This window comes from Pseudomonas sp. A34-9, assembly GCF_029543085.1.
Lineage (GTDB): Bacteria > Pseudomonadota > Gammaproteobacteria > Pseudomonadales > Pseudomonadaceae > Aquipseudomonas.
Window position 1 is genome coordinate 3057810 of record NZ_CP119967.1, and the last position, 55935, is coordinate 3113744.

At 57.6% G+C, this 55935-nt stretch carries 53 protein-coding genes and 5 pseudogenes (1 of these 58 cut by a window edge); 25 read left to right on the plus strand and 33 right to left on the minus strand.

All coding sequences use genetic code 11. The annotated features are described in order from the left end of the window. The 4 genes and pseudogenes from P3G59_RS13610 to P3G59_RS13625 form a co-directional block, all read left to right on the plus strand. Positions 1–2378, plus strand: the 3' portion of a protein-coding gene (locus P3G59_RS13610; RefSeq protein WP_277761959.1) for a transporter substrate-binding domain-containing protein. 1252 nt of this gene lie to the left of the window's left edge; only the last 2378 of its 3630 coding nucleotides appear in the window; the start codon falls outside the window, past its left edge; it ends in the stop codon at positions 2376–2378. A 385-nt stretch (positions 2379–2763) separates the two neighbouring features. Next, positions 2764–3171, plus strand: a complete 408-nt coding sequence (locus P3G59_RS13615) for a hypothetical protein (RefSeq protein WP_277761960.1) — start codon at positions 2764–2766, stop codon at positions 3169–3171. Positions 3172–3350: 179 nt separating this feature from the next. After that, positions 3351–3827, plus strand: a complete 477-nt coding sequence (locus tag P3G59_RS13620; protein ID WP_277761961.1) for a hypothetical protein — start codon at positions 3351–3353, stop codon at positions 3825–3827. Positions 3828–3831: 4 nt separating this feature from the next. Continuing rightward, positions 3832–4264, plus strand: a pseudogene (locus tag P3G59_RS13625) (methyl-accepting chemotaxis protein); the annotation flags it as partial. 874 nt (positions 4265–5138) lie between these two features. Here P3G59_RS13625 and P3G59_RS13630 read toward each other — a convergent pair. After that, positions 5139–5660, minus strand: a complete 522-nt coding sequence (locus tag P3G59_RS13630; RefSeq protein WP_277761962.1) for a phenolic acid decarboxylase — start codon at positions 5658–5660, stop codon at positions 5139–5141. A gap of 134 nt (positions 5661–5794) precedes the next feature. Between P3G59_RS13630 and P3G59_RS13635 the strand changes: the two genes are divergently transcribed. The 3 genes and pseudogenes from P3G59_RS13635 to P3G59_RS13645 form a co-directional block, all read left to right on the plus strand. Then, on the plus strand, positions 5795–6682 hold the full coding sequence (locus tag P3G59_RS13635) for a LysR substrate-binding domain-containing protein (protein ID WP_277761963.1): 888 nt from the start codon (positions 5795–5797) through the stop codon (positions 6680–6682). 15 nt (positions 6683–6697) lie between these two features. After that, a pseudogene (locus P3G59_RS13640) lies at positions 6698–6898 on the plus strand (hypothetical protein); the annotation flags it as partial. 67 nt (positions 6899–6965) lie between these two features. Then, positions 6966–7410 (plus strand): annotated as a pseudogene (locus tag P3G59_RS13645) (hypothetical protein); the annotation flags it as partial. A 3-nt stretch (positions 7411–7413) separates the two neighbouring features. Here P3G59_RS13645 and P3G59_RS13650 read toward each other — a convergent pair. Beyond that, positions 7414–7628 (minus strand): annotated as a pseudogene (locus P3G59_RS13650) (IS21 family transposase); the annotation flags it as partial. 427 nt (positions 7629–8055) lie between these two features. Between P3G59_RS13650 and P3G59_RS13655 the strand changes: the two are divergent. Both P3G59_RS13655 and P3G59_RS13660 read left to right on the plus strand, forming a co-directional pair. Further along, positions 8056–8460: a hypothetical protein gene (locus tag P3G59_RS13655; RefSeq protein WP_277761964.1), complete on the plus strand. Its 405-nt coding sequence runs from the start codon at positions 8056–8058 to the stop codon at positions 8458–8460. A gap of 27 nt (positions 8461–8487) precedes the next feature. After that, a complete protein-coding gene (locus P3G59_RS13660) occupies positions 8488–9012 on the plus strand; it encodes a fimbrial protein (RefSeq protein WP_277761965.1) in 525 nt (174 codons plus the stop codon). 7 nt (positions 9013–9019) lie between these two features. Here P3G59_RS13660 and P3G59_RS13665 read toward each other — a convergent pair. The 10 genes and pseudogenes from P3G59_RS13665 to P3G59_RS13710 all read right to left on the minus strand — a co-directional run. Then, a pseudogene (locus P3G59_RS13665) lies at positions 9020–9294 on the minus strand (hypothetical protein); the annotation flags it as partial. 861 nt (positions 9295–10155) lie between these two features. Continuing rightward, positions 10156–10440, minus strand: coding sequence for a hypothetical protein (locus P3G59_RS13670; RefSeq protein WP_277761966.1), 285 nt, complete (start codon positions 10438–10440; stop codon positions 10156–10158). Positions 10441–10697: 257 nt separating this feature from the next. Then, positions 10698–10928 carry a hypothetical protein gene (locus P3G59_RS13675; RefSeq protein ID WP_277761967.1) on the minus strand — a complete coding sequence of 77 codons (231 nt, stop codon included), beginning with the start codon at positions 10926–10928 and terminating at the stop codon, positions 10698–10700. Between the two features lie 118 nt (positions 10929–11046). Then, on the minus strand, positions 11047–11277 hold the full coding sequence (locus P3G59_RS13680) for a hypothetical protein (RefSeq protein WP_277761968.1): 231 nt from the start codon (positions 11275–11277) through the stop codon (positions 11047–11049). 71 nt (positions 11278–11348) lie between these two features. After that, the gene (locus tag P3G59_RS13685; RefSeq protein WP_277761969.1) at positions 11349–12986 is read right to left on the minus strand and encodes an ATP-binding cassette domain-containing protein; all 1638 of its coding nucleotides are present in this window, start codon (positions 12984–12986) and stop codon (positions 11349–11351) included. Positions 12987–13130: 144 nt separating this feature from the next. Beyond that, a complete protein-coding gene (locus P3G59_RS13690; RefSeq protein ID WP_277761970.1) occupies positions 13131–14168 on the minus strand; it encodes a DNA topoisomerase IB in 1038 nt (345 codons plus the stop codon). A 71-nt stretch (positions 14169–14239) separates the two neighbouring features. Beyond that, positions 14240–15319: a molybdenum ABC transporter ATP-binding protein gene (gene modC / locus P3G59_RS13695; protein WP_277761971.1), complete on the minus strand. Its 1080-nt coding sequence runs from the start codon at positions 15317–15319 to the stop codon at positions 14240–14242. A gap of 3 nt (positions 15320–15322) precedes the next feature. After that, on the minus strand, positions 15323–16003 hold the full coding sequence (modB, locus tag P3G59_RS13700) for a molybdate ABC transporter permease subunit (RefSeq protein WP_008082690.1): 681 nt from the start codon (positions 16001–16003) through the stop codon (positions 15323–15325). Beyond that, positions 16004–16771, minus strand: a complete 768-nt coding sequence (gene modA / locus P3G59_RS13705) for a molybdate ABC transporter substrate-binding protein (RefSeq protein ID WP_277761972.1) — start codon at positions 16769–16771, stop codon at positions 16004–16006. 169 nt (positions 16772–16940) lie between these two features. After that, positions 16941–18005, minus strand: a complete 1065-nt coding sequence (locus P3G59_RS13710; RefSeq protein ID WP_277761973.1) for a nitronate monooxygenase — start codon at positions 18003–18005, stop codon at positions 16941–16943. A gap of 439 nt (positions 18006–18444) precedes the next feature. Here P3G59_RS13710 and P3G59_RS13715 point away from each other — a divergent pair, with 439 nt between their 5' ends. Next, a complete protein-coding gene (locus P3G59_RS13715) occupies positions 18445–19428 on the plus strand; it encodes an MDR family oxidoreductase (RefSeq protein ID WP_277761974.1) in 984 nt (327 codons plus the stop codon). Positions 19429–19567: 139 nt separating this feature from the next. On the opposite strand, the gene ada is transcribed toward P3G59_RS13715, so the two are convergent. The 5 genes from ada to P3G59_RS13740 all read right to left on the minus strand — a co-directional run bounded on the left by ada (position 19568) and on the right by P3G59_RS13740 (position 22706). Beyond that, on the minus strand, positions 19568–20635 hold the full coding sequence (gene ada, locus P3G59_RS13720; protein ID WP_277761975.1) for a bifunctional DNA-binding transcriptional regulator/O6-methylguanine-DNA methyltransferase Ada: 1068 nt from the start codon (positions 20633–20635) through the stop codon (positions 19568–19570). 88 nt (positions 20636–20723) lie between these two features. Next, positions 20724–21389 (minus strand): DNA oxidative demethylase AlkB, encoded by a 666-nt coding sequence (gene alkB / locus P3G59_RS13725; RefSeq protein ID WP_277762151.1) that lies wholly within the window; start codon positions 21387–21389, stop codon positions 20724–20726. A gap of 5 nt (positions 21390–21394) precedes the next feature. Next, on the minus strand, positions 21395–22105 hold the full coding sequence (locus P3G59_RS13730; RefSeq protein ID WP_277761976.1) for a 2OG-Fe(II) oxygenase: 711 nt from the start codon (positions 22103–22105) through the stop codon (positions 21395–21397). Positions 22106–22199: 94 nt separating this feature from the next. Further along, the gene (locus P3G59_RS13735) at positions 22200–22376 is read right to left on the minus strand and encodes a hypothetical protein (protein WP_277761977.1); all 177 of its coding nucleotides are present in this window, start codon (positions 22374–22376) and stop codon (positions 22200–22202) included. Positions 22377–22403: 27 nt separating this feature from the next. Beyond that, complete coding sequence (locus P3G59_RS13740) at positions 22404–22706, minus strand: DUF1883 domain-containing protein (protein ID WP_057400164.1); 303 nt, start codon at positions 22704–22706, stop codon at positions 22404–22406. 211 nt (positions 22707–22917) lie between these two features. On the opposite strand from P3G59_RS13740, the gene P3G59_RS13745 reads away from it, so the two are divergent. Continuing rightward, positions 22918–23274, plus strand: coding sequence for a hypothetical protein (locus P3G59_RS13745; protein WP_095120936.1), 357 nt, complete (start codon positions 22918–22920; stop codon positions 23272–23274). A gap of 71 nt (positions 23275–23345) precedes the next feature. Further along, on the plus strand, positions 23346–23576 hold the full coding sequence (locus P3G59_RS13750; RefSeq protein ID WP_007912247.1) for a hypothetical protein: 231 nt from the start codon (positions 23346–23348) through the stop codon (positions 23574–23576). Positions 23577–23579: 3 nt separating this feature from the next. Here P3G59_RS13750 and P3G59_RS13755 read toward each other — a convergent pair whose 3' ends face one another. Both P3G59_RS13755 and P3G59_RS13760 read right to left on the minus strand, forming a co-directional pair. Next, positions 23580–23861, minus strand: coding sequence for a hypothetical protein (locus P3G59_RS13755; protein WP_277762152.1), 282 nt, complete (start codon positions 23859–23861; stop codon positions 23580–23582). Positions 23862–24004: 143 nt separating this feature from the next. Next, on the minus strand, positions 24005–24190 hold the full coding sequence (locus P3G59_RS13760; RefSeq protein WP_008082671.1) for a hypothetical protein: 186 nt from the start codon (positions 24188–24190) through the stop codon (positions 24005–24007). A gap of 258 nt (positions 24191–24448) precedes the next feature. On the opposite strand from P3G59_RS13760, the gene galU reads away from it, so the two are divergent. Both galU and gorA read left to right on the plus strand, forming a co-directional pair. Then, positions 24449–25288 carry a UTP--glucose-1-phosphate uridylyltransferase GalU gene (gene galU / locus P3G59_RS13765; RefSeq protein WP_007912230.1) on the plus strand — a complete coding sequence of 280 codons (840 nt, stop codon included), beginning with the start codon at positions 24449–24451 and terminating at the stop codon, positions 25286–25288. A gap of 128 nt (positions 25289–25416) precedes the next feature. Further along, positions 25417–26775 carry a glutathione-disulfide reductase gene (gene gorA, locus P3G59_RS13770; RefSeq protein ID WP_277761978.1) on the plus strand — a complete coding sequence of 453 codons (1359 nt, stop codon included), beginning with the start codon at positions 25417–25419 and terminating at the stop codon, positions 26773–26775. Here gorA and P3G59_RS13775 read toward each other — a convergent pair. Continuing rightward, positions 26772–27788: a DNA-binding protein gene (locus tag P3G59_RS13775; protein ID WP_277761979.1), complete on the minus strand. Its 1017-nt coding sequence runs from the start codon at positions 27786–27788 to the stop codon at positions 26772–26774. The genes gorA and P3G59_RS13775 overlap by 4 nt on opposite strands. A 177-nt stretch (positions 27789–27965) precedes the next feature. Here P3G59_RS13775 and P3G59_RS13780 point away from each other — a divergent pair, with 177 nt between their 5' ends. From P3G59_RS13780 to ahpF, 3 genes are all read left to right on the plus strand, one after another. After that, positions 27966–28904, plus strand: coding sequence for a site-specific integrase (locus P3G59_RS13780; RefSeq protein WP_277761980.1), 939 nt, complete (start codon positions 27966–27968; stop codon positions 28902–28904). A gap of 137 nt (positions 28905–29041) precedes the next feature. Then, positions 29042–29605: an alkyl hydroperoxide reductase subunit C gene (gene ahpC / locus P3G59_RS13785; RefSeq protein WP_277761981.1), complete on the plus strand. Its 564-nt coding sequence runs from the start codon at positions 29042–29044 to the stop codon at positions 29603–29605. Between the two features lie 124 nt (positions 29606–29729). Then, positions 29730–31292, plus strand: coding sequence for an alkyl hydroperoxide reductase subunit F (gene ahpF / locus P3G59_RS13790; protein ID WP_277761982.1), 1563 nt, complete (start codon positions 29730–29732; stop codon positions 31290–31292). A gap of 250 nt (positions 31293–31542) precedes the next feature. Here the strand turns inward: ahpF and gloA are convergent, their stop codons facing one another. After that, complete coding sequence (gene gloA, locus P3G59_RS13795) at positions 31543–32064, minus strand: lactoylglutathione lyase (RefSeq protein ID WP_003224626.1); 522 nt, start codon at positions 32062–32064, stop codon at positions 31543–31545. A 139-nt stretch (positions 32065–32203) separates the two neighbouring features. Here gloA and P3G59_RS13800 point away from each other — a divergent pair, with 139 nt between their 5' ends. Beyond that, the gene (locus P3G59_RS13800) at positions 32204–32722 is read left to right on the plus strand and encodes a DUF4946 domain-containing protein (RefSeq protein WP_277761983.1); all 519 of its coding nucleotides are present in this window, start codon (positions 32204–32206) and stop codon (positions 32720–32722) included. 219 nt (positions 32723–32941) lie between these two features. Here P3G59_RS13800 and P3G59_RS13805 read toward each other — a convergent pair whose 3' ends face one another. The 3 genes from P3G59_RS13805 to P3G59_RS13815 form a co-directional block, all read right to left on the minus strand. Continuing rightward, positions 32942–33307 carry a histone-like nucleoid-structuring protein, MvaT/MvaU family gene (locus P3G59_RS13805; protein WP_277761984.1) on the minus strand — a complete coding sequence of 122 codons (366 nt, stop codon included), beginning with the start codon at positions 33305–33307 and terminating at the stop codon, positions 32942–32944. A 235-nt stretch (positions 33308–33542) separates the two neighbouring features. After that, positions 33543–35078, minus strand: coding sequence for a cyclic diguanylate phosphodiesterase (locus P3G59_RS13810; protein ID WP_277761985.1), 1536 nt, complete (start codon positions 35076–35078; stop codon positions 33543–33545). 112 nt (positions 35079–35190) lie between these two features. Further along, on the minus strand, positions 35191–36060 hold the full coding sequence (locus P3G59_RS13815) for a LysR family transcriptional regulator (RefSeq protein WP_277761986.1): 870 nt from the start codon (positions 36058–36060) through the stop codon (positions 35191–35193). A 78-nt stretch (positions 36061–36138) separates the two neighbouring features. Here P3G59_RS13815 and P3G59_RS13820 point away from each other — a divergent pair, with 78 nt between their 5' ends. Next, positions 36139–37086 carry a DMT family transporter gene (locus P3G59_RS13820; protein ID WP_277761987.1) on the plus strand — a complete coding sequence of 316 codons (948 nt, stop codon included), beginning with the start codon at positions 36139–36141 and terminating at the stop codon, positions 37084–37086. Between the two features lie 245 nt (positions 37087–37331). Continuing rightward, a complete protein-coding gene (hppD, locus tag P3G59_RS13825) occupies positions 37332–38396 on the plus strand; it encodes a 4-hydroxyphenylpyruvate dioxygenase (RefSeq protein ID WP_277761988.1) in 1065 nt (354 codons plus the stop codon). A gap of 146 nt (positions 38397–38542) precedes the next feature. On the opposite strand, the gene rarD is transcribed toward hppD, so the two are convergent. The 4 genes from rarD to P3G59_RS13845 form a co-directional block, all read right to left on the minus strand. Further along, positions 38543–39424 (minus strand): EamA family transporter RarD, encoded by an 882-nt coding sequence (rarD, locus tag P3G59_RS13830; protein ID WP_277762153.1) that lies wholly within the window; start codon positions 39422–39424, stop codon positions 38543–38545. A gap of 154 nt (positions 39425–39578) precedes the next feature. Next, a complete protein-coding gene (locus P3G59_RS13835; RefSeq protein ID WP_277761989.1) occupies positions 39579–41684 on the minus strand; it encodes an acyltransferase family protein in 2106 nt (701 codons plus the stop codon). A 112-nt stretch (positions 41685–41796) separates the two neighbouring features. Then, positions 41797–42810, minus strand: a complete 1014-nt coding sequence (locus P3G59_RS13840; RefSeq protein ID WP_277761990.1) for an aldo/keto reductase — start codon at positions 42808–42810, stop codon at positions 41797–41799. A gap of 68 nt (positions 42811–42878) precedes the next feature. After that, complete coding sequence (locus tag P3G59_RS13845; protein WP_277761991.1) at positions 42879–43778, minus strand: LysR family transcriptional regulator; 900 nt, start codon at positions 43776–43778, stop codon at positions 42879–42881. 98 nt (positions 43779–43876) lie between these two features. Between P3G59_RS13845 and P3G59_RS13850 the strand changes: the two genes are divergently transcribed. Beyond that, the gene (locus P3G59_RS13850) at positions 43877–44284 is read left to right on the plus strand and encodes a hypothetical protein (RefSeq protein ID WP_277761992.1); all 408 of its coding nucleotides are present in this window, start codon (positions 43877–43879) and stop codon (positions 44282–44284) included. Between the two features lie 245 nt (positions 44285–44529). On the opposite strand, the gene P3G59_RS13855 is transcribed toward P3G59_RS13850, so the two are convergent. After that, positions 44530–45840 (minus strand): MFS transporter, encoded by a 1311-nt coding sequence (locus P3G59_RS13855; RefSeq protein ID WP_277761993.1) that lies wholly within the window; start codon positions 45838–45840, stop codon positions 44530–44532. A 171-nt stretch (positions 45841–46011) separates the two neighbouring features. On the opposite strand from P3G59_RS13855, the gene P3G59_RS13860 reads away from it, so the two are divergent. The 4 genes from P3G59_RS13860 (at position 46012) to P3G59_RS13875 (ending at position 51647) form a co-directional block, all read left to right on the plus strand. Beyond that, on the plus strand, positions 46012–47130 hold the full coding sequence (locus P3G59_RS13860; protein WP_277761994.1) for a sugar diacid recognition domain-containing protein: 1119 nt from the start codon (positions 46012–46014) through the stop codon (positions 47128–47130). A gap of 216 nt (positions 47131–47346) precedes the next feature. Next, positions 47347–48486: a glycerate kinase gene (locus P3G59_RS13865; protein WP_277761995.1), complete on the plus strand. Its 1140-nt coding sequence runs from the start codon at positions 47347–47349 to the stop codon at positions 48484–48486. Between the two features lie 306 nt (positions 48487–48792). Then, on the plus strand, positions 48793–50418 hold the full coding sequence (locus tag P3G59_RS13870; protein ID WP_277761996.1) for a methyl-accepting chemotaxis protein: 1626 nt from the start codon (positions 48793–48795) through the stop codon (positions 50416–50418). A 41-nt stretch (positions 50419–50459) separates the two neighbouring features. Next, positions 50460–51647, plus strand: coding sequence for an aminotransferase class I/II-fold pyridoxal phosphate-dependent enzyme (locus P3G59_RS13875; protein WP_277761997.1), 1188 nt, complete (start codon positions 50460–50462; stop codon positions 51645–51647). Between the two features lie 130 nt (positions 51648–51777). Here P3G59_RS13875 and P3G59_RS13880 read toward each other — a convergent pair whose 3' ends face one another. From P3G59_RS13880 to P3G59_RS13895, 4 genes are all read right to left on the minus strand, one after another. Next, positions 51778–52755, minus strand: coding sequence for a D-glycerate dehydrogenase (locus tag P3G59_RS13880; RefSeq protein ID WP_277761998.1), 978 nt, complete (start codon positions 52753–52755; stop codon positions 51778–51780). A gap of 12 nt (positions 52756–52767) precedes the next feature. Next, entirely contained in the window at positions 52768–54066 is a 1299-nt protein-coding gene (locus P3G59_RS13885; protein WP_277761999.1) for an MFS transporter, read from the minus strand. Positions 54067–54147: 81 nt separating this feature from the next. Next, positions 54148–55146: a sugar kinase gene (locus P3G59_RS13890; RefSeq protein WP_277762000.1), complete on the minus strand. Its 999-nt coding sequence runs from the start codon at positions 55144–55146 to the stop codon at positions 54148–54150. Then, positions 55139–55921, minus strand: coding sequence for a TIM barrel protein (locus P3G59_RS13895; protein WP_277762001.1), 783 nt, complete (start codon positions 55919–55921; stop codon positions 55139–55141). The genes P3G59_RS13890 and P3G59_RS13895 overlap by 8 nt, the downstream gene beginning before the upstream one ends. Positions 55922–55935 lie beyond the last annotated feature (14 nt).

Genomic DNA, 55935 nt, shown 5'->3' on the forward strand with positions numbered 1-55935 from the left:
ATGATTTGCTCAAGGATTTCCCTGATATCCAGATCGTTGAAAGTGCTACCGTCTTAGAGGCATTAGCTGATGTGAGTGAAGGCAGAGCTGATGCAATGATTACCACCTTGCATAGTGCGCGTTATTACATCGCACACCTCCACAGCGATACGTTACGTATCTCCAATATTGTTGGCATGAGTAGAGGCTTTTTGGCTTTTGCCGCGCGTCGCTCCGATACTGAATTGGTCAGTATCCTCAATAAAGCTCTTTTAAGCATCCCACCCGACGAGCGAGATGTGATTCTCAATCGCTGGCGGCCGATAGCTGCATTTTCTGGATTGTCTTGGCGCGATTACAAGACACTGATCTACCAAATTGGTGCGAGCGCATTTCTGATCATCCTGTGCTCACTGGCGTGGAACTATTATATTCGTCGGCAGATTCGCGAGCGCAGTCGTGCTGAGCGGTTGCTTGGCGATCAGTTGAAATTCATGGGCGCATTGATCAATGGCACACCGCACCCGATTTATGTCCGTGATCGTGAGGCGAGGTTGCTGACTTGCAACAACAATTATCTGGAAACGTTCGGGTTAACCGAGCAAGACGTAATCGGCAAAACCGTACTGGAAAGCGGGAAGCGCAATCGTCAGGAAGCGCTGCACTTCCATGATGACTACCTGCGCGTTATTGAGCAGGACGAACCTTATGAAGTGGATCGCACGTTGCATGTCGGCGATACCCGCCTCATTATTTATCACTGGATTCAACCCTTTCACGATACCGCCGGAGAGGTGCGGGGGGTTATCTGTGGTTGGATCGACATCAGTGAGCGACGGGAACTAATTGAAGAATTGCGTGCAGCCAAAGAGCTGGCTGACGAATCTAGCCGAGCAAAGACAACTTTTCTGGCGACCATGAGCCATGAGATCCGTACGCCAATGAGTGCTGTGATCGGTATGCTTGAGTTGACACTCAAGCGTGCAGAGCAGGGGCACTTTGATCGTCCTGCGATTGAGGTCGCTTACGACTCTGCCAAAGGGTTGCTGGAGCTGATCGGCGATATCCTCGACGTAGTTCGAATTGAATCCGGACATGTCAGTCTTTCGCCCAAGCGCGCCAATCTAAGAGAGTTGGTGGAGTCTGTAGCGCGAGTATTCGATGGACTCGCACGCCAAAAGAGCCTCCTGCTGAAACTCGACATCGATGCCACTGTGGGTTGCGATGTTCTGGTCGATCCAATGCGCTTTCAACAGGTGCTATCGAACCTTGTGGGCAATGCCATCAAATTCACTGACACCGGACAAGTTAGTGTCTCTATCTGCGGGCAGCGCCTTGCCGATGAACGCCTGCAGGTGGACCTCAAAGTGGAGGATACGGGTATTGGAATTTCCAGTGCCGACTTACAAACACTGTTTCAGCCTTTTTCCCAGGCTAACCATGGCCCATCCCCAAGGGGGGGGACGGGGCTTGGGCTGGCAATCTCTCGTTCCTTGTGCGAATTGATGGGCGGCCAACTCAATATTACGAGCACCTTGGGTAAAGGAACTTGCCTTGAAGTGTCGTTATTTTTCAATGTGCTTAGTCCAGTGGGTGCAAAGCCTGTTCAAGTCTTGTCCAGTCAGGACAAGCCAGCGTCAACGTTGCGTATTCTGGTGGTAGATGACCAAAGTGCTAACCGTCTGTTGCTTACGCAGCAATTGGGCTTTCTGGGTCAGTCCGTACGGGATGCCGCTGATGGTGCTGCTGCATTGGCCTTGTGGCGCACGGAACCGTTTGACATCGTGATCACCGACTGCAACATGCCGGTAATGAATGGCTACGAACTCGCCCGTTCCATTCGCAAAGACGAGCGCGAAAGTGGCGCTGCACGTTGCGTCGTGTTGGGTTTCACCGCCAACGCGCAGCCCGAGGAAAAGATCAAATGCCAAGACGCCGGGATGGATGATTGCCTATTTAAGCCGATCAGCCTCAGTACGTTGACAGCCATGTTGTCGGGCTGGGAGAAAGCCGTTCAAGAGGTTGACGTCACTGATACTACAGAGGGCGTGCATACCGAGCCTGGATCGATTCGGGACCGTTTGCAAGAACTCACAGGGGGCGATATAGACATGATGAAGGCGCTCTTGCGAGAGGCGTTATACAGTTCTGAAAAGGACTTGGAAGAGTTACGCGCGCTAAATTCCGACAGCGATCCAGGGCATCTCGCCGATTTGGCTCACAGGATTAAAGGCGCTGCGCGCATTGTTGGAGAGCAGCAGGTTATAGATGCGTGTAGTGACGTGGAGGAGGTGTGCCATGCCCCAGTCTTCAGTCTGAGCGAAATCAAACGTCATGCGTTGAAATTGGAGGTGGCTCAGGCTGAGCTGATCAAAAAAATCAAGCGCCTAGAGCTGTAGCAAGAGTTTGCTGTGCTTTGCGGATTGGAGCTCTAGGAGCAGGCACGCTGGATTGTGGCCAAGAGTAGCGGTATATGACTCCGTACTCTTGGCCAATATTATCCAGGAACAAGTGAGCGAATAACAGGATTTGTCTTGTTCGAAAGGCGTATTCAAATATCAAGCTCGTTCAAGGGTTTCCAAATAACCCTTGACCCCTTAGCCGGCAGTTCCGCTGCTGCCTTAAGTCTGCTTCAATTCGGCTGTATCACCTTGTTCTGATCCAGCAGATGCGTTTTGAGGCAATTCTTGTTTGGGACTTCACTTGAATCGGTTATTTTCTTTAAGATAAGAATAGAGAAGCCGAAGGTGATTGATGTTTTTTGAAAAGCCGAGTTGTAGATCGATGAAGATCTTGATTGCCGATAAGGACATCAAGCGCGGTGAGTCGATTGAACACCAGTTCAACAAGTTGGGTTACTTTAGCGTATTAACACTATCGAATTATCGCGATTTGAGGACGCTTACTTATTATTGCCCTCAGAGGCTGGGGATGGTAGTCGTCAGTGAGGAATTACTTGAAGAAATGGCGATCGAGCCAACCCGTTTCTTTGAAGAAAATGCCTTGATTCGACATTTGCTGGTTTTTAACCCGAAAAAAGATCACCTCTGGTCAAAAACATTCTTTAATCCTCATCCCACGCGCTGGATGCGTCTGGTTTCGAAGTTTGATTTTGAGCAGTTAACTGATTTTCTCATGTTGGTTGATCCAGTATCAGAAGAGGTCATCCAGTCGGACTCGCTTTTTAAGTAATCTATAGGCTTGGCGGCAGATGAAGGCTTCAATCGCGATATCTACTGATATTTTTAGCGTTTAGAATTCACTCGATCCTATCATCTAGTAACTCGTTGTGTTTTTCTCATAATAATAATTAAGGAAAAGTATCATGCTACTTCGGAAACTGAGTCTCGCTCCGCGATCCACCCTTTTCTTTGGTTCTTTTGTTTGATGATTATTATCATCGGCGTACTTTGCCTGCGACACAGGTTGATCTTCTTAATAAAGCCGAAACGTACGTTGAGACCAATATTGTCCCGAGTATAAAGTTGCTAGGGCTGCTGGATAGAGGGTTTGTCGAGATCAAAGGTAATAACGCCCGCCTACGAAACCCAATTGAATCAAATGATCGCAAGCCACGGGCGATGGAAGATATTCAGCGATCCCGACAGTTAGTCAACAAATATGAGCGAGCATTGAGTGATTTGATTGTGGCGGCGGATGGTCGCCAGGTATTCGAAGAATTTGCCCGGGCTCGGCGGGTTTGCGATAAAGCTCAGGATGAATATCTTGCCACTGTGAAAGAGGGACACTTGGTGCAGCGATTTCATTACAGCGTTCAGGTAACCTCCACTGAAGTCCAAGCGCTTTCGACGATGGCGACTGATATCAGTAAGGTACTGGATTCATGAGGCAGCGGATCAAACTAACTTGTTGGCTTTGGATACAGCGATTGAAGCGGCAAGAGCTGGAGAGGCGGGGAGGGGTTTTGCTGTGGTTGCAGATGAAGCAAGGGCGCTTGCTCAGCGAGCCCAGCAATCGACCAGGCGCATAGTACGCTCGATATGGTAAAAGTTGCCGGAAAAGTGTTAGTTAGCACTAACGTCTCGTTAAATCTGATTAACGAACGCAATCAGATGATGGCAGCAGCAGAGCAGCAGAGCAGGAGAGCAGCAGAGCAGCAGAGCAGCAAGCGCTAGTGGCGCGTGAAGTTGATCAAAATCTGGCGAGCATTCGTGATCTTTCGTGCGAGACAGCCGAAGGGACTATACAGACCGCCGCCGCGTCCGCGGAGCTATCTCGGCTAGCGGCGGATTTGAATGTGCTGACCAAGAAATTTGGTTTTTGAATAAGTGTACTATTTGTACTTGGTTTTTATTGGATAACTAATTCATAGTTAGTGTGCTAATTTTTTGTTCGGTCGTGTATAGGGGGTAAGGCTGTCGGGTGGGCGATTCAGGGAGGCTGATGATTTCAATGTACACCTGTTGGAAAAATGTGGAAGCTTGCGTAAGTTTTTGACTGGTGTTGATTTCTATACTAGTCACAACTCAAGCAAGCATGTGAATCTAAAGGTAGTTAATTAAAAGCATAATTTCAGCATTTGCCGTGCCGGGCACTATATCTGCTTGTGAAACTCCAGGACGTCTAACATATTTTTCAAGCATTTCGATTGAATAGCTTCGACTGCCTGGCTGAAAAGTACTTGCCGCGTAGAAGTTGCCATTTAAATCATAATTGGTTCCATATTCACCTAGTAGTTGTAGTCCGACGCCCTTGGCAGTAGAAGAAGCGTTTAAACTAATCAAGCCAGACTTTGCGTCTATTGCGGGTGAACTAGCGGCTGGTATCAGTCTATAGTGTATTTTGTTAATTATATTAGGGTGGTCAGTGAGTTTAATCGAAAAGGGAATATATTGAGGGTTGTTGGTATCAAATAACGTGCTTGCACGGGTCAGTGATAACTCGGCAACTTGCTCAACTTGGCATCGGTGCCAACACCAATGCCTTGTAGAGTCGAAGGTGGGATGGCACCGCCGGACCTGCGGCGGACAAGTCTTATGCCTCGGCTATGCGGCGAGGCTATCCTCCCAGCTGTTCGTCCGAGGTGGATAGAAAAGCCACATGTTCTGTGGCGTTCTCATTAAGGAAGGCCTGCCGGCATTCGTCTTGCCCGCCAAGGGTCGGTTAAGTTTTTGGATCCATTGGCATAAACGAGCTCGTTAGCAATTACGTCTCTCGGTGTAACCCTCTGGAAGTTCGGACGATGAGCAAGAAATCACGTCCTGATTGTTCGGGCCGCAGTCCTCGATAAAAGTAACCGGCGCAAATTCGTCAATCACCAGTGTCGGGTAAGTCGGCCCGGTATCGCGGTAGTGGCGCATAAGATCCAGGTGTTCATTCTGAAAGCACACGGTTTTCTCCGGGGCCAGGGCGACCCATTGCGGGAAGAAAATAACCCCGTGCAAATGCTTCTCCGCGAAATTAATTGCCACGCTTACCGTGGTGCCGGTGGGCTCGCTCCAGGAAACCTTGCAGACGTCGTCCGATAGCCGCACGATGTGGGCTTCTTGATCGCGGACCCAACGCCCGCCTACCATCCCACTGTGGATACGGTAGTCAATAGTTCGGTCGTTCTTGAGGTACAACTCATACTGCCAGCCGTTTTCGTAGGTATAGATAAAATGCTTGCCGATAAACTGGCCAAGTTGTTCTGGCTTGGTGGATTCAAAAAGATCAGCCATCTAGGTTCTCCTTATCTCATTGCTGTAGGCGACTAGTCGTCACGTGTGTACGATTACATCCTAAAACCGGACAAGCACTTAAACCAATGCTTTGTTTCGCTCATTGAGTACTTTTAAGGTATGGATAAATCCTCATGGAACTTCGGCATCTCCGATATTTTGTAGCTGTTGCTGAGAGGGGCGGGTTTACCGCTGCCGCCGAACATCTGCATACCGCGCAACCCTCACTAAGTCGGCAAATCCGGGATCTGGAGGCCTATGTTGGCACCGCGCTATTCGAGCGCTCCAGTCGCCACGTTGAGCTGACCAAGGCTGGTCACGTTTTTTTGGATGAGGCTCGCCTGACGCTCGCTCAGGCTGGTCGTTCAGTGGAACGGGCGCGGCAAGCGGCACTCGATCATTCTGGGCGTCTGACTCTGGGTTTTGTATTCGGTGTCGAGGCCGAGCAACTCATGCGGGTGATGAGCACTTTGCATGGAGAGCTTCGGCATATGCAGCTCATACTGCACACCCAATCTTCACCGATGCTGATAACGGAGTTGCTGGAGCGCCAAATTGATGTCGCGTTCATCCGGCCTTCGAGTCATACGCAGGGTCTGAATGTGCGGACGCTGCGCAGCGAGAAACTGATTGCCGCGGTGCCGGCTGATCACGCCTTAGCGAAGCAAACTACGATTCGTCTCACACAACTCGCCGCAGAACCCATGATCGGAGTGCCGCGCGAACAGGCGCCCGTACTATATGACGCCATCCAGGAATATGCGGATCGATATGGCGTGGCGTTGCAGCCCGTTTATCATTCGGAAACCCTGATGATGGCGCTGTCATTGATCACTTCTGTCGGTGGGGTGTGTTTGTTGCCAGAGCATTCGGCACTCATCTTTCCCAAGGGGGTGGTGGCAGTACCTCTGGTTGAAGAGACGCCTTTATTGGAGCTCGCGTTGGCCTGGCACCCTGAGAATAGATCATCTGCTTTGGCGGCATTCATTAATGCATTTCTTGGTAAAGAACCGCAAAGCTGATCGGATGATTTGGTGGTTGATGACCATTCAACCGAAACGGTGGGCGGTGTGCAAAAGATCGAAGCGCTGGGCGCGCTCAAGCTGCTGTCGGGCGGATCTGCGAGCTCGGCTGCTGTGGACGATCTGCACCAGGCCACTGACCGGTATCCGAATCAGGTTGTGGGTCAGAAGCGCAACACCGCGCTGGGTGGCGATATGCAGGAGCGAATGGGGGGGGCGTTACCGCTTTTACTCTTAGGTCGCGCATCTGAGATTCTGCTTCTGGAATCCCGATTGCTTCCAGGTGTCATCGAGCCTTTCCGACTTGCCGCTGAAAGGGTAGGTGACGCTGGATATCAGCTATAACGAAGGTGCGCTGCAACGCCACTTTACCGTCTACATCGAACTCTGCACCTCTGCAAATTCTGTCGCGCAGGTGCTGTCTGCCAAGAGTTGGCCACTGTGCTGGCCAACCCGCTGCCGTTGAACCTGCGTCATGTAGATCTGCGCGCTGTGCTGGCCGAGGTCGGCGAACGAACCGGCCTGCGCTTTAGCGTTCCTGATCACCCTTACGCCAGCGTAAAAGCACCTTACTTCTAAAACCTTGTTGCCGGTTGCCAGGCAATGGATAGCCTTGCCCGGGTCTTCAGCATTCCCGACTTCAACGGGCACCAGCTGGACAACGGTGAAGTGTTTCCGGCAGCTGGACCGACAGTTTTTTTGGTGCCCGGGCGCCACTACAAATCCCCACGGTGTTTTGGCCGGAACGAATCGGCCTTGAGCGCCTGCTCCAGCGTCTCGTGGAGAGGGCTGAGTTTGTTGAAGGTTGCGCACCGTTGGTACGTTGTTTGAGTGGCTTCGGGCGCTCTGACCCATTTTCAGATGGTGTTTCACGACAGCCTGGTACGCTTGGCTATCTGATGGAGCGAGAGCTAGTCGCGAAGTACATCCTTCGGATTTTTCCCAGCATTTCCACGCTGATGACCCTGTGTTCTCCTGACTTTTGGATTTGCATAAAACGTCTGCAAGGCCCGTCCGCGGAAGGGGAATAAGTGAGTTTTGTGCCGATTTTTTGAGGCGCAGATTTCTGTCGGCCATCGGACAGTTACCCGCTGAAAATGTCGGCGAAACGGGTGACTGCATAACCTTGATCGTGTATCCGCCTTGGTACAAATCTTTCATCCACAGCGTCGACGGCCTATCGCGCGGCCTGTGAAAATGAGACTTTTCTCATTTTCACAGATAACGCGGAACTTCAAAATTTACCTTGAAGAACTACTCGTTCTCCACAAATGAGGATTACTAAGAACTACAGAGCACTTTCTCCTCAGGCATTCAAATTCCAGAGCGCTATATGTGTTAGAGCTCCAGCGTAAAAACGAAGGTCATAATTGATGAAGGTGAAATATATCGGTTTGCTGGCAGTGCTGTTAAGTTGGTCACTTAATGCAGCGGCAGTCTGCCAGTTTCTCAGCGGGCATCAGCAAAGTTCCGTGAGTATTGAAATCCCTTCAAATCTTTCAATACCCCGTGGCGCCCTGGCTGGAACTGTGATATATGAATCCCCTGAATTTTCTCCGCCGGGACTAATTAATAGCTCGTATAAATGCACAACCTCATATCTGATAGGTGCCAAGAACAATGTGGGCACTACTACGCCAACAGCATTACTTTTTCCAATAGGCAATACAGGAGTTTCTTGGAAATTGCGTTCGACCTCATACGGCCAGCTAACGGGTTATCCAGATCCAAGCCACAGCGGTTATGCGGGTAGCTTTGGCTTCAATGCCACGCGCTAGCAATTGAGCTTAATCAAGGAGAAAGACGTGACGGGCAGCATCACAATCCCATCTGGCATTCTCGGCTACCTCCAACTCGGAGAAATAACTCCACTATCTTTTAAAACCAACGGTGCCACCATCACCCAGACAACCTGCGAAACACCGGATATCACTGTCCCAATGGGTACTTTCACGCTCAGCGAAATTGGGAGTGCACCGGGAAGCACCGCGACGCCTGTTGCTTTTGGCATAAAATTGAATAATTGCCCAGCAGGCATGAATATAATAAGTTATAGTTTCACGAGAGTCGGCGATACTTATGATTACAAAAATGGTGTCATCCGTTTGAATTCCAGCTCCACGGCTAAGGGTGTTGGCATCCAGATAAAACATTCCAATGGCCGACCAGCCGTAGTTGATGGTGCTACCCTAGAGGTTTATGACGGCTATGATTCAAAAGGAGGGTACTTTGAAATCCCAATGACTGCTGCTTACTATCGCATGCAGCTTGATGAGTTAAAGCCCGGCACGGCCAATGCTGAATTGAACTTTACAATTGAATATTTGTGACTGGTATAGCGATTTGCATGTTCATATTTTCAATTAATTCAAACGCATCGCTGACAACCTGAAATAGTTAATCGATTCCGACCCAATCCTGTTCTTCGGTGCCAACAGATGCTGCTCCTTCGCAGCGATGCTACGGCGCAGCCCCTCAATTCGCCCCTGCATATCGCCTCCAATCGTGGCGTTGTGCTTCTGCCCTACAACCGGATTCCGATCCTGGCCAGTGGCCTGGTGCAGATCGTCCACCGCCGCCAAGCTTGTGGATCCGCCCAACATCAGCTAGAGCGTGCGATCCGAAGGAGCGGCGCCGTTAGACTGACGTTCGTCTGCCTGGCCTTTGGAATACTGTACCCCGGCAGCCTGAGTTCTTTCCGCAATTTATGTTGAGGTGCCGGTTTCACTGCCTTTAAACAGACACAAGGTTTCTGGAATGCGGAAAATACTGGCGCTAAGCATATGATTTATAGATAGAAAGATATGGACTTAAAATCCCCCGCTCGTAAGGGCGTGCCGGTTCGATTCCGGCTTCGGGCACCATCTTAAATCAAGGGTTTGCGGGCGAAAGCTGATGCAAGCCCTTGTTCGTTTCTGGGTTGCAATCCAGGTCATAAGCGCGCCGAAGTTGGTGCAATCCCATTCCTTGGGGCTTACAGGCAAAGGAATGCGGAGTTCCTTGGCTGTTATCGGCAGTTTGCAGGCGTTACGAATAAGAAGCCCGGACGTATCCGGGCTCGTCGGGGAAAAATTCAGCGCGAATCCACTTCTTTCGAAGAGCGAGAGGAAGATCTTTCACTCCGTCTCCGAAGCCAGCTGGAGAACGCGTGCACCGGGTGTAGGGAGGCGGCAAGCACGCCTATGAGCATGATGATGAAGATGGCAACGAGCGGGATGCTTTCGTGCGAGAACATGGTGGGTTACTCCTGTAGTCACTATGTCGGAACCCGCAGCCTAGACGCATCGAGCCATGTTTTCGATGAACGTATGTTCATCCTTCGGTGCCTCATTTGTGCTACAGCGAGGCTCACCAGATTGGCGGGATTGAGTCCACGTGGATGTTCGGACAATGCCGCGCTGCACCATGAACATCAAAGGCCTGCATGAGTTTTCTCATGCAGGCCTTTTTTGTGCCTTGCCAATACGCAATTGCTAGACGAAGGCTTGCCCGCTGAAGCCGCGAGGCAAGCGCTGAAGGCCGGCCATTGAGGTCAGGCGCTCGATCCATTCCGCGCGCCAGTTTGTTGCTCCGTGGGAGGTTTTGGCCTGACGGGCCATGCGGCGGGTCGCGTTGCGCTGATCCTTTCGCGCCTGTTTGTAGGCATCGGTATTGCGGCAACTGCGGCATTTCACGCGATTGAGTTCGCGGCTTGCCGACAGTTGTTCGCCTTTATGGCCGCAGGCCAGATGGCCGTCGACGTTGAAATGGATAACCATGACTGTCTCCTTTGCTACATGTATAAGTTATGACAACTCACGGACTGCAACCGTTCGCCGTTTCGGTGCAGGCAAAAAAACACCCGCATGCGGGCGGGTGAGAGCGTTACTTTGCAAAGGAGTGATTTCACTGTACTCGCGCAGATGTAGTCGTCATGTGAAAAACTGGAAAAATAAACGTAACGAGCAGACACAAGCGCGGTGACCCATGTGTCACCGCTAATGAGCAAACACCTGAAACCCTGACAGGGTAGAGGTCATCTGAACCGAGGCAGCGGCCGATCAACAGGCTTTAGCGCCGTCAGCGTATTGCGAATCAGCGGAGCATCTTTCTCGATGTCGTTCAGCCGATCACGAATGCGCAGGGCGGTCGGGTGTCCGCCTTGGTGATCGACCCAATCGGCGATCTCTTTGCAGGCGGCTGCGAGGCGCGCTTGCCGAGCGTCGAGCAGGGTGAGGAGGGTGGTGATGGACTCTTTTTCGGACATGGAACACCTCCGTTCTATGAAACCTGAGCTGCAGCAAAAAGCCCGCGTGTTGCGAGCCTTCTGCCGTGGGGTGCTGCTCCTTCAGCTGGTTTCAGTATTGACCCGCTTCTGATCGGCATCAGCCGGATGGCGCGCGGGCCGGTAGTGGGGAACTGACTGCGTTGAGTCGCCTGCATTCGCGCTGCGCGTCTTGCTCTGCATCATAGCCGTCGCCGATGAAACCGCCGGTGCGAGTGTCGCAGATGCGAAACCAGCCAATGGCTTCTGCGGGATCATGCTGACTGTCTCCGGCGCGTCGACCGTGAATGATGATCTTGTTGCAACGCTTCACGACGAAAATGTCTTCCATGGCGTCACCGCAGCTGATTCGTGTCAGATCAACTATAGAAGCCCTCGGCAATCGTGCAAAAAATAGACAGCTCAGCTCGTCGGTTGCCAGCACCAGCCATCGGGATGCCAGATCAAATAATGGCTTGGGTTTAACGCCCGTAGAAACGCTTGATCGTGGGAAACCGCGACAATCGCCCCGGGAAACGTCTGCAAGGCGTGTTCGAAAGCTTGCACCGACGCCAGGTCCAGATGATTGGTCGGCTCATCCAGCAGCAGTAATTGCGCGGGTGTCTGGCGCCACAACGCCAGGGCAAGGGCTGCTTTCAAGCGTTCGCCGCCACTGAGTGAGGCGCAGGGCCGGGTGACACGCTGCGCGTCCAGTTGCAGATGTGCGAGGAGACTGCGCAACTCTCCTTCGCTCAAAGGCGTCTGCTGTGCCAGTAACTGATCGACAATCGATGTGTGCTCATCCAGCAGCTTCAGCTGTTGGTCGAGAAAGGCAAAAGGTACGTGCGTGGTGCACTCACCACTCACAGGCGCCCATTCACCCGCCAGCAATTTCAACAGCGTCGATTTGCCACAACCGTTGCGACCGCTGACAGCGATGCGCATCGGCCCTTGAATGGCCAGGTCAACGCGGGTGGTGGGCGCATCTGCCGGTAACCATGGCAAGCACGCGTCGATCAGCGTGCACACCCGCCGATTGCTCGGCACCACGCTCCCCGGCAGACTGATCAGCACGCCGTCGTCGCGCAGGACGTTTTCGTAAGCTTCGCGAACACGCTGATCCAGATCGGCCTTGCGTGCCAGGTGGCCGACTTTTACCTGCCCCATGATGTCCCGCGCGGCGGCTTTCAACGCCGCCCGCTCGAAGCCCGAAACGTTGGCACTTTGTACGTGGCGACGGCTGCCGGCGGCATGGCGCTGGATCGTGTCGTGCTCGCGTTGCAGCCGCGTACGTTCGCGCTGACGTTCGATACGGGCCTGATCGAGTTGTGCCTGCGCCGCCTGTTGATGCATCCGGCGTTGCTCGGTGAAATCCGAAAACCTTCCGCTGAAAACTGTCACTCCCAAAGCCGTAAGTTCGACAATTCGCGGTATCTGCTCCAGCAGTTGGCGGTCGTGACTGACGACGATCAGGCCACCACGCCAGCGCTCAAGCAAACGCATCAGCCATTGCCGACCGGCGCTGTCGAGGTGATTGCTCGGCTCGTCGAGCACCAGCAATGGCGCCTGGCTCAGCAGGGCGCCGATCAAGGCAATTCTGGCTTGCTGGCCACCGCTGAGGTGTTCCGTCAGGTCCGAAGCTGTGATGTCGGCCAACCCGGCATCATTGAGCATCTGGTGCAAACGCTCCGCCAGATCCCAGCGTTCGTCGATCAGGTCGAAGTCGTTGGCAGTCGCACGGCCGTGTCTTAGTCGCTGCAGTGCGCTGAGCACCGAGGCTGTCCCCGTTGCGTCGGCTACGGTTTGCCCGGGTGTGGCGATGAACGTTTGTGCGACGTAATGCACGCAAACCGAACGTGCCAGGCTGCCGGTGCTGGGTTGCAATTGCCCGGCAATCAAACGTGCAAGCACGCTTTTGCCAGCACCGTTGCGCCCGACGATCGCGGTCGGTTGATCATCGAAGGTCAGGTTCAGGTCTTTGAACAGTGTTGCGCCATTGGCGAACTGAAAGCCCATTTGATTCAGGGAAACGAATGCGGGTGTACGCGAGACGTGAGTCATCGGCACCTCCAAAAAATGTCGTGAAAACTGACAAACGCCGAAAACGGCGTGTCGCGAGTACATTTTTAGAAGGCTGGATTGTTCACTTCTGCGGTCGTCCGAAGGAGGGGAAGGTCGCTAGCCTAGATGACGCTCTCCTGCGGATCAAGATGCGTCGGTCATCTCGCTCATTCGCTCGAGAAACATCGCCAGCGCCACTTCTTCCGCACGCAGGCCTTTGCGCACACGCGGGCGGGGCAGTTCAGCGAGGGCGCCGAGCATGAATTTCTCGACCACGGCGGGGTGGATATAGCACTTGCGGCACACCGCCGGGGTGTTGCCCAATTGCTTGGCGACGCCTTTGACCATCTCCACCACATGCCGTTTGGCCTCGCTCTCGGACTGCCATTGCAACTCGCGTAACACCGCCAAAGCCAACGCGCTACCCGCCCACGTGCGGTAGTCCTTGGCCGTGAAATCAGCGCCGGTCAGGGTTTTCAGGTAAGTGTTGACGTCGGAAGAGCTGACGCTGTGTCGCTCGCCGTTTTCATCCAGGTACTGAAACAGGTTCTGTCCGGGAATCTCCAGGCAACGTTTGATGATGCGGGCCAGGCGTCGATCCTTGACGGTGATCTGGTGTTCAATGCCGCTCTTGCCGCGAAACTGAAACAGGATCGCGCTGCCGTTGACCTCCACATGTCGGCTGCGCAGGGTGGTCAGGCCGTAGGAGCGATTGTCGCGGGCGTATTGCGTGTTGCCGACGCGAATCAGTGTGGCGTCGAGCAGCGTGATCACCGTGGCCATGACCTTGTCACGACTGAAACCGGGCGCGGCCAACAGTGCCTCCAGTTGTTTGCGCAATTTTGGCAATGCCAGGCCAAACTCGCGCAGGCGGGAATACTTGTCGGCATCACGCACTTCGCGCCAGCGCGGGTGATATCGATATTGCTTGCGACCACGGGCATCGCGGCCGGTGGCTTGCAGGTGGCCACGCGGGTCCGCGCAGATCCATACGTCGGTATACGCTGGCGGCACGGCGAGGGCATTGATGCGTTTGATTTCGTCGGTGTCGGTTATGCGCTGACCTGACGGTTCGAAGTAGCTGAACTTGCCGCGCAGCTTCTTGCGGGTGATACCTGGCTGGGTGTCATCGACGTAATGCAGATCGGAGGGCAGTTCGGCAATCAGCTCGGTGTCGGGCATGGCGGTTTCCTTCGAGGCGCGGCGGTCTGTAAAACCATTGACCGCGCGCCGTTGCCGTGGTGCCGAATGATTCAGGCGAGAACCGCGACCGCTTTGATCTGCGCCCACAATGGCTGGCCCGGGTGCACGCCCAATTGATCTCTGGAATAGCGCGTGATGCGCGCGAGCAGCGGGGTGCCGCCAGCATCGAGACGAATCAGTACGTGGGCGGCGTTGTCTGCCGGTTGCTCGCTGACCACCGTCACCGGCAGTCGATTGAGAATGCTGCTGAACTCGCTGTTGTGCAGGGTCAGGCTGATATCGCGTGCGTGTACCTTGCAGCGCAGGGCCTGACCCACTGCCATCGGCGCGTGGGTGACACGGATGCTCAGGTCGGTGGCCGGCAATTGCAGACTCAGCAATTGATACTCCGCATGGTAAGCGCTGACCTGGCCTTCAATGATCACACCGGCGTCATCGCCCATCGCCATCGGCAGATCCAGACGCGCAAGAGTTTCGCCGATCGGGCCGCTGGCCAGCGCCTTGCCTTCGCTGAGCAACACCAGGTGATCGGCCAGGCGGGCGACTTCATCCTGTGCATGGCTGACGTACAGCACTGGAATATCCAGTTCGTCATGCAGGCGTTGCAGGTAAGGCAGGATTTCACTTTTGCGCTGGCTGTCGAGCGCCGCCAGTGGCTCGTCCATCAATAGCAGCTTCGGGCTGGTCAGTAACGCTCGGGCGATGCCGACACGCTGGCGCTCGCCTCCCGACAAGTGCTGCGGATGGCGTTCGAGCAACTGCGCGATGCCCAGGAGTTCGGTGGCCTGCGCCATGTCGACCCGACGCTGGGATCTGGCGATACGCTTGAGGCCGAACTGCAGATTGGCCAGCACCGACAGGTGGGGGAACAGGCTGGCTTCTTGAAACACATAGCCGAGCGCACGTTTGTGCGGCGGGACGAAAATGCCGTTTGCGCTGTCCTGCCAGATTTCGTCGTTGATCCGGACAAAGCCTTGTTCGGCGCGCTCAAGCCCGGCGATACAGCGCAGGCAGGTGGTTTTACCCGAGCCGGAATGCCCATACAGCGCGGTCACGCCACGCCCCGGCAAATTCAGCTCGACGTCGAGGCTGAAGCCCGAATAGACAATGTTCAGACGTACATCAATCATCACTCAGCTCCAGCCTGCGCGGGTCTTGCGGCTGGAGTACAACGCCAGCAACACCAGAAACGAGAACACCAGCATCGCCCCGGCCAGCCAGTGCGCCTGTGCGTATTCCATCGCTTCGACGTGGTCGTAAATTTGTACGGAAACCACGCGGGTCTTGTCAGGAATGTTGCCACCGATCATCAGCACCACGCCGAATTCACCAACGGTATGCGCGAAGCCGAGGATCGCCGCCGTGACAAAACCGGGGCGAGCCAGTGGCAGAATCACGCTGAAAAAAGTGTCCCACGGATTGGCGCGCAGGGTAGCGGCGACTTCCAGTGGGCGGGTGCCGATCGCCGAGAACGCGTTTTGCAATGGTTGCACCACGAAAGGCATGGAATAGATCACCGAGCCGATCACCAGGCCAGTGAAACTGAAGGTCAAGGTGCCCAGGCCCAGCCATTGGGTGAATTGGCCGAGAAACCCGTGCGGGCCCATCATCAGGAGCAGATAGAAACCGATGACGGTCGGTGGCAGCACAAGGGGCAGGGCGACAATTGCTCCGATCGGGCCGCGCAACCACGAACGGGTGCGCGACAGCCACAGGGCAATCGGAGTGCCGACCACCAACAGGATCGCGGTAGTCAGTGACGCCAGTTTCAGGGTCAGCCAGATCGCCGCGAAATCGGCACTCGTCAGCGACATTTAGAGCTGGTAACCGTAGGACTTGATCACCGCAGCGGCTTTCGGGCCTTTAAGGTATTCAACCAGTGCCTTGGCAGCGGCATTGTCTTTGCCTTTGTTGAGGATCACGGCGTCTTGTTTGATCGGATCGTGCATGCTCGCCGGGACGATCCATGCCGAACCGCTGCTGACTTTGCCGTCCTTGTAGATCTGCGACAGCGCGACAAAACCCAGTTCGGCGTTGCCGGTGGAAACGAATTGGTAAGCCTGCGTGATGTTCTGGCCTTCAACGATTTTGGCTTTGGTGGCTTCGGTCAGTTTGAGCTTTTCCAGCACTTGTGTGGCTGCCAGGCCGTAGGGCGCCGCTTTCGGATTGGCGATGGACAGGTGCTGGTACTCGTTCTTTTTCAGAACCTCGCCTTTGGCATCGACATAGCCTTCTTTCGCCGACCACAACGCCAGAGTGCCGATGGCGTAGGTGAAGCGCGAACCTTTGACGGTGTCGCCTTCTTTTTCGAGTTTTTCCGGGGTGGTGTCGTCAGCGGAGAGGAACACTTCAAACGGCGCGCCGTTTTTGATCTGGGTGTAGAACTGGCCTGTGGCGCCGTAGGCAGCAACCAGCTTGTGCCCGGTGTCTTTCTCAAAATCGGCGGCGATGGCCTGGATCGGCGCGGTGAAGTTGGCTGCAACCGCCACCTGCACTTCATCAGCTTGAGCAGCGCCGATGGCGAAGACGGCGAGTAAAGAGGTCAGGCAGGCAGGGGCAAAACGTGAGGCACGAATGGTCATGTAACGGCTCCGTGTTGGCTAGTGCAGAGGGCAGTTATTGTTGGAGGTGGACTGCGCCGATGCGAGGGGGGGAATTCGCTATATAGCGAAATATATAGCGAAATACCGCCAAACGGGAAGCGTTGGTTAAAACCAGATTGAGGATGCTTGATCCTCACTCTGTTTTGCGTCACTGGCGAGTGAGTTTTGCCAATGCACCTTCGGCCAATTGCCGGGTCAGTTCAGCGCTGCCGGTGTCTTTACCGAGAGTGAATGCCTGACCGGCCCAGAGGTTGGCAAACGCTGCTTCGTTGATCGCTCGCAGTGGCATCAGTGCACCACCGGCCAAGGGGAATGCCGGTGCCTTCGGCGACATCGGACCCAGCTCACGCATGACGCGGTTGAGAATACCCCGCGCGGGTCGCCCGGTGAAGATATTGGTGATCGCCGTTTCGCTCTCTTTGGCGGTGCGCAGCGCTTTGTGGTGAGCGGCGCTGACTTTCGCTTCCGGCGTGAACAGATAGGCTGTGCCGACCTGCACCGCCGAAGCGCCCAACAAGAACGCCGCCGCCACACCGCGCGCATCGGCAATGGCTCCGGCTGCAATCACCGGCACTTTCACCGCATCGACCACCTGAGGCACCAGGGCAAACGTGCCGACCTGACTGCTCAGATCATCGCTGAGAAACATGCCGCGATGGCCGCCGGCCTCGTAGCCCATGGCGATGATCGCGTCGCAGCCGTGCTGCTCCAGCCAGATCGCTTCATCGACAGTGGTGGCCGAGGAAAGAATTTTCGCCCCGGTTGCCTTGACCCGATCCAGCAGGGATTTCTCTGGCAGACCGAAGTGGAAACTCACGACCTCAGGTCGAAATTCTTCCAGTACGTCGCAGGCGGCCGCATCGAACGGTGCTCGGTTCGACACCGGTGTCGGTGCAGCGAAATCGGCACCCAGTTCGCGGTAATACGGCTCCAGCAGATGCTTCCATTCACCGGCGCGTTGCTCATCGACCGGCGGTGGCTGATGGCAGAAGAAGTTGACGTTGAAGGGCTTGCGGGTGTGTTGGCGAATGGTGTTCAGCTCTTCGCGCAATTGCTCGAGGCTCAGCATCGCCGCCGGCATTGAGCCAAGGCCGCCGGCATTGCACACGGCGATGACCATGGACGAATTCGTCGCGCCGGCCATCGGGCCCTGGATGATTGGCAGTTCAATGCCGAGCAGGTCAAGAAGGCGGGTGTCTGGCCATTGGCTCATGACGGCTGTACTCCAAATCATGAAAGGTAAAGCCGGTTTTTTAGCAGTAAAAGCGGATCCGCAGCCAGTTCGAAATTCAGAACAACCCGTGCAGTTTTTCAGCGTCGATGAAATCCGCCACCCCCTCCGCCGCCAAACGAGTGATTCATGAATTGCGAGGAGTTGTGAAAATTGTTGGTGCGCTGGTTGCCGAAATTGAACGTCAGCCGGCACAGCATCAACATCATGAGAAACGAGCGCGGGTAAGACATTGTCAGCTCCATCGACAGGCCGATTTCTAAAGGAATAACGGCAAAACCACGACCGTCGAAAAAGCATAGTCGCCCGCGTTGGAAATACCCGGCGGATTCGCCGATTGGCGCAAAGTCGTATGTGGCAGCGTGTTGCGATGTGGTATTTCAAGGCACGACATTCTGAAAAACAGTCATGCGAGGCAGTCATGTTCAACGCCATTGTGATCGACAAAGACGACAGCGGTTATCGCGCCAATGTGCAGCAAGTCAACGAAGATCAGTTGCCCGAAGGCGATGTCACCGTCGCTGTTGCGTACAGCACGCTGAACTTCAAGGATGGTCTGGCGATTACCGGCAGCAGTCCGGTGGTACGCAAGTTTCCGATGGTGCCGGGGATCGACCTGGCGGGCACCGTAGAAGCCAGTTCCCACCCCGACTATAAGGTGGGTGATCAGGTGGTGCTCAATGGCTGGGGTGTCGGCGAAAATCACTGGGGTGGTCTGGCGCAGAAGGCGCGGCTCAATGGCGACTGGCTGATTCCTTTGTCCAAAGCCTTTACAGCGGCGCAAGCCATGGCCATCGGTACGGCTGGGTATACGGCGATGCTGTGCGTTCTCGCGCTTGAGCGTAATGGCGTGGCGCCGGATCAGGGGGAAGTGTTGGTCACGGGGGCCAATGGTGGCGTTGGCAGTTTCGCCATCGCTTTGCTGAGCAAGCTTGGCTATCGTGTCGTCGCGTCGACTGGCCGGGTTTCCGAGCATGAATATCTGCAGCAGTTGGGTGCCGGTGAAATCATCGACCGCGCCACGTTGTCAGCGCCCGGCAAGCCACTGGCCAAAGAGCGCTGGGCAGCGGTGATCGACTCGGTGGGCAGTCATACGTTGGCCAATGCCTGCGCCAGCACGCGCTCCGAAGGTACCGTCGCCGCCTGTGGTCTGGCGCAGGGCATGGATTTCCCGGCGTCGGTTGCCCCGTTCATTTTGCGTGGTGTGACCCTGGCCGGCATCAACAGCGTGACCCAGCCCAAGGCGCGCCGTCTCGAAGCGTGGGCGCGTCTGGCCAAGGATCTGGATGTCTCGTTGCTGGCATTGATCAGCCATGAAATCGGCCTGAGCGAGGCCATTGATGCGGCGCCGAAGTTACTTGCCGGACAGCTTCGCGGGCGGGTTGTGGTGGACGTCAATCGCTGACAGAGTAGGTGCCGTCGCGGCTCTGCGAGGGCCGCATTTCAATCGAGAGGGAGTGGCACATTCGATTTCAGCGGCGCTTCGCCACTGACTTCGAGGCCTGCACCGGCCCCGAGTCAGTCGCGGTCTACATCGGTATCCGTTAAGGCTGCGTCTCGCGCTCAAGCAATTGACGTTTGCGCTCGACGCCCCAACGATAGCCCGAAAGATTGCCATCGCTGCGCACCACGCGGTGGCAAGGGATCGCCACCGCCAAACGGTTGGCCCCGCACGCCTGGGCTACCGCGCGCATGGATGTCGGTGCGCCAATGCGCTGGGCAATCTCGGCGTAGCTGGCCGTCTGGCCCAGCGGAATTTCCCGCAGCGCCTGCCACACGCGTTCCTGAAACGCCGTGCCACGAACGTCCAGCGGCAGGTCCAGGCCAATCGCCGGCGCTTCGATAAATCCCACGACTTTGGCGATCAATTGCTCGAAGCCGGTATCGGCGCCAATCAGGTTGGCTTGACGAAACTGGTCCTGCAGATCGCACACCAATTGATGCGGATCGTCACCCAGCAGAATCGCACACACACCACGTTCGCTTTGCGCCACCAGAATCGCTCCGAGCGAACATTGGCCGACGGCGAAGCGAATGTCGTTGTTCTTCCCGGCAGCGCGATAGTCGCCGGGTTTCATTCCCAGCAAATGATCCGCTGATTCATAGAAACGGCTATTGGAATTGAAACCGGCGTCGTACAGCGCATCGGTTACCGAGCCGCCGTCTGCCAGGCGCTCACGGACTTTGCGCGAGCGATGCGCCGTTGCGTAGCCCCTGGGCGTCAACCCCGTCGCGGCCTTGAAGACGCGATGGAAATGAAACGGACTCAGACCGGCGGTTTGCGCCAGTTCGTTGAGCGCCGGCAACGTCTCGGCGGATTCGATATGGCGGCAGGCAATGGCGACGGTCGCGGCATGCTGCGCGGCAACATCACTCTGATCCTTGCTGGCTCGTTTGCTCGGCCGATAGCCGGCAGCCTCGGCCTGCTCAGCGGTATCGAAAAACTCGACGTTCTGCGGTTTTGGCAAGCGTGAGAGGCTGCTCGGGCGGCAGTAGATGCCGGTGGTTTTCACCGCATAGACAAATTGCCCGTCCGCCCGTGAATCTCGTGCAACCACAGCGGCCCAGCGCGGATCATTTTCAATCGTGAAGGGGGTCGAAAGCGTTTTCATGAGGGGTTGTCCGTTGACCTGTTTGATTCAGGTTAACCAGCGTCGCAAGGCGCAACACTCCGGGCCTTGCGGTCAAATTTTTTGCAGGCTATCCGGCCACGCGAAAGGTCAGATTGATTCGCTGTTCACCCAGACGCGGATGCCGGCCTTGCTTGATCGGCAGTACACCGTGAAAGCGCAAGCGATCAACGCCACCCCAGACCACCATGTCGCCATGCAGCAAGGCAATGCGCTGGCTCTTGTCGCTGCGACTGAAACCGCCGAAGAGGAACATTGCCGGCAACCCCAGTGACAGCGAAACGATCGGTGCACTGTAGGCCTTTTCGTCTTTATCCTGGTGCAATGACATCTTGGCGCCGGGGACATAGCAGTTGATCAGGCAGGAATCGGCGTTAAAGTCAGCGAATCCGGCTTGCGCGGCCGCCGCGTGCGCCAGTGCTGCGAATACTTCCGGCATCGCTGGCCATGGCAAATCACTGAGCGGGTCGACGCTGGAGTAACGATACCCGTGGCGATCAGTGATCCAGCCCAAAGCGCCGCAGCTGCTGGTGCCCACCGACATGCTGAACCCACCCGGCGTGACCATGTGGCGCAAGGGCGCTGCGGCAAGAGTCGCATCTAGCGCCGGCAGGATCTGCTCGATCAGCGGCAGGGCGAAACCATGCAGCACCCACGATTGCTCGCCAATCTGCTCGGCGCGGGGGCGTTGTTCGGGTTCATGATCGGCGAACAGATCGAAAGTGCTCGGTTGCATGTGGGTCAAGTGGCGTCGTGAAAGATGATGCCTAGGGTATGCCTTTTTCCACTGTGCAGGCGACTGACGCCGTGGCGCATCGTCACCCGATAATCACCGCGTACACCTTTGGCCGGGCGCTGATTCACGGCAAAGATCACGGCATCACCTTTCGTCAGATCGAGTACGTGCGGGCGAGACTGCATGCGCGGGCGCTGCTCGGTGAGAACGAATTCACCCCCGGTAAAGTCTTGCCCGGGTGCTGACAGAAGAATCGCTACCTGCAGCGGAAAAACCGATTCGCCGTACAGGTCCTGATGCAGGCAGTTGTAGTCCTGCGGGCCGTATTGCAAAAGAAGAGGGGTAGGGCGTATCTGGCCTGCTGCATGGCAGCGCTGAAGAAATTCGGCGTGGTTCGCCGGAAAACGCTCGGGCAGGTTCATGCGTTCGTACCAGCGATTGGCCAAGGCCACCAGGCGCGGGTACAGCGCGCCGCGAAGGCGTTCTACGGGCGTCGGCAGGGGATAACGAAAATATTTGTACTCGCCGCGACCGAAACCGTGGCGGGCCATGATGACCTGCGAACGAAACGGTTCGGTCTGCTGATACAGCTCACTCAATTGATCGCAGGTCTCGGCCAGCAGCAGCGAACGGATGATTGCGTAGCCGTCCTGATCGAGCTGCCGCTCAAGGCTTGCCCAGTCGAGTGAATCCAGACGAGAGGGTGACATCGACATGCTGACTCCTTGACGCTGGGTCGAAGAAAGTCAGTCTAGGCAGGACGTAGCGGCAGAACACTCCGCCGCTTGCGGTCGAATTTCCTGTCGATGTTTACAGCGCTTTGCTGACGGCGATGTCGCTGATCACGTCGTCGGTCTGGCCATGAATCGCATCCAGAGCAGCCTTGGCTTCTTCCTCGGTGCCGTTTTCCAGCTGCGCGAACTCAAAGCGGCGTTCACCATTGAGTTTGTACTTGATGACATATTTGGTCGTTTGGGCCACGGTCATGCTTTCCTTCTGGTTGAGCGGCGTGTCTCAGCTGAGTTTGCTGCTGGAGCGACGGATGATCTTGATCGAGTGAGTCAGCGTCGGTTTGCGAGTGACGCTGATCGCACGGCGGTTGACGGTGTCGATGGTGATGTTCCAGAAACCGGTGCTCGGCGCGGTAATACGGGCCGGAAAGGTGTCGAAGGCGCCGCCGTGATAGGTGTGACGGCCGCCGTTCTTGAAGCTGCGGAAGTTGGCGTCGTTCATCAGACGGATATTGCACATTTGCGAGCATTGAATGACGACGATGTCGTCTTCGTTGAGGTGTTCGCGCTGGTGAATGAATTTCATGGGCGCCTCCAGAAGGGCTTTTTCTACAAAATCAAAACGATAGCTTGTCGATTGGGCGCAGTTTATCAGCCCGCACGGGTTATTATCTGGCCGTCGGGCACTGGTTTGACAATTTTGAACAGATATTCGCAATCGGATGCGGGTTAAATGCAGAAGGCCCCGGAGAAAAACGGCATTTGTGCTGTCGGACGGTCTTTAACGGAGGTTTTTTATGAAGTGGGGTGTGGTGTGTCTGCCGTTGGTTTTGGCTGTGGGTGGTTGTGCGAGTGTTTCCGAAATCAATGAAACGCTGCCGACCGTGAGCGTAATCTCTGGCAAGAAACCCCATGAATATGCCCAATGCCTGGCCGAAAAGCTGGCGGACAGCCGCGGCGCACTGCAAATGCAGCCGCACAAGGACGGGGTTCGGGTCATCGTACCGGGTAAATTCTCCACCGGCGCGGCAGCGGTATTTGATATCGAAGATCGCTCCGGCGGCAGCAGCATCAAGTTGCATGAACGCATGTCGAATGTGCCGGTGCGTCCGCGTGATGTGCGAAACGCTGCCAATGCGTGTATTTCCGGCTGATAGACTGATAGTCATCAGCAACGATGCCGTCGCAGTCATGCTGTGACGGCATTTTTATTTCTGGAGTCGCGATGAAGCGAGAGCAAGTACGGGAACGCCACGTAGAGGGCCTGATCTCTGCCACCCATGTCATCCAGAACCCGGCGAATCCGGGGGAGTGGATCGTGTTTTTCAAGAAAAGCGCCGGACGCAGTTACTTCCTGGTCGACGAAAACGACGAAGTCGAGTCGTTCAACCGCCTCGACGATTTGATCGAAGTCGTACGCGGACTCGGGATCAAATTCGCCGAAATTCATATGTAAGGTCTATTTACAGACCACGACAACGCTGCGGTTCTTGTAATTGCCGACATCGACTCCCAGGGTTTTATCGCTTTCCTTGGGCTGAGGCGTACCGTCAGTGCCCACGATGCGATAACCGGTGCCCGCACAGGACGCATCGGCTTTTTCATAGCAGGTCGCCCAGGAGTTGGCTTCACCGGAGCAATCGATCGACAGGCCCTGTTCACCGTTGTTCAGGTACGTGGGTTGGGAGGTCGCACAGCCGGCCAGTGCCAATAACGCAATCAGGGGTAGCCATTTTTTCAAGGTCATGTTCGGGGGTCTTCAACAAGGGGGACTAGACGCTCTGACAGCGCCGGTGTGAAAAGGTTATAGCGTTTGGCCACTTGTTTGTCAGCGGGCACAAAAAAGCCCTGCACGAGGGCAGGGCTGGGGCGTGTCGGGGCTGATCAGTCCTGATCTTTGCCACGGCGCTTGGCCGATGCCGGGGTGTCCGTGAATACGGAAGCAACATCGGTCGCCATTTGTTCGCTGTCGAAAGGCCCGGCGATGTGTTCGCCATTGGTGGTGGTCAGCGTCCACTTGCCGTCTTTCTTGTCGATCACATACCCGTTGACGATTTTTACCGCGGCCATCTATTTGTCTCGTTCGCTGGTTCAAAGGCGCCATGATACCGCCAAATGCTCGCATTGGGGGGCGATGAGCGTATGGTGATTCAGTTTCTCGGCCGCTTTGAGCTACGCTGATCTGGCTGCGTCAGGATGCCGATGGAACTATCGGCGAGAATATTTCTCTATGTTGGCATCGGTTAGCCAGTGCGGGGCATTGTAAGGTGCACGCCGCCTGATTAGACTGCGCCGAAACTCGTACACACAGCCCTTTCAAGGACTTATATGATCAAGAAATGCTTGTTCCCAGCAGCCGGTTACGGTACTCGCTTCCTGCCAGCGACTAAAGCCATGCCTAAAGAAATGCTGCCGGTGGTAAACAAGCCACTGATCCAGTACGGCGTTGAAGAAGCTCTGGATGCCGGCCTGACGGAAATCTCCATCGTCACCGGTCGTGGCAAGCGTGCTCTGGAAGACCACTTCGACATCAGCTACGAGCTGGAAAACCAGATCAAGGGCACCGACAAAGAGAAGTACCTGGTCGGTATCCGCAAACTGCTCGACGAGTGCTCGTTCTCCTACACTCGTCAGACTGAAATGAAAGGTCTGGGCCACGCGATCCTCACCGGTCGCCCACTGATCGGTGACGAACCGTTCGCCGTGGTACTGGCGGACGACCTGTGCGTCAATCTCGAAGGTGACGGCGTACTGACCCAGATGGTCAAACTGTACAAGCAGTTCCGCTGCTCGATCATTGCCATCCAGGAAGTCGACCCGCAGGAAACCAGCAAGTACGGCGTGATCGCCGGCGAGATGATCCGCGACGACATCTACCGCGTTCACAGCATGGTCGAGAAGCCAAAGCCGGAAGACGCGCCGTCGAACCTGGCGATCATCGGTCGTTACATCCTGACCCCGGACATCTTCGACCTGATCGAACAGACCGAGCCAGGCAAGGGCGGCGAAATCCAGATCACCGACGCCCTGATGAAACAAGCCCAGAACGGCTGCGTGATGGCCTATAAGTTCAAAGGCAAGCGTTTCGACTGCGGTGGCGCTGAAGGCTACATCGAAGCGACCAACTTCTGCTTCGAGAACTTCTACAAGACTGGCAAGGCTTACTAAGAGCGCTTGATTGGTTTGCAAGAAAAACCCGCTTCGGCGGGTTTTTTCATTTTGCGCCCCCATATGACTGGCATTGCTTGCCCAATGGCTGACTGCAGGTATGCTGATCCCCTGCCGAGGAGAGAGAAATGGCCTACGATTTTGACCTTTATGTGATTGGTGCCGGTTCCGGCGGTGTGCGCGCTGCGCGTTTTGCGGCCGGCTTCGGTGCGAAAGTGGCGGTGGCGGAAAGCCGTTATCTGGGCGGGACCTGCGTCAACGTTGGCTGTGTGCCGAAAAAGCTGCTGGTGTACGGCGCGCATTTCGCCGAAGACTTTGAGCAGGCGTCCGGTTTTGGCTGGAGCCTGGGCGAAGCGAATTTCGATTGGGCGACGCTGATCGCCAACAAGGATCGCGAGATCAATCGCCTCAACGGCATCTATCGCAACCTGCTGGTCAACAGTGGCGTGACCCTGCACGAGGCGCACGCGAAGATCACTGGCCCGCATGAGGTTGAAGTGAATGGCGAGCGTTTCACTGCGAAAAACATTCTGATCGCCACTGGTGGCTGGCCACAGATTCCGGAGATTCCCGGGCGCGAACACGCGATCGGTTCCAACGAGGCGTTCTTCCTCAAAGAGCTGCCAAAGCGTGTTCTGGTGGTTGGCGGTGGCTACATCGCGGTCGAGTTTGCCGGGATTTTCCACGGCCTCGGCGCCAACACGACGTTGCTGTATCGCGGTGATCTGTTCCTGCGCGGCTTCGATGGTTCGGTGCGCAAGCATTTGCAGGAAGAACTGACCAAGCGTGGTCTGGATCTGCAGTTCAATGCCGACATCGCGCGTATCGACAAGCAGGCCGATGGCAGCTTGAAAGCCACCCTCAAGGATGGTCGTGTGCTGGAAGCGGACTGCGTGTTCTACGCTACTGGCCGGCGCCCGATGCTCGACAATCTGGGCCTGGAAAACACCGACGTGCAGCTCACCGACAAAGGCTTTATCAAAGTCGACGAGCAGTACCAGACCAGTGAGCCATCGATTCTGGCGCTGGGCGATGTCATCGGTCGTGTGCAATTGACGCCCGTGGCGTTGGCCGAAGGCATGGCGGTGGCGCGGCGTCTGTTCAAGCCAGAGCAATATCGTCCGGTGGATTACAAGATGATCCCGACGGCGGTGTTCAGTCTGCCGAACATCGGCACGGTCGGTTTGACCGAAGAGGAAGCGCGCGAGGCCGGCCACGATGTGGTGATCTTCGAAAGCCGTTTCCGGCCGATGAAGCTGACGCTGACCGAGTGTCAGGAAAAGACCCTGATGAAGCTCGTAGTCGACGGCAAGACTGACAAAGTCCTTGGCTGCCACATGGTCGGCCCGGACGCTGGCGAGATCGTCCAGGGTCTGGCGATTGCGCTGAAGGCTGGCGCAACCAAGCGTGACTTCGACGACACGATCGGGGTGCACCCGACGGCCGCCGAAGAGTTTGTCACCATGCGTACGCCGATCGGCGCTTAAGCGTCTTTCGGTTTGGCTGTGTCTGGCGCTGCCGCAACGGTAGCTGCCAGACGCTGGCTTTCCTCCAGGCTCGCCTGAGCCTTGTTCAATTCCTTCTCCAGTGACTGGTTGAGCAGCGTCTGCTCCTCGATGCTCTGTTTGAGTGTCTGGCTTTCCAGTGTGGCCACGCGCAAGCGCTCTTGGAGGAGGGTGCGCTCGCTGTCGACGCGCGTCGCTTGTTCCAGTAACTGATCCTGACGTTGATTGCTCTGCTTGAGTTGGTCTTGCAGCAAGCTCAGTTCGCGCTGCGTGCCACGGTTCTCCGTGAGCAGGCGTTCGTTGTCGCGGTGCAGTTGCGTGATCTCGTCCTGACGAACCAGTGCACTTTGCTGCGCCTGGCGCAATTCCGCCTGAATCTGCTGCACTTGCGCTTCGTGGCGGCTCTGTTCCTGCTCGCGTTGCTCTTTGCTGGCGTTGCGGTAGTGCTCCAGTGCGTCGCGGGCGTGCAGGTGTTTTTCTTCCAGCGAGCGAATCTGCTCGTCCTTGTCTTGCAGGCGCAACTCAAAGTCGGCCAGTGCCTGATTCAGCCCGGCATTACGGGTCTGTTCGGTTTGCAGCATCGAACGGGTGTTGCCAAGCGCTTCGGATTCACGCGCCAGGGCTGCGCCTTGAATGTCGTGCTCGTGTTCGAGCTTTTCCAGCGTTTGCCGCGTCTGTTTCAGCTCCGATTCCAGCGCCTCGCGCTGTTCCTCAAACTGTTCGCGAGCCTGTTCGATGGGCTCTTGCGCCTGTTCTTTCAGGCGCTGAGCGAGGCGGGAGACGAGGGCGGTCAACTCATCATCGATCGGCTCGGCCGAGGCTTCAATCGGTTGAGCGCCGTCGTCCAGCTCTTTCAGGTAACGATGGATCGTGGTTTTCGAGCCGGTGTTGCCCATTTCAATGCGTACTGCATCGATGCTCGGGTGTTCGCCACGGGCGAGGATCGCGGTGCGCGCGATCTGCACCAGGGCTTTGGTAATGCCGCCACGGGCCATGTGAACTCCTACGGTTACGTACTGTGGTACATGCCACTAAAGTACGCAGTGTACCATCTCAAAAATAAAGATAAACCTTTGATAATAAAGACACGGGATATACTGGTATTACCCAGTGTCAGACGGCAAAATGCGCTTCTGCATCCCTGTCTCAGTACGCCAGCGAGAAAACAGCCCATGAGCGATCTGGATCGCTATCTGCAAGCCGCCACCCGCGACAACACCCGCCGTAGCTATCGCGCGGCCATCGAGCATTTCGAGGTGAAGTGGGGCGGATTCTTGCCAGCAACGGCCGACAGCGTTGCGCGTTATCTGGTGGCGCACGCCGAAGAGCTGTCGATCAATACGCTGAAACTGCGACTGTCGGCGCTGGCGCAGTGGCACAACAGCCAAGGGTTTGCCGATCCGACCAAGGCGCCGGTGGTGCGCAAGGTCTTCAAAGGCATTCGCGCGCTGCACCCGGCGCAGGAGAAACAGGCCGAGCCGTTGCAGTTGCAGGATCTGCAGCGCGTCATCGATTGGCTTGAGCAGGAGGCGCAAACCGCAAGAGAGCAACAGGATCGCCCGTTACTGCTCAAGGCTTATCGTGATCGCGCATTGATACTTTTGGGATTCTGGCGCGGCTTCCGCAGCGATGAGTTGTGCCGCCTGCAAATCGAACACGTGCAAGCGCACGCTGGCAAAGGCATGACCTTGTATCTGCCACGCAGCAAGGGCGATCGGGAAAACCTCGGCCAGACCTATCAAGCCCCGGCGTTGCTCAAGCTGTGCCCGGTGCACGCCTACATCGACTGGATCACTGAGGCGGCGTTGGTACGCGGCCCGGTTTTTCGCAGCATCGACCGCTGGGGCAATCTGAACGAGGAGGGGCTGCACGCCAACAGCATCATCCCGCTGCTGCGTCAGGCGTTGCAACGCGCGGGCATTGCCGCCGAAAACTACACCAGCCACTCCCTGCGCCGAGGCTTCGCGACGTGGGCGCATCAAAGTGGCTGGGATTTGAAATCATTGATGAGTTATGTCGGCTGGAAGGATATGAAGTCGGCGATGCGCTATGTTGAAGCCAGCCCATTCCAGGGAATGGCTCGGATTACGGATAAACCGGCTTCGTCGTAGAGATCGTTTTCTTCTATTAATACAGTCAGCTAATAGCGAAAACAAATCAGCAGCATCAGGTTTGCCAATGAGCCATCCGTCGAGTGAGTGGGTAGGATTCACCCATCAACTTCATAACCCCTGACGGAGAGTCATCGATGCCTATCATCAACAGCCAAGTAAAACCGTTCAAAGCTACCGCGTTCAAAAACGGCGACTTCGTTCAAGTCTCGGACGCTGACCTGAAAGGCAAGTGGTCGGTCGTGTTCTTCTACCCAGCCGACTTCACCTTCGTTTGCCCAACCGAGCTGGAAGACCTGGCTGACAACTACGCTGCTTTCCAGAAACTGGGCGTAGAAATCTACAGCGTTTCCACCGACACCCACTTTGCCCACGCTGCCTGGCACAACACTTCGCCAGCCATCGGCAAAATCCAATACACCATGATCGGCGACCCGACCCACGCCATCTCCCGCAACTTCGACGTGCTGATCGAAGAAGTTGGCCTGGCTGACCGTGGCACCTTCGTGATCAACCCTGAAGGCCAGATCAAAATCGTTGAACTGAACGATGGCGGCGTTGGCCGTGACGCTTCCGAGCTGCTGCGCAAGATCAAGGCCGCTCAATACGTGGCTGCTCACCCAGGCGAAGTTTGCCCAGCCAAGTGGAAAGAAGGCGAGGCCACTCTGGCGCCGTCCCTGGACCTGGTCGGCAAGATCTAAGTCTGTGACACGCAACTCAGGGCGGTACGCCGCACCTTCTTAAGTACGCTGCACCGCCCAATAAAAATGCCCGGGCGAGATTCGCTCGGGCTTTTTTTCGCCTCAAATAAAGGAAATCGCCCGTATGTTGGACGCCAATCTTAAAGCCCAGTTGAAATCGTACCTGGAACGGGTCACCCAGCCGATCGAGATCGTTGCCTCCCTCGACGACGGTGCGAAATCCCGTGAAATGCTGGAACTGCTGAAAGACGTTGCCAGTCTTTCGAGCCAAATTACCTTGATCGACAGCGGTGACGACGCGCGCAAGCCATCGTTCTCGATCAACCGCCCGGGCGCCGACATCAGTCTGCGATTCGCCGGTATCCCGATGGGCCACGAGTTCACCTCGCTGGTGCTGGCCTTGCTGCAAGTCGGCGGCCACCCATCGAAAGCCAGTGTTGAAGTGATCGAGCAGATCCGCTCGCTCAAAGGTGAGTTCAGCTTCGAGACTTACTTCTCGCTGTCCTGCCAGAACTGCCCGGACGTGGTCCAGGCGCTGAACCTGATGGCCGTGCTCAACCCGAACATCCGCCACGTCGCCATCGACGGCGCGTTGTTCCAGGACGAAGTCAACGATCGCAAGATCATGGCCGTGCCGAGCATCTACCTCAATGGTGAAAACTTCGGTCAGGGCCGCATGGGCCTGGAAGAGATTCTCGCCAAACTCGACACCGGCGCCATCGAGCGTCAGGCCGATAAAATCAGCGCCAAACAGGCTTTTGATGTACTGGTTGTCGGCGGTGGCCCGGCCGGTGCTTCGGCTGCCATTTATGCCGCGCGTAAGGGCATCCGGACTGGCGTCGCGGCTGAGCGTTTCGGCGGTCAGGTGCTCGACACCATGGCCATCGAGAACTTCATTTCCGTGCAGGAAACCGAAGGGCCGAAACTGGCCACTGCGCTGGAAGAGCACGTCAAACAGTACGACGTCGACATCATGAACCTGCAACGCGCCGACAAGCTGATCCCGGGTAAAAACGGCGAGCTGCATGAAGTTCACTTTGCCAGCGGCGCGACCCTGAAAGCCAAAAGTGTGATTCTGGCGACCGGTGCGCGGTGGCGTGAAATGAACGTGCCGGGCGAGCAGGAGTACCGCAACAAAGGCGTGGCCTACTGCCCGCACTGCGACGGTCCGCTGTTCAAAGGCAAGCGTGTGGCAGTGATTGGCGGCGGTAACTCCGGCGTTGAAGCGGCCATCGACCTGGCCGGGATCGTGTCGCACGTAACGCTGCTGGAGTTCGACGTACAACTGCGTGCCGACGCCGTATTGCAACGCAAGCTGCACAGTCTCCCGAACGTCACCGTGATCACCAGTGCGCAAACCACTGAAGTCACTGGTAACGGTGAGAAGGTCAACGGCCTGCGTTACAAGGATCGCACTACTGATGAACTGCGCACTGTCGAGCTGGAAGGGATCTTCGTGCAGATCGGTCTGCTACCGAACACTGACTGGCTGAAGGGCACCATCGAGCTGTCGCCGCGTGGCGAGATCATTGTCGATAACCGTGGTGAAACATCGATTGCGGGCATCTTCGCAGCGGGTGACGTGACCACTGTGCCGTACAAGCAGATCGTGATTGCGGTGGGCGAGGGCGCCAAGGCTTCGTTGAGTGCATTCGATCACTTGATCCGCACTTCGGCTCCGGCGTAAGCCTCAGGCCTGAAATGAAAAACCCGTGAGCGATCACGGGTTTTTTATTGCGTGTAAAAGCTGCCCCGCACCCCAGCCCTCTCCCGAAGGAGAGGGAGCCGACCGAGGTGTCCGGCGGTCTCCGTCGACCTGAAAGCGCCAATCGATATGGATTCAACGCCAATCGTTCAAGTCGGCGTAATTCTCCAATATCCCCCAATCAGTCCCCTCTCCCTATGGGAGAGGGCTAGGGTGAGGGGCTTTTCAGCTTTTACAGCGGCGCAGGCTGGATGATCTCGACCCAGTAACCATCCGGATCCTTGATGAACGCCAGGCTTTTCATGCGGCCATCGGTCAGGCGCTTCTGGAAGTCGCAGCCCAGTTCTTCAAAACGTGCGCACGCAGCCACGATATCCGGCACCGAAATGCAGATATGGCCAAACCCGCGCGGATCGGTATTGCCGTTGTGATAAGCGAAATCCGCGTCATTCTCGGTGCCATGGTTATGGGTCAGTTCGAGAATGCCCGGAATCGACTTCATCCACTCGGTGCGAGCGGCGGCATCGGCCGGAATCTGCGCCTTGTCGACCAGTGCGAGGAAATACAGGCTGAACTCGGCTTCCGGGAAGTCACGCTTTTCGACCAGCGAGAAACCCAGTACGCGGGTGTAGAAGTCCAGGGATTGGGTGATGTCTTTGACGCGCAACATGGTGTGGTTGAAGACGAAGTTGCGGGTTGCGCTGTCTGGGGTGGCAGTGACGCCGGGGAAAGTGTTGAGTTCGTGCAGGCTCATGGGCCCTCCAATAACTATGGGCGAGTGAATGGACGCAATGATACGCATGCCTGCCAGCATCGCCAAATGAAAGGGCAGACTTGCCCTGCGTGCGGGCGGGCCTCAGACTTTACGGCTCAATCTGCGAGTGCGTCCGACAATGATCCGACTGTTCAAGTCCCTGTTTGTTTTTTCTGCGTTGTCTTTCGCTGCGGTCGGCGTGTCGGCGGACGAGCCCATTATTACCTGGCCGGCCGGTTGGGCCGTCGAAGCGCTGCCTGACGCGACGGCGCAAGTTTCCCGGCAACGGGCGGTGAAAAACGACGCCGATGGCAATCAGGTGATGGTGATGGAATTGACCATGACGCAGGTTGAGAAAGGCCACCAGGTCAATTTGCAGGGCGTGCTGCTGGAGATGCGCAAGTCGATACAGAAGGACTTCTTCCAGGGAAGCTACCAGAGCGTCTGCAACAAAGTGCATGCGGCGACGCTGGGTACTTTGTCGGCGCTGGAAACCACTTGCACGATCACCGAAAACGGCCGGCATGTGTTGTCGCAAACCCTGGTAGCGGCGGTCGAGGCGGACAAGGCTTATGTTCTTTCCTACGCCGGGCAAGCTGAGGTTTATAAGGCGAGCGCAGACGAGATAGTGGCGGTGAGAAACAGCTTGAAACTTTAAGCCGCTGTACTCTTCACGGTGAGGGTTAGATACCCGAAGGGATTAAGCACAAAGTTTAACGTGAGCCGTGATCGCAACATCGCGCAGCAAAATGTTTAGCAGACTGGCTCAGCAACGTTACAGAAAACTCGCAACTTCTTCGATGAAATTCATTTCATTTGTTAGATATTGTCAATAAAAAAGCCCTGCATGATGCAGGGCTTTTTTGTTGGCAGGGGATTAACCGCGCAACCAGGAATCAACGGTGGCAGCACCGTATTGTTCCTTCCAGGCTTTCAGGCCGCGGTGGTTGCCGCCCTTGGTTTCGATCAGTTCACCGGTGTGCGGGTTCTGATAAACCTTGACCACGCGAGCGCGGCGGGTTTTAGGTGCTGCGGAGGTCTGCAGAGCGGATTTTGCCGGGTTCGGATCGAGGATGGCGATGATGTCTTTCAGGCCTTTGCCGTAGGTTTTCATCAGCCCCTGGAGCTTTTCTTCGAATTCGATTTCTTTCTTGAGCCCGGCATCGTTCTTCAGCGATTCCAGCTGTTTGAGCTGTTCCTGAAGGGCCTTTTCAGCTGCACGAAATTCAGCGAGTCTGGACAATATCTTTACTCCAATAGTGTGTTTGGCTGATACCAACCGCAAACAAAGCTAATAAGCCAAGAGCCTTGAAGCGACTCGGTGATAAATGGCTCACCTGCCAATCTTGCTCAGGTTGAAAAAATTGTAGTAGTTAATGCGCCAAGAGTAAATCCTGATGTTGTCCTCATGTAACAACAGCGGTCTTTTGTATCAAATTGGTGCGCCTGATCGGGACGTTCGTCTTAATCCGGCTTAGTTAATGGTGAGTTAATGCGCTGATGAAGTCTGCGGCCGGCATCGGTTTGCCGAACAGGTAGCCTTGCAGAAAGTTGACGTGATGTGCAGTCAGATAATCGGCTTGTGCCTGAGTTTCGACACCTTCGGCAACAATACCCAAATCAAGCTTGGCCGACAGTTCGATTATGGTATCGAGAATGTGTCGGGACAGCGCGTCGACGCCAATCATGGCGACGAAACTCTGATCGATCTTGAGGAAGTCGACATTGAATTTGCGCAAGTAGCCGAGGCTTGAGTGGCCGGTGCCGAAGTCGTCAATCGCGATCTTCACGCCCAGTGCATGCAGTTGCTCGAACAGTTGCCGGGTGATGTCGGTCGGCTCGATCAATTCGCGCTCGGTCAACTCCAGGACCAGGCTGATGCTGTCGGGCACGAACGCGGCGAGAAACTCCCGGCAGTCCTCCACCAGTTCCAGGTCCTTGCAATGGCTCGCGGTGATATTGATGCCGATATGAAAGGGCGGGGTGAACGTTGACGACAGCGGTCCCAGCACTGCGGCGGTCTGTTGCATAAGGGCGCGGGTCATCGGCACGATCAATCCCGAATGTTCGGCGAATGGAATAAACAGGTCCGGGCGCACCAGTCCTTCTTTGGGGTGAGTCCAACGCATCAGCACTTCCGCCCCCGACCATTTCTTACTGTCGCCATGCACTACGGGCTGGAAGTAAGGAATGAACTCGCCGGCTTCCAATGCGCGGAGCATCTCGTGGCTCGGAGAAGTAGAGCGCTTCTGCAAGACATGGCCGATGGCACCCGACACCCCACCAAAAAAGATCAACAAACTAAACAGCGGCGGGTATTCATTGGCCATGTAGCGCCAGGTTTCGCCTTCGCGGAAACCGGCAGAAACGCTAAACGCATAGCGCGAAGAGTCCAGCGTATTTTGCGCTATCGGCAACGCGGGCAGGGCGCCGGTGTGTACTTTGCCATCGGCCGACAGCCAGTGATCGCCCACTTGCAATACCAGCAGCATGTGCCGGCCGATCAGACGCAACATGTTGCTTAGATGGTAACCATCGAGTGTCGTCAGGGCGCCGCCGCGACCTTCGCTGAGGCGATAGACCAACAGGGCGGTGTTGGGTGTCACCGGGTTGCCATTCATCAGCCACAACTTGCCCTGGTTGTAGTCACCCGCGTTGACGGCTTCCTTGAAGTCGCCAAACAACGAACTGCAATAGAGGTTGTCGTCCCACACCAGATTGGTCGAGCGCACAAACGGACGGCGTGTCACTTGCTCGCGCAGGGCGAGTTTGACGTTCTCACACGTCTGGCCGGCCAGTGGCAGCAATTCACGGGCGGCCTGGGCGGTGTTATCGAGCATCAACTCGAACTGGCCCAACGCCTCGTCTGCAGTCTGTCGTGAACTTTGTTCCAGCGTGCGTTCAGCCTGCATGTAAAGGATCGCGCTGCCCAGCAGCACCGGAAGCAGGCCGCTGAGCAGTGTCACAACGATGCGCGTGCCGCGCGTGCGGCGGGGTCTGACGGTTAACGGCATGGGCGCATCCTGTCGCGATGGATTGAGGCTTTTGAAGGCAGGCCGGATAACGGCGCGCAAATTACATCAGCCAGGGGGGAGGATAGATGGCCGAAGGCGCTTGCGCCGCTCATCAGTGCTTCATCCGCGTTGCCAACTCGATAAAGGCCAGCGTAGCGGGAGACGCCTGGCGTTGATCAAGGACAGCAAGGCCAACCTGACGCTGTACGGCGGGCAATAATGGCTTCTTCACATAGCGAGGCGTTGCCTCCTGCGGTAGTGAGCCTTCGGCAACAATCGTAATGGCGTCACCCCGGCTGACCGTGTCGAGGGTGCTGAGCAGTTGCGAGCAGCGATAGCGGATATTCGGTTGTAAACGCGCGGCCATGAACAGCCGCGACACCAGTTCCGAAGAACCGGCCTCGGTCAGCACAAACGGCGCGTCGCACAACTCTTTGAGGCTCAACGCCGACCGTGCTGCCAGCGGATGGCCCACCGGCAGCAGGGCAACCATCTGGTCCTGGATCAAGGCAAACGTGTCGAAGCGCTCCTCTGGCAGCACCACGAAACCGATGTCGATCCGCCGCTCCTCCAGCCATTGCGTCACTTGTCGATCCGGCCCTTCATCAATGTGCACTTCGATGCCCGGATGCGCCTCTCGATATTGCCGCAGAATCCCGGGTAACAGTTTGATCGACGAGGTTGGTCCGAACGAGCCGATGCGCAGAGTGCCGGTTTTCATGCCGCGAGCATCGGCGGCTTCCTGGCGCAAGGTGTTGGCCAGACCGAGCATGGCGCGGGCGCGCAGCAGTAATTGCTCACCGATGTCACTGAGTTCCACTGAAGACTGGTGCCGACGCAGCAGTTCGACGCCGAGTTCCTGCTCCAGCGACTTCATCGCGTGGGACACCGCCGACTGCGAAATCCCCAGCCGATGGGCCGCGAGGGTAAACCCGCGCAGCTCGGCAACGAGCGAGAAGATTTCCAGTTGAGTGAGGGTCATGAGTGTTTGCTCATTTTACGATGACAAGAAATGAAGCGAATGATACGGCATTCCTCAAGTTCTTGGGTCTGGAGCCTCATGCGCAACGTCGAGCAACTGCATACAACGTCGTCCGACATCCCGGTTTATCTGACACTGGCGGCGGTGACCATGGTCTGGGGCGGGACCTTTGTCGCCGGGCGTTTCCTCGCCGGCGGTCTGAGTCCGATCGTTGCGGCCAGCCTGCGCTTCTTGCTCGCCAGTGCCGCGCTGCAGGGTTTCTTGTGGCTGGCGCGGATCCCCTTGGCGCGTCCAACGCCACGGCAATGGTTGCAACTGGCGCTGCTGGGGTTCTTCGGAATTTTCTTCTACAACCTGTGCTTCTTTTATGGTCTGCAATACATCAACGCATCGCGGGCCTCATTGATTGTCGCGTTGAACCCGGCGGTGATCGGTCTTGCCTCGTGGTGGCTGTTCAAAGAACGCTTGGGCCGGGTGAAAGTCGCCGGCATCGCGACCTGTATTGTTGGCGCCGGTCTGGTGATCGTCAGCCGTAATCCGCAATTACTGGCTGCAACGCCTGACGCATGGATCGGTGATCTGTTGATCCTTGGCTGTGTGCTGGGTTGGGGTGTTTACTCGTTGTTTTCCCGTGAGCTGAATCAGACGCTGGGGCCGCTGCAGACCGTGACGTACTCGATCCTGATCGGCACGCTCATGTTGTGGGTTCTGGCGGCTGTGCGCGGCGAACTGAGCTGGGCGGCGCTGAACGATCTGGGACTGCCGCAATGGTTGAGCCTGCTGTACCTCGGCATCCTCGGCTCGGCGCTGGCCTACATCGGTTACTACGACGGCCTGCGTAAAATCGGCGCGACGCGCAGCGGCGTGTTTATCGCGTTGAACCCATTGACGGCCGTTCTCTTCGGCGCCGTGTTGCTGGGCGAACAACTGACATTGGCCATGTGCGGGGGTGGCGCACTGATCCTGACGGGCATTTACCTGTGCAACAAACCCCTTGCACCGGGCGCCAGAAAGCGGATTTTATAGAGAGAGCAGACAAGCCTATTTACGCTGTGTAGAATCGGGTTACGCATACAATAATAATCGTCTTCTGGCAGCAGAAGCCTCGCCCGCAAGAGCCTTGGGTCGACAATGAAGATATTCGGGTTTCAACTGATCTACGGTGACTTCCTCGCCCGCAGTGTGCGTGGCATCTCCTGCGCGCCACCCACCGACCTCACATGACTGACAAATAACCCTGGTTAATTGATAAGAAATGATGAGGTGCCACCATGGCAGATTTATACGAAAACCCAATGGGCCTGATGGGCTTTGAATTCATCGAGCTCGCATCGCCGGTGCCGGGCACCCTGGAGCCGATCTTCGAGATCATGGGCTTCACCAAAGTCGCGACCCACCGCTCCAAGAACGTGCACCTGTACCGCCAGGGCGCGATCAACCTGATCCTCAACAACGAACCCAACAGCGTCGCTTCGTACTTCGCCGCCGAGCACGGCCCGTCGGTTTGCGGGATGGCGTTCCGCGTCAAGGATTCGCAGAAAGCCTACAACCGCGCACTGGAACTCGGCGCTCAGCCGATCCACATCGAAACCGGTCCGATGGAGCTGAACCTGCCAGCGATCAAAGGCATTGGCGGCGCGCCGCTGTACCTGATCGACCGTTTTGGCGAAGGCAGCTCGATCTACGACATCGACTTCGTGTTTATCGAAGGCGTTGACCGCAATCCGGTTGGCGCTGGTCTGAAGATCATCGACCACCTGACCCACAACGTATATCGCGGTCGCATGGCTTACTGGGCGAACTTCTACGAGAAGCTGTTCAACTTCCGCGAGATCCGCTACTTCGACATCAAGGGCGAATACACCGGCCTGACCTCGAAAGCGATGACCGCACCGGACGGCATGATCCGCATCCCGCTGAACGAAGAATCGTCCAAAGGCGCCGGCCAGATCGAAGAGTTCCTGATGCAGTTCAACGGCGAGGGCATCCAGCACGTTGCGTTCCTCACCGACGACCTGATCAAGACCTGGGATCAGTTGAAGAAGATCGGCATGCGCTTCATGACCGCGCCGCCGGACACCTATTACGAAATGCTCGAAGGTCGTCTGCCGAATCACGGCGAGCCGGTTGATCAACTGCAATCGCGCGGCATCCTGCTCGATGGGGGTGACAAGCGTCTGCTGCTGCAGATCTTCTCGGAAACCCTGATGGGCCCGGTGTTCTTCGAATTCATCCAGCGCAAAGGCGATGATGGTTTCGGCGAGGGCAACTTCAAGGCCCTGTTCGAGTCGATCGAACGCGATCAGGTGCGTCGTGGTGTGCTTGCCACCGAGTAATCGGTCACTGAAATGAAAAAATCCCGGCCTGCAGAGATGCAGCGCCGGGATTTTTTTCAAGATCAAAAGATCGCAGCCTGCGGCAGCTCCTGTATTTAGAAGGCATCTTCCCTGTAGGAGTTGCCGCAGGCTGCGATCTTTTGCTTTTAAGGGCGGCGTTGCCGCGTCAGGTGTTTGAAGCCTTCGAAGATCAGCACCAAAACCGCCAGCCAGATCGGAATATACGTCAGCCATTCCCCGGACTTGATGCTCTCACCGAGCAACAACGCCACGCCAAGCAACAGCACCGGCTCAACATAACTCAACAGGCCAAACAGACTGAACGGCAGCAAACGGCTGGCAATGATGTACACCACCAGCGCCGACGCGCTGATCAGACCGAGCAGCGGGATCAGCCACATCAGCCCCGGGTATTGATCAAACACGCCAAAACCTTGCTCGCCGCCCTGCACAAACCAGTAGGCGACCGGCAGCATCAGGGTCATGTCGACCCACAAGCCGCCGAGGTGGTCGGTTTTCAGGTATTTGCGCAGGACGAAATACAGCGGGTAACCGATCACGACCACCAGTGTCGCCCAGGAAAAACCGCCGACTTGATACAACTCGTTCAACACGCCCAGGGTGGCGAAGAACACCGCAACTTTTTGCAGGTACGACAGGCTCTCGCCGTAGGCAATCCGTCCGGTCAGGACCATCGCCAGCGGCAGCAGAAAGTAGCCCAGCGACACGTCGAGGCTGTAGCCGTTGAGCGGCGCCCACATGAACAGCCACAGTTGCACACCGAGCAGGGCAGCCGAGACGATCAACCCGGCGAGCAGTTTTGGCTGCGCCGCGACCACACGAACCAGCTCCAGCACCCGCCGCCATTCCCCGGACACCAGCATGAACACGGTCATGCACGGTACGGTCAGCAGCATCCGCCAGCCGAAAATCTCTACGCCACTCAACGGTGTGAGCAGCGAGGTGTAGTAATACATGACGGCAAACAGCACCGAGGCTGAAACCGATAGAGCGATACCTTTAGACAAACTGTCCTCGCGGGGGTTGATGGTCAAACGGGGCGCGAAGGATACGTGGTTTTTGTGCTGAATATTGGCCGGATGCTCAATATTCTTCACACACATTCCATTGTAGGCGCTGCCGCAGGCTGCGATCTTTTGACCTTGCCTTTAAAAGCCGACATCACTGAACAACCTTCAACGGATTGCCGAAGCGCATCAGATACATCTCGCCGAACTTGTAGGAGGCGTAATCGGTGATATGACCAATGTCACGATAGACCGGCAAACCGTCGACGGTGGTCATGCATGCGTCGTCTTTGCATTGCACGATTTTCGGGTCAATGACGATTAAACCGGGATATTCGCTCTTCAGGTCATTGAACAGTTGTTCCAGCACCGGCTCTTTTGCGCCCGACCATGGCGCAGTGGCGCAGAGGCTGCTTTGCTCGGCACTGCCCATTAATCCGCGCAATTTGACCTGTTGCAGCAAGCACGTGTTGATCCCCGCAGGCATGGGCAACGTATTTTCCAGAAAGACCGGTGTAGCACCAGATTCGACAATGATATCCAGGGCCTTGCGGATCGCTGTGCCGAGGCGTTGTCTTGACAGCTCCGGGCTGCGCGGGTCATCGAGTCTGGTGACGATCTCATCGTCGAGATAGGCCTCCCAGAACTGACCCACGATCACATACTTGAAATGCTGCTTCGCGATCATGTCGTAATAACGTTGAGCGGCGTTGTGGCATTTTTGATAAAGCCCGTTGGTGTGTTTATTCACGTCATAGAGGTAGATTCCGGGCAAGGCGAGGCACGCCGGATAGCCCTGTGTAAGCACGGCAAGATTGGCATCCTTGGCCAGTGTTTCGACAAAGCCCCAGTAATGATTCGAAAACGAATCGCCCATCAGCAATATTTGCGGTGCAGCTTGTGCGGCGCCCGAGATACAGCCAGGGTCGGCGCCATCGCTGACTCCCAGGCATGCCTCGCGAGTGACCGGAACAGACGCTTTCAAGCCGTTGAACACGTCGTTGTAACCTTGGTTGAAGCGGTTCGGCCAGCCTTCTTGTCTGACGCTGGCAGCGTGGAGCAGGGACAGGCCGATTGCCGGCACGATCATTAGCACGACCAGGGTTTTGGCAAAGCCGAGCCTGGCCTTTCGAAAGCGGTTTTCGATCAACACATAGCAGAGCCAGGCTGTGACGAACGTGGATACGAAGTAAACGATCGTCATCGGCGGGGTGAGCGCGATGCCCATGTAACTCATCACCGCCAGGATCGGCCAGTGCCACAAGTACAAGGAGTACGAAAGCGTGCCGATAAACACCAGCGGTTTGAACGCCAGCAGTTTCGAAGTGATGCTTGCATCGCCAACACCCTTAAACATTAAGGCTGCCGTTGCGAGGCACACGGCAATGGCGTGGTAGCGCGGAAAGCCCGGCAGGATATCTTCCAGGGTGGCGCAGTAGATGATCGTCGCCAGCGCAAGCGCGCAGACCAGCGTGGCGCTCAGGCGATTGAGCCTGAACGTGCCCGTGCTGAAGATGACCGCGCAGGAGCCAATCATCAATTCGAAAATTCGCGCGGTGAAGAAATAGTAGTTTTTTTCAGGAGCCGAATAAGACAGGTACAGCGCAAGCGCCATGGCCGCCAGGGTCAAGCCGAGCACCGCCGCTTTGAAAAGGCTCTTCGCCAGATAACGGTAGAGCAACCAGAGGCCCAATGGCAGCGCCAGATACCACTGCCATTCGATGGCCAGCGACCAGGTGTGCAAGAGCGGCAGACTGGCCGCATCGGGCGTGGCGTAACCCGTGGTTACTTTGGAAAAGTACTGGTTGGAGATGATTAACGACGTGTACTTCTCGCTTTTGAGAAAGTCGACATAGTCATCGGGCAAGTAAAGCAACGTGGTGACGATCAGCGTTGCGACCAGCAACGCAATGACGGCCGGTTGCAGGCGCCAGATGCGCCGCGTGTAAAACCCCGAGAACGTGAACGTGCCATTGTGCAGCGACTTCATGATGATTGCGGTGGTCAAATAACCCGAGATCACGAAGAAGATATCGACGCCAATAAACCCGGACGGGAAGAACGCCAGGCCGCCGTGGAAAATCAGCACCAGCAACACCGCGATTGCGCGCAGCCCGTCGATGTCCGCACGGTAATCAATAGAGGGTTTGCGATCCCCGACAGTTGCGGTCGCTGCTGGCGCAGGAACCTTGTCGGCAAACAGTTTGAACAGCAGCCCGCGCGAAGGCGTCCTGGGTACCTCAACGGGGCGATTGAGCATGTATCAAGTCCTTGTTTATTTCTCAACGATCAATCAAATCATCCGTTTGATTGCGCTTGCTTCAACGAAAAACAGCCGATTGTATCGGCTGTTGCTGGACAAGGGGAAACGCTTAAACCAGGCGCAGTTTACGCCCCGACACAAAATGACTGACATCGTTGAATCCCGGCGTCGATGCATGGCCCGGCGTCACCAGCGAATCGATAAACGCCTCATCTGCTGCCGTGATCTTCACGGCCTGTGCCTTGGTATACGCATCCCATTGCGCTTCGGTGCGCGGCCCGACAATCGCCGACGTCACTGCGCTGTTGTTCAACACCCAGGCAATCGCAAACTCCACCATCCCGACGCCGCGCTGTTCGGTGTACTGCTGAATCTGCTGGGCAATGCGCAGTGATTCCACGCGCCACTCGGTTTCCAGAATGCGTTTGTCTTGACGACCGGCGCGGCTGTTGGCGTCCGGCTGCACATCCGGCGCGTATTTGCCGCTGAGCACCCCACGCGCCAGCGGGCTGTAAGGCACCACGCCCAGGCCGTAGGTTTGCGCTGCGGTGATCTGTTCGGTCTCGGCCTGACGGTTGACGATGTTATACAACGGCTGGCTGATCACCGGGCGGTCCACGCCGAGTTTATCGGCGATGCGAATCACCTCGGCGATCCGCCAGCCGCGATAGTTCGACAACCCCCAATAACGAATCTTGCCCTGGCGAATCAGATCGCCAATGGCTGACACGCTCACTTCCAGCGGCGTGTTGTGGTCTTCGCGGTGCAGGTAATAAATGTCCAGATAGTCCGTGCCGAGCCGGGTCAGGCTGGCATCGATGCCATTAAAAATGTGTTTGCGGCTCAAGCCGCTGCGATTCGGCACACCGTCCACCGGGCCGAAACCGACCTTGGTCGCCAGCACCCACTCATGCCGATGACGGGCAATCGCTTCACCGACGATCTCTTCGGAGCGACCGTTGGTGTAGACGTCAGCGGTGTCGATGAAATTGATCCCCTGATCCCAGGCCTTGTCGATGATACGCAGCGAATCCTCAGCGCTGGTCTGCTCGCCAAACATCATCGTACCGAGGGTGAGGGTGGACACCTGCAACCCCGAATGCCCGAGTGTGCGAAAGCTCATGCCGAAATCCTTTTGTCGGTGGGAAAGCGCTAATCAAATACCAGAAGCGTGCGATGCGGCAAAGTAAATTATTGGCTCAATTGTGCGCAGCGCTCTTGCAGAAACCCCTGCAATACCCTGACCCGTTCAGACACTTGTACCCGGTGTGGACAGAGCAAATTGAACGGCGCACTTTCACCTTGCCAATCAGCGAACAATGTCACCAACCGGCCGGCGCGCACGTCTTCGGCGATATCCAGCCAGGCTTTGTAAGCGATGCCATGCCCGGCCAGCGCCCAGCGGCGGGCGACTTCGCCGTCGTCGCTGAGGTAGTCGCCGTGGACCTCGACTTCCAGCGTTTCACTGCCGCGACTGAAGCGCCAACTGTTGTAGGGCTGCCCATTACGCCAGTAGAGCAGGGCGCTGTGCTCGCTCAATTCAGCGGGATGTTGCGGGCTGCCATGGCGCGCCAGATAGCCAGGGCTGGCGCAAGCGATGCGTCGGTGCTGCGGCAGAATGGGCAGGGCCACCAGTGTCGAATCACTCGGCACGCCAAAGCGCAGTGCGACGTCGACGGTCTCACGAAACAGATCGGCGTGACGGTCGTTGAGCAGCAGTTGCAGTTGAATATTCGGGTGTTCGCGCTTGAAATCGTCGAGCCACGGCAACAATACGTTGCGCCCGAAGTCCGACGGCGCCGCCAGTTGCAATACGCCGCTCAGGCCTTCTTTTTGTTGCTTGAGTGCCTGCTCGCCCTCGGCCAGTGCCGCCAGTGCCAGGCGTACGCTTTGCAGATAGCAGCGACCTTCTTCGGTCAGACGAATACTGCGGGTGGAGCGCGCGAACAAACGGATGCCGAGGCGGGTTTCCAGGCGCTTCAGCGCAATACTTGCGGCGGACGGGGTCAGTTCCAGGGCGCGAGCGGCGGCAGAAATGCTGCCAGCATCGGCGACGCGGACGAAGATTTGCAAATCGAGAATCGAGCTCATTGCTAAAAATCCTTTAAAGATCTTTGCGTATTTGCGGGATTTTTCCGTGATTGGCAAGGGTAGATGCTGTAACCCATCAACCATCGCAGGAGAGGCCCATGACCTGGACATTCGATCATCTGGCGTTCAATACCGCTGACGGCCAGACGTTGCAGGACGATTTCGCTCGCTTGCTCGGGCTGAAACCCGGTCGGCGACCGCCATTTCCGTTTCCCGGGCGTTGGCTGTATCAGGATGAGCACGCGATGGTGCATGTGATCGAGCGGCCGCTGCCCGACGACACCGCACTGAGCCATATCGCGTTTCGTACTGATGAGCCGGCGGAAACGGTGTTGCAGCGGGTGCGTGACAGTGGATTGCCGTATCAACTGGCGCAGGTGCCGGGCGAGGGGATCGCGCAGATTTTCGTGCAAATGCCCGGTGGTCTGGTGATTGAGCTGAACGCATTAAAAGCCCCTCACCCTAGCCCTCTCCCAGAGGGAGAGGGGACTGACCGTGGTGTTTGAGCGAGCTACGCCGACGTGCGATACCGAGTCGAACTCAGGTCTTGAAAAGCACCAAAATCGCCTCCCTTTCCCCGAGTCGAACTCAGGTCTTGAAAAAACCGAAGATCGGCTCCCTTTCCCCCTCGCCCCCCTGGGGGAGAGGGCTGGGGTGAGGGGGCAAAGATCTCCAGAACACCACAAAAGCCCAGCCGAAACCCCAATAAAAAACGGCCCTGAAAAGGGCCGTTCTTCCTCGCATCAAAACCTCAAGCACGCAACGTGCGCGTCATGCGCAACGCCAGCAGACTCCCGCCCACAATCACACCCGCCAGCAGATACAACGCCGCATCGGTCGACCCCGTGCTGTCCTTGACCCAACCCACCAGATACGGACTGAGGAAACCGGCCATCTGCCCCATCGAGTTGATCAACGCCAGACCTCCAGCCGCCGCGCCCGCGCTCAACATCGCCGTCGGCACCGGCCAGAACATCGGCAGGCCAGTCAACGCGCCCATGGTGGCAATGGTCAGACCGAGAATCGCGATGGCCGGGTTGGCCGCGAAATTCACCGCAATCACCAGGCCGATCGCGCCCATCAGCATCGGCACCACCAAATGCCAGCGGCGTTCCTTGCGCAAGTCTGCCGAACGCCCGACCAGCAGCATGAACACCGCTGCCAACAGATACGGAATCGCACTCAGCCAGCCGATCACCAAGTTATCGCTGAAGCCAAGGTTCTTGATGATCGACGGCAGCCAGAAGTTGATCGCGTACACGCCGCTCTGGATGCAGAAATAGATCAGGCCAAACGCCCAGATTGCCGGGTTCTTGAACACTGCAAGCAGCGAGTCGGACGTGGTCTTCGGCTTGTTCGCCAAGTCTTCGGCCTGATCCGCTTCGAGCACGGCGCGCTCATGCGGGCTCAGCCACTTCGCGTTGGCGAAGCTGTCGCTCAGCAGGAAATAGGCGAGGGCGCCGAGGATCACGGTTGGAATGCCTTGCAGCAGGAACATCCACTGCCAACCCGCCAAACCACCTTGCCCTGCGGCGAAGTGATTGAGAATCCAGCCGGAGAACGGGCTGCCAAGCAAACCGGACACCGGGATCGCCGACATGAACAACGCCATGATCCGGCCACGGCGGAAGGTCGGGAACCACTGCGAAAGGTACAGCACGACGCCCGGGAAGAACCCGGCCTCTGCCGCACCAGTGAACAGGCGCAGAGTGTAGAACTCGGTCGGGGTGGTGACGAACAACAGGCAAGTGGACAGTGTGCCCCAAGTGATCATCATCACGGCGATCCAGCGCCGTGGGCCGAATTTGGTCAATGCCAGATTGCTCGGCACGCCGCACAGCACGTAGCCGATGAAGAAGATACCGGCACCGAGGCCGTACACGGTTTCGCTGAATTTCAGGGCGTCGAGCATCTGCAGTTTGGCAAATCCAACGTTGACCCGGTCGAGGTAGTTGAACAGGTAGCAGATGAAGATGAAGGGGATCAAACGCAGGGTGATGCGTTTGTAGACGGCGTTTTTATCGTCATCGATGGTCTGGGTAGCTGCGGCGCTCTGCGACATAGCGGCTCTCTCTTTATTATGATTTTTTGCGATGCAAAGGGTAACGTTGATCGCCCCGAGAGTCTCGGTCACCTTTGGCCGGATTGTCTTTGTGCCTGAGCACAGGGTTTGCCGCCAGACCCTGTGCGGGTGAACAACTGCCAGTGCCATAAATCAAGGATTGCCGCCGCTATGTTCGAACTCGATCACGACCTCGCCCAGGACATCGTCGACCGGGCCATGGCCATTTTGCCCTACAACGTCAACGTCATGGACAGCCAGGGGCTGATCCTCGGCAGTGGCGAACCGGAGCGCATCAACACCCGTCACGAAGGTGCGCAACTGGTGCTAGCCAACGGGCGCGTGGTGGAGATCGACGCGCAAACGGCCGTGCATCTGAAGGGCGTGCAACCGGGGATCAACCTGCCGCTGTTGCTTGATCAACGCTTGATCGGCGTGCTTGGGATTACCGGTGAACCGGAGCAACTGCGCACTTACGCCGAGTTGGTGCGCATGACCGCCGAAATGCTGGTCGGCCAGCGCAATCAGCAGGCCGAGCAGCAATGGCGGCGCCAGCGTTGTGATGATCTGCTCGCGCTGCTGTTGAGTGAGGCGGGCGATTCGCCGCGTCTGGTCGATGAGGCGCAGCAACTCGGGCTCAAGCCGCAAATGACGCGGGTGCCCTATCTGTTCGAGCTGGGTCTTGAACACGGGCCGGGGCAAACCGTTGAGGCGCTGAGTGCCTGGCTGACCTCGCGTTATCCGGACAGTTGGTGCGTGAGTTCGGCGAAGTCGTCGCTGCTGTGGTGCCGGCCGGCGAGTCAACACGTCGAGCATGACCGTTTGCTGGAAAAACTCGACGGCCTCGGCTGGAAGATTCTGCGCATCGCCGTGGGCGGGCAGGCCGATGGACTGGCCGGGCTGCGTCGTTGCTATCGACGCGTCGGTGATTTGCTCGCCTATGGCCGGGAAGTGTTGCCGCACTCGCGACTGCTGACGCTGAACCGCTATCGCCTGCCGGTGATGTTGTGGCGGCATCGTAATGACGATGCACTGGACGAATTGCTCAAGCCGCTGCGTAAAGTGATCGCCAAGGACGGCAACGGCCAGTTGCTGGCGACGCTGCGCAGTTGGTGTGAGCACGATGGCCAGAGTCAGGCCTGTGCCGAGGCGTTGGGGATTCATCGCAACAGTTTGCGTTATCGGATGGAGCGGATTGCCGAGTTGAGCGGGGTCGATCCGTTGCGGCTGGACGGAATGCTGGCGCTGTATCTTGGGGTGCAGCTGCTGCCGCAGACTGATCCGGGTTAATTGGGCGTATTCAAAGACGCCATCGCGAGCAGCTCACTCCTGCATTTGGAATGCATTCCCCTGTAGGAGTGAGCCTGCTCGCGATGGCGGCGGTACATTCACCGCACAGCCTTTTGTGAAAATGAACAATAAACGCCCCCGCCACTTGTGCAGCGGACAGGCGTCAACGCGCAGGCCGACTGGCAGCATGAGGAGCATTGCAACCGGAGAATTCGCATGAAGATCGTCATCGCCCCCGATTCGTTCAAGGACAGCCTAAGCGCCCAAGGCGTTGCCGAGGCCATTGCGTTGGGCCTGGCGCAGGTCTGGCCGCACGCGACACTGGTCAAATGCCCGATGGCCGACGGCGGTGAAGGCACGGTCGAATCGATTCTTGCTGCCTGCGCAGGCGAACTGCGCCGCACCCGTGTGCGTGGCCCGTTGGGTGCGCCGGTCGACGCTGCATGGGGCTGGTTGCCGCACAACCACACGGCAATCATTGAAATGGCCGAGGCCAGCGGTTTGCAATTGGTGCCGCTGGGACAACGCGATGCCTGCATCAGCAGCACTTTCGGCACCGGCGAACTGATTCGCGCAGCGCTGGATGCCGGCGCGCAACGGGTGATTCTGGCGATTGGCGGCAGTGCGACCAACGATGGCGGCGCCGGGGCGATGCAGGCGTTGGGCGTGAAACTGCTCGATGCGCAGCATCAGACGCTGGTGCCCGGCGGCCTGGCGTTGGCGCAACTGGCGCAGTTGGACCTGAGCGAACTCGACCCGCGTCTGGCGCAGGTGCGTTTCGATATTGCGGCCGACGTGGACAACCCATTGTGCGGCGCGCACGGTGCCTCGGTGATTTTTGGCCCGCAGAAAGGCGCGTCGCCGGCGCAGGTGCAGCAACTCGATCTGGCGTTGGGGCACTTCGCCGAACTCTGCGCGCAAGCGTTGGGCAAAGACGTCCGTGACGAGCCGGGCAGCGGTGCGGCGGGTGGTTTGGGGTTCGCGGCCAAGGCCTTTCTCGGCGCGCAGTTTCAAGCCGGGGTGGAAGTGGTCGCCGAACTGGTCGGCCTCGCCGAAGCCGTCCAAGGTGCCAATCTGGTGATTACCGGGGAAGGGCGCTTCGATGCCCAGACCTTGCGCGGCAAAACGCCGTTCGGCGTGGCGCGGATTGCCAAGCAACACGACGTGCCGGTGATTGTCATCGCCGGCACGTTGGGCGAGGGTTATCAGGCACTCTACGATCACGGCATTGATGCGGCATTCGCCGTGACCAGCGGCCCGATGACGCTGGAGCAGGCCTGCGCTGAAGCACCGCGCCTGTTGCGTGAACGCGCCACCGACATCGCCCGCGTCTGGCAGCTCGCCGCCAAACGCTGATCAACCTCCCTTTTTAGGAGCTGTCGAGTGCAACGAGGCTGCGATCTTTTGATCTTTATAAACAGAATCAAAAGATCGCAGCCTCGTTGCATTCGACAGCTCCTACACAAACAATCAACAGTGTTTCATTGCTGTAACACCCTGAAAAATAATTGCGCTTGACCCGCAATCTTCCTAAAGCCTGGCCGATACAGCTAACAGGCGCGCACAAAACCTCTTAAAACAGTGACGCCGGACTGAAGCCCTTCCCTCGGGCCAGTGATGACGCATGGACGCTCGTAGTTTCTATCTTTCGAGAGCTCAACTATGTCCCTGCGTAACCTGAATATCGCGCCCCGTGCCTTCCTCGGTTTTGCCTTTATCGCCTTGCTGGTGATCGTGCTCGGCGTGTTCGCCGTCAATCGCATGTCGATCATCCGTCAGGCGTCCGTCGAGATGGATTCGACGCAACTTCCCAGCGTGACCCAGCTCAGCGTGGTGACTGAAAACGTCCTGCGTCTGCGGATTCTGTCGTTCCGTGTACTGGTCAACCGCGAAGCGGCCGGGTTGCAGGAGGCGCAAACGCGCATCGGCGTGCTGGTCGACAAGGTTCGCGCCGCGCAGGCCGGTTATGCCGCGCTGCCGGCCGGCCCGGAAGAACGGGCGTTGTACCAGACCTTCGCGACCACGCTGGACAACTACCTGCAAGCGCAAAATCAAATGATGGAGCTGTCGCGCCAGGACAAACTCGACGAGATGCGTACCCTGATCAACACGCGCATCAAGGACGGTACCGACCAGATGGGCGAGCAGCTCAACAAACTGATCGCGATCAACGCCGCTGACGCTAAAGCGGCGTCGATCCAGGCCGGAGAACACTACGACAGCGCCATCACCGGGATCATTGTTGTCGCCGTGGTGGCGGCGCTGGCCACCGTGTTACTCGCCTGGCTGCTGACGCGCAGCATCGTCTCCCCGCTGAACCGCGCCGTGCAGGCCGCGCAAACCATCGCCAGCGGCAACCTGACCAAAACCATCGAAATCGACGGCAAAGACGAACCGGCCCGCCTGCTCGAAGCGCTCGCCGCCATGCAGAGCAACCTGCGCAAAACCATCGAGCAGATCGCCGGCTCCGCCACGCAACTGGGCGCCGCTGCCGAAGAACTCAGCGCGGTGACTGAAGAAGCCTCCCGTGGCCTGCAGCAGCAGAACAACGAAATCGAGCAAGCCGCCACCGCCGTCAACGAGATGACCGCTGCCGTCGAGGAAGTCGCGCGCAACGCCGTGTCGACCTCCGAAGCCTCGAACCAGTCGACCCACGCCGCCCGCGAAGGTCGCGATCAAGTGGTGAAGACCGTCGACGCGATCCAGACCATGACTCACGATGTGCAAAACACCGCGCACATGATCGAAGGCCTCGCCGCACAGGGCCGTGACATCGGCAAAGTCCTCGACGTGATCCGCGCCATCGCCGAACAGACCAACCTGCTGGCGCTCAACGCGGCCATTGAAGCGGCCCGCGCCGGTGAGGCCGGACGCGGGTTTGCGGTGGTCGCGGACGAAGTGCGTGCACTGGCCCATCGCACCGCACAGTCGACTCAGGAAATCGAAAAAATGGTCGCCGGCATTCAGAACGGCACCGGCGAAGCGGTTTCGTCGATGCAGCAAAGCAACCAGCGCACCCAGACCACCCTGGAAATGGCCCGCGCGGCCGGCGTGGCGCTGGAGCAGATCACCCAGTCGATCCATCAGATCAACGAACGCAACCTGGTGATTGCCAGCGCCTCGGAAGAACAGGCACAAGTGTCGCGCGAGGTCGACCGCAACCTCGTCAACATCCGCGATCTGGCCACGCAATCGGCCGCCGGGGCCAACCAGACCAGCGCTGCGACCCACGAACTGTCGCGTCTGGCGGTAGATTTGAACGCCATGGTGGCGCGTTTCGTGATTTGAGATACGGTGAAGGCTGGAGACCGCGCAATCAGGAGACGTACATGCGCTATTCAGCCTTGACCCAACGAATCGCCGGGGAAGGAGCCGCCGCCTGGCAGATTCACGACCGAGCGCTGGAGTTGCGCGCCGAGGGTGTCGATATCCTGCTGCTGAGCATCGGCGATCCGGATTTCGACACGCCTTTGCCGATTGTCCACGGCGCGATCGACAGCTTGTTGGCCGGCGATACCCATTATTCCGAAGTACGTGGCCGTTTGGCGCTGCGCACGCTGATCGCCGAACGCCATCGTCGGCGCAGCGGGCAAGCGGTCGAAGCCGACCACGTCATCGTTATGCCCGGCGCGCAATGCGCGGTGTATTCGGTGGCGCAATGTCTGCTTGATCCAGGCGATGAAGTGATTGTCGCCGAACCGATGTATGTCACCTACGAAGGCGTGTTTGGCGCGTGCGGCGCGACAGTGGTGCCAGTGCCGGTGCGGCCGGAAAACGGTTTTCGCGTCGACCCGGTCGATGTCGCCGCGCGGATCACGCCGAAAACCCGCGCCATGCTGCTCAACAGTCCGAACAATCCCAGCGGCGCGAGCCTGTCACTGCTGATCTGGCAGGAACTGGCGGCGCTCTGCGTGCGGCATGACTTGTGGCTGATCAGCGACGAGGTCTACAGCGAACTGCTCTACGAAGGCCTGCACGTCAGTCCGGCGAGTTTGCCGGGCATGGCCGAACGCACGGCGACGATCAACAGCCTGTCGAAGTCCCACGCCATGACCGGCTGGCGCATCGGCTGGATGATCGGGCCGAAATCGCTGGCCGAGCATTTGGTCAATTTGTCGTTGAGCATGTTGTTCGGGTTGCCGGATTTTGTGCAGAAAGCCGCAGAGATTGCGTTGCAGTCAGACCTGCCGGAAGTGACGCAGATGCGCGAGGAATATCGGCTGCGCCGGGACTTGGTCTGCGAGCGTTTGCAGGGTTGTCCGGGGCTGTACCCGATTCGCCCTGATGGCGGCATGTTCGTGATGGTCGATGTCCGCCAGACCGGGTTGGGCGCTCAGGCGTTTGCCGAGCGATTGCTGGAAGGCTATGGGGTTTCGGTCCTCGCCGGTGAGGCGTTCGGGCCGAGTGCGGCGGGGCATATCCGGATCGGACTGGTGCTGGACCGGGTGAAACTGGCGGATGCCTGTGCGCGGATTGCGCTGTGTGCGGCGCAGCTATTACAGGCGCGCAGTGCCTGACACTTCACAGATTGATCGTTCCTACGCTCCGCGTGGGAATGCCTCAAGGGACGCTCCGCGTCCAGCTTCCAGAAGGGACGCAGAGCGTCCCCGGCTGCATTCCCACGCAGAGCGTGGGAATGATCAGGTCTCAGCCCTGCCAGGCCGATGGATTCACCAGATTCGCCGGCTTCTCTCCACTCAACGCCGCCAACAGATTCTCCACCGCACACCGCGCCATCGCCTCACGCGTCTCATGCGTCGCCGAGCCCATGTGCGGCGTCGCCACCACATTATTCAGTTGCAACAGCGGCGAATCATGATTCAGCGGCTCACGCTCAAATACATCCAGCCCCGCCGCACGAATTCGCTGATGACGCAGGGCATCAATCATCGCCGCTTCATCAACGACTTTGCCCCGCGAGATGTTGATGAAGATGCTTTGCGGTCGCATCAGCGCAAACTGCTTAGCGCCGATCAACCCTTCGGTCTGCGCGGTGAGCGGCAAGGTCAGGCAAATGAAATCGGCTTGCTGGAGCAGATCTTCGAGGCTGCGGTAGTGCGCATCGAATCGCGCCTCGACCGCCGGTTTGCGCGACTGGCTGTGATAGATCACCGGCATGCCAAAACCGAAATGCCCACGCTGCGCCAGCGCCTCGCCGATGCGGCCCATGCCGATAATCCCCAGCGTCTTGCCATGCACATCGGTGCCGAAATGCGCCGGGCCGATGTTGCGGCTCCATTGACCGCTGCGCACCATGTTCGCCAGTTCGACCACACGCCGCGCGGCGGCGAGGATCAGGGCGAAACCGGTGTCGGCGGTGGTTTCGGTGAGCACGTCCGGGGTGTTGCTCAGGAGGATCTGGCGTTGGTTCAGGTAATCGATGTCGTAGTTGTCGACGCCCACCGAAACACTGGCAATCGCTTCGAGTTGCGGCGCCAGATCGAGCAGCGCGGCATCCAGTTTCAGGCTGGCGCCGAGCAAACCGTGAGCGCGGGGCAGGGCGTCGCGCAGTTGCATGAGGCCGTCGGCGTCGAGGCTATTGATCAGCGTCACCTCGCACTGTTCCTGCAACCGCGCCATCAGCGCGGGCGAAAGTTTCTTGTACAACACAACCTGCTTTTTCATGGGAAAGTCTCTTCAGGAATGCGCTGGCACGGCACGCGTGGCAACGGCTTTGGCGACGACGCGATCACTGGCGCCGGGCTTGAGAAAAATCGTCAGCACCACCGACAGCAGCAACGCGCCGCTCATCAGCAGATACGAAGCGCCAGGCGAACCGGTGGAGCTGTTCAGGTAACCGACCAGGTACGAGCCGCCGAACGAACCGAGCGCGCCCATGCTGTTGATCAGCGCCATGGCGCCACCGGCAACGTTGGCCGGAAGAATCTCCGGGACGATGGCAAAGAACGGCCCGTAAGGCGCGTACATGCAGGCGCCGGCAATCACCAGCAGCGTGTACGACCACCAGAAATGCTCGGCGCCCAGTGCGTAGGAGCCGTAAAACGCAATCGAGGCGATCAGCAGTGGCGGCCAGACAAAGCGTTTGCGCTTCTGCAGTTTGTCCGACCCCCACGACACCACGAGCATGCCGATCACCGCCGCCAGATACGGCAGCGCCGACAACCAACCGGCCTCGATCATGTCCATTTGTGCGCCGGCCTTGAGGATCGACGGCAGCCACAGCACAAAGCCGTAAACGCCGATGCTCCAGCAGAAAAACTGCAGCGCGAGAATGATCACCTTCGGCGAACGGAAGGCCTCGGCGTAATTCTTCACCGCTTTGATGCCGACCTGTTCGGCGGCCAATGCGCTTTCCAGATCCTGCTTTTCCTGATCAGAGAGCCACTTGGCCTGAGCCGGACGATCATCGGCCAGACGCCACCAGATAAACGCCCACAGCACCGCCGGCAAGCCTTCGATGATGAACATCCAGCGCCAGCTGAAATGCTGCACCAGATAACCCGAAACCACTGACATCCACAGCATCGTCACCGGGTTGCCGAGGATCAGAAACGTGTTGGCCCGCGAGCGTTCGGCACGGGTGAACCAATGGCACAGATAGACCAGCATCGCCGGCATCACCGCCGCTTCGACCACGCCGAGCATGAAGCGGATGACGATCAGCCAATAGGCGTTGGAGACCACGCCGGTCAACGTCGCGAGGCCACCCCAGAGGATCAGGCTGACGAAAATCAGCTTCTTCACGCTGTGTTTTTGCGCGTACATCGCGCCCGGCACCTGGAAGAAAAAGTAACCGAGAAAGAACAGCGCGCCGAGCAGCGACGACAGGCCCGGGGTGATCATCAGGTCGGCGGCCATGCCCGAGGCGGCAGCGAAGCCGTAATTGGCGCGATCGAGATACGCCAGGCTGTAGGTGATGAATACGATCGGCATGATGTACCACCAGCGGCGGGTGGCGAGGGTTGCGGTTTTCATGGGTCTTGCTCCTGAGCTTGTTGTTTTTGTCGCAGCAGGTTCAAACAACTTCTCGTCCCCACGCTGTGCGTGGGAACGCCTCTAAGGACGCTCCGCGTCCTCTGTGACGCGGAGCGTCACGGTATGCATTCCCAGGCTGGAGCGTGGGAACGATCGATCAAGTTCCGCCCGGGTCGGCAAACCCTCCATATCCCCGCGACTCTGCACCGCGCGACTGCCAATCCAGTTCGCCCGCTGCACCGCCTCGGCAAAACCCTGATGCTCCAGCAGGGCGCTGATCATCCCCACCGCAAAGCCATCACCGGCGCCGACCGTATCGACGACATTGGCCACCGGCACGCCAGCGACAAACCCCTGATCCAGCTGGGTGCGGTAATAGGCACCCTGCGGGCCAAGTTTGATCGCCACGGCTTCGGCACCTTGGTCGAGATAGAACGCGGCAATGTCCGCCGGGTCTTCGAAACCGGTCAGCAAACGGCCTTCGCTCAAACCCGGCAGCACCCAATGGGCAAGGGCGGCGAGGCGGTTGATCTCGCGGATCATCTCGCGCTCGCTGGCCCACAGGCTCGGACGCAGATTGGGATCGAACGACACGCTACGGCCGGCGTTGCGCATACGCGTCATCAATTCGAAAGACATCTCCCGCGCCGACGCGGACAACGCCGGCGGAATGCCGGTGGCGTGCAGGTGCCGCGCGCTCAGCAGGTTTGGGGAAATCGACTGCGGCGACAAATGACTGGCCGCCGAACCGCGCCGGAAGTACTCGACCTGCGGGTCGCTGCCATCGTCATTGCGCGATTTGAACTGGAAACCGGTCGGATGCTGCTTATCGACTTCGACATGGCTGCAATCCAGGCCTTCGTTGATCAAGGTCTCGACCACAAAGCGCCCGAGCGAATCATTGCCGACCCGGCTCAGCCACGCGACGTTGAAGCCCAGCCGCGATAGCCCGATCGCGACATTGCTGTCGGCTCCGGCAATGCGCTTGTGAAAGTGTTCGACCGCGGCCAGATCGCCAGTCTGCTCAGCGACCAGCATCGCCATGGTTTCGCCGAACGAGAGAATATCGATCTCAGACATGAGCAGGCTCCAGACGGGATTGGCCGAGGCGGGCGAGGGCGGCGACATGCTCGGTGGTCAGTTGCACCAGATCCTCGCCTTGCAACGGATATTCGGCGGCGCGCATAACGCCTTGGGCCATATGCCGCAGCAGTTGTTCCCACAGATGCAGGTCACTGACGGCGGGGGGCACCGCCACCAGTTTGCCGTCGGGGCGACGGGCCACGGCTTTGCAGTGCACATAGCCGACATGCCGGCCGAGCAGACGGGCAGCGCTGGTGGCGGACTGGTCCTGCCACTGCCAGTTGCCGATGTCGAAGGTCATCCGGATCGGCAGATTGTGCTGCTCAACGGCAGCGAAGAAGCGCTGAAACGGTTCGATGCGTCCGCCGTGCAAGGTCTGGTCGTTTTCCACCAGCAGTTGCACCGGACTGTGCTTCAAACGTTCGGCCAAAGCCTGCAGATCATTGGTGTCGGTGAAGTAGCCGAGAGAAACCTTGAGCCATTTTGAGCCGAACGCTTCGGCCTGTTGCAGCGCGGTAATCAACTCGGGATTGGGCTGCGCCTGACCAGCCAGCCACAGTTCGGTGGGGGAGGAATAGATGCTTTGCAGGCCCTGTGCCTGGGTGGCCTGAGCCAGTTGCGCTGGGTCTTCGCGCGTCAGCAACTCTTCGCGCCACTCGATGCGATTGGCCCCGGCCGCAGCCAGAACATCGATGAAAGCATCCTGCCCACGCTGGCGCACAAGCTCGGCGCCGTAGCTGGACAGACTGATGGAAACGGCGGGTTTATTCATTGTTATTGACCTCT

Bases quoted from the DNA above. Each gene is read 5' to 3' on its own strand.
- P3G59_RS13615 (WP_277761960.1), top strand. From the start codon at position 2,764: ATGAAGATCTTGATTGCCGATAAGGACATCAAGCGCGGTGAGTCGATT.
- P3G59_RS13630 (WP_277761962.1), bottom strand. From the start codon at position 5,660: ATGGCTGATCTTTTTGAATCCACCAAGCCAGAACAACTTGGCCAGTTT.
- P3G59_RS13635 (WP_277761963.1), top strand. From the start codon at position 5,795: ATGGAACTTCGGCATCTCCGATATTTTGTAGCTGTTGCTGAGAGGGGC.
- P3G59_RS13655 (WP_277761964.1), top strand. From the start codon at position 8,056: ATGAAGGTGAAATATATCGGTTTGCTGGCAGTGCTGTTAAGTTGGTCA.
- P3G59_RS13670 (WP_277761966.1), bottom strand. From the start codon at position 10,440: ATGGTTATCCATTTCAACGTCGACGGCCATCTGGCCTGCGGCCATAAA.
- P3G59_RS13675 (WP_277761967.1), bottom strand. From the start codon at position 10,928: ATGTCCGAAAAAGAGTCCATCACCACCCTCCTCACCCTGCTCGACGCT.
- P3G59_RS13680 (WP_277761968.1), bottom strand. From the start codon at position 11,277: ATGGAAGACATTTTCGTCGTGAAGCGTTGCAACAAGATCATCATTCAC.
- P3G59_RS13685 (WP_277761969.1), bottom strand. From the start codon at position 12,986: ATGACTCACGTCTCGCGTACACCCGCATTCGTTTCCCTGAATCAAATG.
- P3G59_RS13690 (WP_277761970.1), bottom strand. From the start codon at position 14,168: ATGCCCGACACCGAGCTGATTGCCGAACTGCCCTCCGATCTGCATTAC.
- modC (WP_277761971.1), bottom strand. From the start codon at position 15,319: ATGATTGATGTACGTCTGAACATTGTCTATTCGGGCTTCAGCCTCGAC.
- modB (WP_008082690.1), bottom strand. From the start codon at position 16,003: ATGTCGCTGACGAGTGCCGATTTCGCGGCGATCTGGCTGACCCTGAAA.
- modA (WP_277761972.1), bottom strand. From the start codon at position 16,771: ATGACCATTCGTGCCTCACGTTTTGCCCCTGCCTGCCTGACCTCTTTA.
- P3G59_RS13710 (WP_277761973.1), bottom strand. From the start codon at position 18,005: ATGAGCCAATGGCCAGACACCCGCCTTCTTGACCTGCTCGGCATTGAA.
- P3G59_RS13715 (WP_277761974.1), top strand. From the start codon at position 18,445: ATGTTCAACGCCATTGTGATCGACAAAGACGACAGCGGTTATCGCGCC.
- ada (WP_277761975.1), bottom strand. From the start codon at position 20,635: ATGAAAACGCTTTCGACCCCCTTCACGATTGAAAATGATCCGCGCTGG.
- alkB (WP_277762151.1), bottom strand. From the start codon at position 21,389: ATGCAACCGAGCACTTTCGATCTGTTCGCCGATCATGAACCCGAACAA.
- P3G59_RS13730 (WP_277761976.1), bottom strand. From the start codon at position 22,105: ATGTCGATGTCACCCTCTCGTCTGGATTCACTCGACTGGGCAAGCCTT.
- P3G59_RS13735 (WP_277761977.1), bottom strand. From the start codon at position 22,376: ATGACCGTGGCCCAAACGACCAAATATGTCATCAAGTACAAACTCAAT.
- P3G59_RS13740 (WP_057400164.1), bottom strand. From the start codon at position 22,706: ATGAAATTCATTCACCAGCGCGAACACCTCAACGAAGACGACATCGTC.
- P3G59_RS13745 (WP_095120936.1), top strand. From the start codon at position 22,918: ATGAAGTGGGGTGTGGTGTGTCTGCCGTTGGTTTTGGCTGTGGGTGGT.
- P3G59_RS13750 (WP_007912247.1), top strand. From the start codon at position 23,346: ATGAAGCGAGAGCAAGTACGGGAACGCCACGTAGAGGGCCTGATCTCT.
- P3G59_RS13760 (WP_008082671.1), bottom strand. From the start codon at position 24,190: ATGGCCGCGGTAAAAATCGTCAACGGGTATGTGATCGACAAGAAAGAC.
- galU (WP_007912230.1), top strand. From the start codon at position 24,449: ATGATCAAGAAATGCTTGTTCCCAGCAGCCGGTTACGGTACTCGCTTC.
- gorA (WP_277761978.1), top strand. From the start codon at position 25,417: ATGGCCTACGATTTTGACCTTTATGTGATTGGTGCCGGTTCCGGCGGT.
- P3G59_RS13775 (WP_277761979.1), bottom strand. From the start codon at position 27,788: ATGGCCCGTGGCGGCATTACCAAAGCCCTGGTGCAGATCGCGCGCACC.
- P3G59_RS13780 (WP_277761980.1), top strand. From the start codon at position 27,966: ATGAGCGATCTGGATCGCTATCTGCAAGCCGCCACCCGCGACAACACC.
- ahpC (WP_277761981.1), top strand. From the start codon at position 29,042: ATGCCTATCATCAACAGCCAAGTAAAACCGTTCAAAGCTACCGCGTTC.
- ahpF (WP_277761982.1), top strand. From the start codon at position 29,730: ATGTTGGACGCCAATCTTAAAGCCCAGTTGAAATCGTACCTGGAACGG.
- gloA (WP_003224626.1), bottom strand. From the start codon at position 32,064: ATGAGCCTGCACGAACTCAACACTTTCCCCGGCGTCACTGCCACCCCA.
- P3G59_RS13800 (WP_277761983.1), top strand. From the start codon at position 32,204: ATGATCCGACTGTTCAAGTCCCTGTTTGTTTTTTCTGCGTTGTCTTTC.
- P3G59_RS13810 (WP_277761985.1), bottom strand. From the start codon at position 35,078: ATGCCGTTAACCGTCAGACCCCGCCGCACGCGCGGCACGCGCATCGTT.
- P3G59_RS13815 (WP_277761986.1), bottom strand. From the start codon at position 36,060: ATGACCCTCACTCAACTGGAAATCTTCTCGCTCGTTGCCGAGCTGCGC.
- P3G59_RS13820 (WP_277761987.1), top strand. From the start codon at position 36,139: ATGCGCAACGTCGAGCAACTGCATACAACGTCGTCCGACATCCCGGTT.
- hppD (WP_277761988.1), top strand. From the start codon at position 37,332: ATGGCAGATTTATACGAAAACCCAATGGGCCTGATGGGCTTTGAATTC.
- P3G59_RS13835 (WP_277761989.1), bottom strand. From the start codon at position 41,684: ATGCTCAATCGCCCCGTTGAGGTACCCAGGACGCCTTCGCGCGGGCTG.
- P3G59_RS13840 (WP_277761990.1), bottom strand. From the start codon at position 42,810: ATGAGCTTTCGCACACTCGGGCATTCGGGGTTGCAGGTGTCCACCCTC.
- P3G59_RS13845 (WP_277761991.1), bottom strand. From the start codon at position 43,778: ATGAGCTCGATTCTCGATTTGCAAATCTTCGTCCGCGTCGCCGATGCT.
- P3G59_RS13850 (WP_277761992.1), top strand. From the start codon at position 43,877: ATGACCTGGACATTCGATCATCTGGCGTTCAATACCGCTGACGGCCAG.
- P3G59_RS13855 (WP_277761993.1), bottom strand. From the start codon at position 45,840: ATGTCGCAGAGCGCCGCAGCTACCCAGACCATCGATGACGATAAAAAC.
- P3G59_RS13860 (WP_277761994.1), top strand. From the start codon at position 46,012: ATGTTCGAACTCGATCACGACCTCGCCCAGGACATCGTCGACCGGGCC.
- P3G59_RS13865 (WP_277761995.1), top strand. From the start codon at position 47,347: ATGAAGATCGTCATCGCCCCCGATTCGTTCAAGGACAGCCTAAGCGCC.
- P3G59_RS13870 (WP_277761996.1), top strand. From the start codon at position 48,793: ATGTCCCTGCGTAACCTGAATATCGCGCCCCGTGCCTTCCTCGGTTTT.
- P3G59_RS13875 (WP_277761997.1), top strand. From the start codon at position 50,460: ATGCGCTATTCAGCCTTGACCCAACGAATCGCCGGGGAAGGAGCCGCC.
- P3G59_RS13880 (WP_277761998.1), bottom strand. From the start codon at position 52,755: ATGAAAAAGCAGGTTGTGTTGTACAAGAAACTTTCGCCCGCGCTGATG.
- P3G59_RS13885 (WP_277761999.1), bottom strand. From the start codon at position 54,066: ATGAAAACCGCAACCCTCGCCACCCGCCGCTGGTGGTACATCATGCCG.
- P3G59_RS13890 (WP_277762000.1), bottom strand. From the start codon at position 55,146: ATGTCTGAGATCGATATTCTCTCGTTCGGCGAAACCATGGCGATGCTG.
- P3G59_RS13895 (WP_277762001.1), bottom strand. From the start codon at position 55,921: ATGAATAAACCCGCCGTTTCCATCAGTCTGTCCAGCTACGGCGCCGAG.